The following is a 57,671-nucleotide window of genomic DNA, read 5'->3' on the forward strand; positions in this document are numbered from 1 at the left end:
TTTTTTGCCATAGAAAAATCCCCTCCCAGATAGACTGTTAAGAACATTTTATCATGTTCTCTTTTTACTCCGTCTACCTGTAGGGGATAATACCAAGTACTTACCTCTTTTTATTTTGGGAATGTAATTAGGCTTTCATCAAGATATAATAACTACTCTTTACATCATAAGAAACGTGTGCTATAATTAAATTTCAGTGTTGTTATTAGAAAACACTAAGAGGGTAATTTAAAAGATACATTTTTATTAATAAAATAATTTTCATCGTTTTTATGATGAAGTAGAAACAAGTTAAAACAACTAGAAAGAAATACGTTTTAATCACCAGGTATTTTCCTCGATTCATTTTGTTCTTCATTAACTTACTTCTATGTAGCCATTTATCTTTTGGATTTAATTTTCCCAATTGGAATTACGGACGGTTTAATTAATAAACATGTACTTATCAGCTTTCACCTGATTCTCACAGGCACGGTCTAGGAGCCGTATGGATGAGAGAGAGGCAGGGCTTTCATTGTTTTAGGTTATGGCACTAAAATTACTCTCATGCTTGATTCGACTTTATACTAAGCGAACAAGCTGGAAGAATCATGATTATGATTCTTGAATACAGTCCAGTCTTTATAAGCTCTGAGGTAGTCAAAGGCTGGATTGTGAATACTTGGATTTGGAATTGTAGGTATCCTAAGCTTTACTTAAATATTTTATGAAGAAATATGTTATAATGTATAATGAGATATTTAAAATTGGTTGTGATCTCCTGTTATTTCCACTCATTTATCTTGAGTGTATAGTAACTAATCTTAGATAAGTAAATGGGCTATACTCACATTTATTTAGATTAATCGCTAGCTATTCTTCTTTATCTTTATGGCACCGGCACAAAAAATCTGTGCTAAGTCAATTTAAATCTAAGGAGTGAGATACATGTATAGAAGAAATAATACGGAAGAAATCATTCCTGAAGAAACTAAGGTTTGGGAATGCACATCAGAAGATTGTAAAGGGTGGATTCGGGATAACTTTACGAGCAATGATGAGCATCTTTGCCCATTATGCGGTAGTAAAATGAAACAAGGTACAAGAATGCTACAAGCAATTAATAATCCGAGAAATTATTAATACCATTAAAAAAAGCTGAAGGGATTCTTCCCTTCAGCTTTTTTTTGCTACATAACCATAACTGAATATTGCAAATGTAAGAAGGATATTTTTAATGGATGTCCTTCTTCTTGAACCGCCCACCTCGAACCTCGGCAATATCACCGACGGCAAGGAAAGCAGAAGGATCGAAACTTTTTACGATATCTTTAAGTTTTGCTTCTTCAAGACGGTTTATTACGCAGAATATAACTTTTTTATCGTCCCCTGAATAGGCGCCTTCTCCAGCTAGATAAGTTACGCCTCGTCCTAAGCGATGCATGATTGCATCCCCTATATCCAAAAACTCATCGCTGATAATCCAAACAAATTTAGATTCATCCAAACCGGCTATAACGATATCCATCGTTTTATACGCTACAAAATAAGCCAGAATCGAATACATGGCACGATCCCAGGAAAAAACAAATCCTGCACTGCCAAGGATGAATAAATTGAAGAACATGACAATCTCACCAACAGAGAAAGGAAGTTTCTTACTAGCTAGAATGGCAAGGATTTCAGTTCCATCTAATGAACCACCATACCGAATTACCATTCCAACCCCAATTCCAAGTATCATGCCTCCAAAAGCTGAAGCAAGGAGAATATCCTGAGTGAAAGCTGGTACATGATGAAGCAATGTGGTAGTTAAAGAAAGGATTAATATTCCATATAGGGTAGATAAAGCGAAGGTTTTTCCGATTTGTTTATATCCAATAAAAAAGAAAGGAAGGTTTAAAACAAAAAGAAAGATACCAAGTTTCATGCCGGTGATATAAGATAACATAATGGAAATACCGGTAATGCCTCCATCGATAACGTTATTCGGAACAAGAAAAATCTCAAGGCCGACAGCCATTAATACGGCACCAATCGTTATGAGTAGACCTCTTTGTAAAACTTGCCTACGCGTCAGTTTTTTATGCTGCGTCTTCTTTTGTATAATTTCGGCTGTATTTGCGCTTGCTAGGTCCGACATTATCATGCCCCCACTCCTTTTTATATATATTCTCTATTTAATTATAAACGTATAAAAGGGATTAAAAAAAGAAATAAGCTCTCCGAACGTAGTTTGTTTTGCACGTACTCATGAATTGTAATCATTGTTCTCAGGAGGAGAACGATTGATAAACACTTTTTATTTTACTCGATACATAGGAAAAATATTTGTCATTCTATTATTTTTTTACATAGTTGTCGAAGATTTATTTATTGAATATACAGAAAATAACTTTAAATAACTCAGGAAGACAGGTATAAAGAAATAAAAGTCTTTAAGCAATTCGGAATTTACATTACAATATAGGATAATAGAACGATAGAGGTGAGAAGGTTAATGGAACAATCAATTGTATCATCCAATCCAATCCTATTTATAATTGCAGCACTCCTGACTTTCATGGCTTGCTATACCGCCTTGGATTTGCTGACAACATATATTTCGGCAGAAAAATATAAACGTCTTTTATATTTGGGAAGTACTTGCTCCATGGGAGTGACTATGTGGACGATGAATTTTGTATATGTTTTTACTTATGAAAGTGACAGGACTACGGCTTACAGCTTTTCCTTAATCATGCTTTCATTAATATTAGGAGCCATATTTGTAGGGATTGGCCTTTTGGCCATTGCCCATAACCCTTCCATGTTGCAAATGGTTTTCTGTAGCTTTATGTTTACGATGGCTCTTTTATCAAATTATTTAATTGGCCTGTATCCATTGAGTAAGTCCTTGGAACTTAATCCATGGTTGTTAGGTAGTACGCTAGTTATAATTTTTTTGTTGTTTGTAAGCGGATTTTCACTATTATTTTATAATGGAAAAGGGAGTCAACCCTTCTTAAAACCAGTCAGTACGATTATTATGAGCGGAGCAATTATTGGAGGACATTTTCTTTTTTTGAGAGGGCTTCCACTTACTCCAGAAATGGTGAATATGAAAGGACTCGCTCAATTAACACCCTTTATGCTTTATCTCGTATGCTTTGTTTCGCTTTTCATACTAGCGAATTTAATTGGCTCGAGCACAATTGTTGCAAGACGGTTGGTGAAGAGTGACAACCAAGTGAGTGATATCCGTTATGCTTTAGATCAATCCTCGATTGTGGCCATTACGGATGCAAAAGGCATCATAACCTATGTTAACGAAAAATTCATTGAAATATCCCAATATGAAGAGCATGAACTGATTGGAAGAAATCATTCAATCATTAACTCGGGTTATCATTCTAAAGAGTTTTTTTTCAATCTATGGAAAACGATCAGTAATGGACAGACATGGCATGGTGAGATATGTAATCGGGCAAAGAACGGGGAGCTCTATTGGGTGGATACCACGATTGTGCCCTTTATGAAGAAAGGAAAACCATATCAATATATATCCATACGATCTGATATTTCCAGTCGGAAAAAGGCTGAGAAGGATTTAAAGGTTTCTATTAAAGAATTGGGTGATATGTACTATGCCATTAATCAATCGTCTATCGTGGCCGTAACTGATGATAAAGGAATCATCGTCGAGGTTAATGAAAAATTCTCTGAAATTTCTGGGTACACGAGAAACGAGTTAATTGGACAAACGCATAAAATGGTGAATTCCGGATATCATTCAAGTGAGTTTTTCGAGAATATGTGGAAGACCATACATAAGGGCAAAGTATGGAAAGGGGAAATTAGAAACAGAGCGAAAGATGGTAGTTATTATTGGGTGGATACCACGATTGTCCCTTTTTATACAGTTGAAGGCAAACCCTATCAATTTCTCGCGATTCGCTATGATATCACAGAGCGAAAACAAACAGAAGAAATGCTTTATCGCCAGGATAAATTGGCAGCTGTCGGACAACTGGCTGCAGGAGTTGCCCATGAAGTAAGAAATCCTCTTACATCGATTAAAGGGTATACGGAATTCTTACAATTAGATGAAACGGATAGTGAGCGACAAGAATATTTGGATATCATTTTAGATGAAATCAACCGGGTAAATGAGATTATTGAAGAATTTTTGGATCTGGCAAAACCACAGTCCTTGAATCTGAAAACAAAGAATATCGTCCCGATTTTACAGAATGTTATCTCGCTAACTGAGTATGATGCGAAGAAGAAAAATATTATACTCTTCTTTACTAGTTTCCAAGAAGAAATCCATGTTCAGTGCGATGAAAATCGTTTGAAACAAGTTTTTCTGAATTTCATTAAGAATGGAATGGAAGCGATGCCGCAAGGAGGAGAAATGAGGGTCACTATGGAATTAAGGGAAAGGAAGGTTCATATTTCTATAACAGATACGGGAGTAGGAATCCCTCCCCATCAATTAAGAAAATTGGGTGAACCGTTTTTCACTACAAAAAAATCCGGGAATGGGCTGGGTCTTATGGTTAGCTTTAAAATCATTGAAAGTCATCAAGGACGAGTGTTTGTAGAAAGTGAAGTTGATAAAGGGACTGTATTTAACATTGTCCTCCCTCTGGAGTTGTTGCAAGAAAGAAAGAGACAAGAAAGGGAACTGGGACTAACTGTCTAGTGTTTGTAATAGTATTTAGATGACTTCATGGGGGATATTTTAGTGAATAAACTTGAAAAGGTTCATATAACACGATTAAAAGGGTTTTATCTTCTTTCTTTTTTTGCGGTAGGTAGCTTGACACCACTTTTAAGTGTCTATTTAGCTAATGAGGTCGGACTGAATGGATTTGAAATAGGGTTCATCATGTCTGTTGGACCACTGGTGATGATTTTTTTTCAACCTATATGGGGACTGATTTGTGACTGGACTGGAAAACCCACTAGGATACTGGCGTTGACTACCTTATTTGCTGGAATTTTTGGGTTAGGATATGTTTTATTTGAACCTTTTCTATTTTTAGTATGCATCTCAGTGGGACTGGCAGTTTTTCAAAGTGCCCTTATCCCTGTGTCTGATAGCATCACCTTGCAATATACGACGAGTATCAACGCGAATTATGGGAAAATCCGTTTATATGGTTCGCTTGGTTTTGGGGTTGCCGTTTTTGTGATGGGGAGGTTATCGGAAACTTTCATAGGCCCATCCGTTATTTTCTACGTATTTTTTATCAGCCTTCTTTTTGCTGCTTTTCTAGCTCTGCATTTACCCGAGGAGTCATCGCAAAAAAAAGCAAAGCTTTTCAGTGGAATAAAGGAACTTTTTATTATGAAACGTTTTGTCGTCTTTCTTGCCGTAACATTCCTGATTTTTGGTCCCAACCTGGCGAATAACGTCTATTATGGCCTATTCGTGGAGGCTAGGGGTGGAACCTATACAGGAATCGGCATTGCATTTCTGCTCGCGGTGCTGTCCGAAATTCCATTCTTACGTCTCGCAGGAAGTTGGATTCATAAATGGGGGTTGCTGCCAATCACGTTATTGGCAGGGGGTGCCTCGCTGGTCCGATGGGTTCTCTATTTTATGGAACCTGGTTTAGCCATTGTTTATATTTCATCTATCATGCAAGGTTTTTCACTTGGATTATTCATTCCAGCAGGTCTGCAATATATTAAAGAGGTTGTACCAGTTCATATCGTTACGGCAGTCACACTTTATTCTGCGATAGGGAACGGGTTCGGTAATTGGTTCAGTACATTTTTCGGCGGCATGATCATGGATACATCAGGTATTTACATGGTTTATCTCTTTTTTGGAAGTCTTTCGGTGCTTGGTATCATACTTACGGTATGGCTTATGATAATGGAGGGAAAGACGGGAGGTCAGCCCATATAGTAAAGAATTTATAATTTTTAAAGGACTTGCTCACATTTGTGAATAAGTCTTTTTTTGTTTGCTAATCCATTGAGTTTAATACGGTGCTAGTTGGTAGGTTATCTTGTTTTTACCGTGGAAGCCTACTGGAATCGGCTCATGGTTGTCATGCGTTTATGAAAAAAAGAACGGACAGTTTAGTTAACGGGGTCGACATCTTTTTATTATTGGAAATAATGTGTTTTAATGGAATTAAGTAAACCATCGGAAGGATGAATGTGATTGAGCCAAGTCAGGGTTATTGCAACAACTATTATAGCAGCGCTTATCGGACTGTTTTTTCTGTTTTGTGTAGGGTGGACACTTTACGATTACTATGGAGAAAAATCCTCTGAAGTGGAATTGAAAGAAGCGAATTCAAAATCAATAGAAAAAAATGTTCCAGATGATTTCACCTTAGTGGCCTTAGGAGATTCTCTGACTCGGGGAACTGGCGATGAGACAGGGAAAGGCTATGTGGGCCTTGTGGTCGAAGACTTGAAAAGTCGCTTTAATAACAAACCCCTTGTTCATAACCTTGGAGTAAAGGGGCAAGTATCCAAAGAATTGGCTGAACAGGTGAAACAATCGGAGATAGGTCGCCAAATACAGTCAGCGGATGTCATCATGATTACAATCGGCGGGAATGATCTTTTTCAGCAAGGTCAGACCTTATTTGATTATGATCTTGAGGTTACCAGTGAATTGCAAAAGGACTATTTGAAAAATTTGAATGAGACTTTAAAGGAAATCACTAAATTAAATGATTCAGCCACCATATTCATGGTCGGTTTGTACAACCCCTTCATCGAATTGGATGAAGACTTTGATACAAATAAAATTGTTCGGGATTGGAATAACGAAACAGCTGAGGTGATTGCGACCTATGAAAATGCCGTATTCGTACCGACTTTTGATTTATTTCAGTTATCAGTGAATGAGTATTTGTATTCGGATAGATTTCACCCCAATAAGGAAGGGTATCGTTTGATCGCGGATAGGATCTCTCCTTTAATTCAATGGGAAGGGGAAGCAAAATGAGGAATGTGACATTGAGCGTGAAGAATCTAAAAAAAACGATTGGCAAGCGGGAAATCATAAAGGGAATAGAGTTTGAGCTAAGAGAGGGGGAAGTATTCGGCTTTTTAGGTCCGAATGGGGCCGGGAAAACGACGACTATCAGAATGTTGGTTGGCCTAATTAAGCCAACATCAGGTTCCATTGAAATATGTGGGTACGATGTACGTAAAAACTTTACGGAAGCCATGAAGAATTTAGGCTGTATAGTAGAAAATCCAGAACTTTACCCATATTTAAGTGGTTGGGACAATCTGCTCCATTTTGCACGAATGCTACCGGGTGTTGATGAATCAAGAATGAATGAAGTCATTGAGTTAGTTGGTCTTAAGGCTCGGATTCATGAAAAGGTGAAGACATACTCGTTAGGTATGAGGCAGCGGCTTGGTATAGCACAAGCTATGCTAAACAGACCTAAAATATTGGTCCTGGATGAACCGACAAATGGACTTGATCCCGCAGGAATCCGTGAAATGCGCCAGTTCATTAGGAAACTTGCAGAAGAAGAAGGCATGAGTGTTTTGGTATCTTCCCATTTACTGGGGGAAATACAACTTCTTTGTGATCGAGTGGCCATTATTACAAAAGGTGAAATCATCCAAACTGATACGGTAGAACATTTATTAAAGACTCAGGAAAAGATGATTTGGCGTGTTGAGCCATTGCAAAAGGGAAGCGAAATCCTTAGTGCGTTTACGGATATAATGGTGGAATACGATTATATCGTCACAAAATTTGATGAACATAGGACTCCCGAATGGAATGCCGCCCTGAATGTTGCGGGTGTGAAGGTACTTGAAATGAATCGTAGACTTCCAGCCTTGGAGGAGTTATTTTTACAAATAACCGGAAGTGGGGGTGCTGGAATTGAGTAACCTGATTCAAAATGAAATGATGAAGTTATTGGCAAAGAAACGGCTGCTCATCATTGGAATTATCGTAGGTATACTAGTGTTGATGTTTACATACGCACAATATAAACAAGTGGAGGAGCAAAGAGAGAAGTTAGGTACTGATGATTGGCGTACTGCAGTTCAACAGCAAATCATCGATACTCAGAACAGATTGAGCTCAAGCAGGATGTTGGATGAATGGAGAGAGCAGCTTCAGGTCACCCTAAAACAGCAGCAATATTATCTAGACCACGACATTAACCCTTCAGAACCTGGGGCTGCAACTTTTACACGTATGTTTTTGGAGAATTCAATAGACCTATTCATTCCCCTTTTAATCATGATTGTAGCCAGTGACCTCGTATCCTCGGAGAGTAGTCAGGGAACGATTAAACTCTTGCTCACTAGGCCTGTGAAACGATGGCAAATACTTTTGAGTAAATATATTACTTTGTTATTGGCTGTTTCCTTGATAGTGGCGATGACCGCTTTTCTCGCTTATTTTCTATCAGGTCTTGTTTTTGGGTATCATGGCTGGAATGCTCCGACCATTACCGGTTTTGGCATAAATGGCGGAGGAGAAGTGGATATAAGCCAGGTAAGAATGGTCCAACAATGGAAATTCCTTTTGATGGATATGGGCCTAGTCTGGCTGGTGGCCGTAGTGGTAGGAACCCTTTCATTCATGTTGTCAGTACTAGTTAGAAGTACACCTGCAGGGATGGGTATCATGCTCGCCTCCCTAATATCAGGAGCCATTTTAAGCAACATGGTTTCTTCTTGGGAATCGGCTAAATATTTCTTTATGGTGAATTTAAAGTTGACCTCATATGTTAGTGGGACAGCACCTCCTATCGAGGGTATGACCTTATCATCATCTATGATTACCCTACTTGCTTGGTGGGCCATTGCCCTGCTTGTATCTTTTTCGGTATTTACACGGAAGGATGTTTTTTAATCGAGGAAGGCTTGTTGCATCAAGGCCGGTTTTTATTATTCAAAGGTGGGTATCCTTTTAAATGAAAGCAACGTTTAGTAAATCAATAAGTGGAGGGGCTTATGGATAATAATAATTTGAACAAAAAAATCATTCCAATGACATCAGTATCCAGTGGGAAAGGTCAGTTTGTGAATAAGGATTTATATTGCTTTCCTATTCAAATTGTGAATGTCGTGTTCATAGGATCACCAGATGAAAAGAAGTGGGTCCTGATTGATGCGGGTATGGCCGGTTCAGCAGATATGATCAAGAAAGAAGCTGAAGAGATTTATGGTGAGAAAATCATCCTCCAGAGGCCATTATCCTCACTCATGGACACTTCGACCATATTGGAGCACTAGTAGATTTATTGAAAGTGTGGAAGGTTCCGGTCTATGCACATATAAATGAAATGCCTTATTTAACCGGCAAAGAGAATTATCCAGAACCTGATCCCACGGTGGAAGGTGGTTTGGTCGCGAAGATATCTTGGATGTTTCCAAACGAGGGAATTGATTTGGCTGAGCAAGTTCAGCCCCTGCCAGATGACCATAGTGTTCCCGGACTTCCCGACTGGAAATGGATCCATACTCCTGGACACTCAGCTGGGCATGTTTCCCTTTTTAGAAAAGGCGATCGAAGCTTGATTGCGGGTGATGCTTTTGTTAACGTCAGACAAGATTCCCTTTATAAAGTCATCACTCAGGAAAAAGAATTGACTGGTCCTCCACGCTATTTGACAACTGATTGGGATGCAGCCAAACAATCGGTATTAACCCTAGCTGATTTAAAGCCGAGGCTTGCGATAACGGGTCATGGTTATCCGATTGAAGGAGAGGAACTTACGAAAGGTTTAGCAAACCTAGCAAGGAACTTTGATTCTATTGCAAGGCCAGATTACGGGGAATACGTAGAATAAATAAGAAACACTATTTTTCGAATAAATTAAGATCTCATTTAGATGGAGGAATTATATGACGAAAATAAGAGATATTATGACATCCGATGTGGATTTTTGTACGGCTGAAGATAATGTATACGAAGCAGCTTTAAAAATGAAGGATGGTAATGTCGGAGTTATTCCCGTTTTAGAAAACAATCGTTTAATTGGTGTTATTACAGATAGGGACATTGTTACCCGTTCTGTCGCAGAGAAAAAACCAAATTCAACAAAAATCACCGATATTATCTCCACAGACCTTGTTACGGGTTCGCCGGATATGTCAGTGGAAGAAGCAGAGGATTTGATGGCGAGTGAACAAGTAAGAAGACTGCCGATTGTAGAAAAGGAAAAATTGGTTGGTATTATCGCTTTGGGCGACCTTGCCGTTCACCATCAGACAATTTCCGAAGCGGGTATCGCTTTACATTCTATTTCTGAGAACCGAGATCAGATCCAACATTAAAAACAAAAGAACTCTGCTAGCGTTCCCGCTAGCAGAGTTCTTTTGTTTTTAAAGGTACTTATTAAACCATTCCTTGATTTCCACTATATGACGAAGACGCATTTTGGGTGACCCGCTTCGGGATACTTCATGGTTTTCATTTGGGAAGGAAACAAGCACCGCTTCTTTTTTTTGCCTTTTCAATGCTACAAAAAATTGTTCACTCTGTTCAATAGGACAACGATAGTCTTTTTCCCCGTGAAGTAATAGCAAAGGAGTTTGCACATTTGCTACATACTTTAATGGGGAGTGTTCCCATAATTTTTCTGGTGAGTTAATGACATCTCCTGAAATTTCCCATTCGGTGAAATAATATCCGATGTCACTGACTCCATAGAAACTTATCCAATTGCTAATGCAACGCTGGGTCACAGCCGCCTTGAAGCGGTTTGTATGACCGATAATCCAATTGGTCATGAACCCTCCATAGGAGCCACCCGTTACACCTAACTTTTCAGCGTCAATAAAGGAGTAGGAATCTAGAACATAGTCTACAGCAGCCATTAAGTCCTCATAATCCATTCCACCATAATCACCACGGTTGGCATTAGCGAACTCCTGTCCATATCCAACACTTCCGCGTGGATTGATGAACAATACAACATAGCCTTCATTCGTCAAAGTCTGAAATTCGTGAACATAGTTATTCGCATACATTGCATGAGGCCCACCATGAATCTCTAAAATGAGGGGATACTTTTTATTATCCACAAATTCACATGGCTTCATGATCCAGCCGTGGATGAGGGTATCATCTGTTGAACGGAAGGAAATGGGCTCGGCAATAGCTATAGTTTTATCCTGTAAGTATTCATCGTTTACAAAGCTGATCTGTTCTTTATCGCCAGTCATGAGGTTATAAACAAATAAATCACCGGGATGAACAGGTGTACTTATGGCTACGATGGCATGATGGCTATCCGGGTTGATTGTTAACCCATATACATGTTGAGGCTCGAGAAGGGAAGGGTACATGGCCCCTTCAATCGATCCATAATAAACACCGGTATTTCCATAATCACTTATTAAGAAGTAAAAGCCTTGGCTGTCATTCGTCCACAGAATGCCAGGATCCACTGCGCCCATTTGGAAATCACCGATGGCGGAGCTTCCTATTTCAACGTCCCAACCTTCCGTCAAACATTGTATGGTTTCATCCAAAACAGAGTACAACCAGATTTTTGAAGAGGTTGCACCGGCAAATTCTTTGTTGTGGCCAATGTAGGAAAGGAATTCACCATTAGGGGACCATTTTGGATCACGGTAATATCCAGAGCTGCCAGTTACTTTTCGGGAAATTTTCGTCTTGACATCCATAATGTAGATATCTGTGAATAGGTCCAAATCACTCTTCCCCGGTTCACCGCTAACATAAGCGATTTGAGAACCATCTGGAGACCAGGCATTTGGGTGACTGTCCGTCAGATTTTCCGTTAGTAATTTGAATTCACCATTTACTATATCCACCAAGACGAGTTGACTATAGTGATGATTGAAATATCCTCTGTCATCCCATTTGTATTTTATCTGATCATAACGCTGTACATCTTTGCATGAGGTTTCTTCTTCTCTTTCGGATAACAACGCCTTATTTTCAGGTACCATAGTGGATAGCAGCAGTTTTCTCGAACAAGGGGACCAGATGGGATTGGTTGCTCCATCGAGGAAATGCGTCAGCTGTCGGCACTCCCCACCGATTGAATGAATGATATGAACTTGTTTTTTTCCAGAACGGTCTGATAAGAAGCTAATGTACTTTCCGTCTGGTGACCAGCCTGGTGAGGTATCACGGTGATTCCCGAATGTCCATTGTTTCGTTTCAGCGGTGATCAGGCTATACATATATAAGTTGGAGATGTATTTTTCCGTTCGTTCATCGATGGTGGTTTGTACATAAATGACCATGCTGCCATCGGGTGAAAGTTTTGGATCGGTTACAGATTTCATCTGAAATAGGTCTTCTGCTGATATTCCTTTTTTGTGCATATTCTTCATCCTTTCATTTCTCGTCTCTATGTATTCGCTACAGGGAATTCCAAATCCTTTAGTAAATATTTTACACTTTGGAAACAAGTGCACAGCGAATATTCAGGCACGAGAATGAATAAGTGCCTAGGATGAAAAAATTCCGCTCTATGTATAGGCCGGAATAGAAGAAAAATCAGTCATTTCATTACTTTGGCATGTGTTTTGTATGTGGGCGGTGCGAAGGGATTTGAAAATCATGTTGCTCCATCATTTTGTAGTGTCGTTCAAAATGTGCGTACATTTTGTCTGCCTCTTCTTTAGAAAGTGCACCATATTCCACATATTTTTCAATTAACTCCTTTTTGTCTGCTAGTATCCTTTTTTGGATAGTGGCTAATTCTGTTTTTTGGGACTCTGTGAATTGTACGTTATCCTGCTTAACGGATTGTTGGTTTTCCTCAGCTGAAGCAGGAAGGATCGGCATGCAAAGTAATAGGGAAAAGATTGCAACCATTACACCTATTTTTTTCATTTAAAACACTCCTTTTAAATTTTTTTCACCATAAGGGTACCACCCATGAATATAATCTGGAAATTATCCTGATCAAGAACTTTACATGATTATCTTTTACATTATTAACAGATTTATGTATATTTTTGTTGGCGGAAGAGTAGGTTTGTTAGTGGAAGATTGGGGTATTTTATATGTAAGATTAAATTTGCACACGCTTACGGCAATGGCTTAGAAGGATATCTGTAAGTGTTTGCAATGAAGGAAGGAAGAGAGTACAATGCTTTGGACGATAATTGGTGCCATCATCTTATTATGGATTCTCGGTTTGGTATTTAAAATTGCGGCGGGTTTTATCCACATCCTGCTTATCATTGCAGTCATATTGATCCTGGTAAAAGTATTTCAAGGTATACGCCGAAGGTAGACGTCGAGCGTAGCGCTAAATAGTAATACACAGTTTATAAAAAAAGTATCGGTTTCCTTGAATGAGGGTACCGATACTTTTTTCTGTCCCCTAATCAGGAGGTAGCTCACCCATCAGGCGTTTATGAATCCAAATGGCAGCCTGAGTTCCGTCCCCCATTGAAATGGTTACTTGCTCGGAATGGGCGGCAAGATCTCCTCCAGCCCATACTCCCGGAATATTTGTTTCTTTCGTACGTGGGTTCACATGAATATGATTTGTCTCATTTACATCAACACCAAGTTGTTTGGCAAGTGCATTATTTATTTTGTTCCCTTTAAATGCTACAAAAGCTTTTTCTGCTTCTATCCTTTTCCCATTTACCAATTGGATAGCTTGAAGATTTTGAGATTCATCGACTTTAACTTCCTCTACTTCTTCTTCGAATACAGGTATTTGGTTTTCCTCTAGCTTTTTTCTGAACGTTTCATTGATCTTGGTTTTTGAATGGTTTACATAGATGATAGCTTTTGACCAATATAAAAGGGTGAGCGCCATGTTAGCCCCCGTATTCCCCCCGCCAATGACCACTGTTTGTTTATGCTTAATTTCATACCCATCACAGTCTGGACAAATATAAGTGGAGATACCAAGAGTAGGATAGAGATTCCTTATAGCTGGAATGTTATCGGTAACGCCTGTCCCAAGAAAAATCGTTTTCGCTTCATAATGGATATCATCATCTGTGCACATTATAAAAAGATCCTCTTTTTTCTCGAGTGAGGTCACGGTACCGTCGAAGAACTCGACTCCGAACTTTTCTGCATGCTGTCTCCCTAGGCTCCTTAACCGTTTTCCGCTCACTCCTTCAGGCCAACCTAGAATGTTTTGATAGTCTTTAGCTATCAATGAACGGCCTTTCTGAGCGTCTATCACCGCTATATTGTGATTGTATCTTCCGAGTTGGATGGCAGCCTGTAAACCGGCGATGCCTCCTCCAATAATGATGCAGTCCACTTTTTTCATAAATTCACCGCCTGCTTTTAGGAGTTACCCTTTATGAGAAAAATATACCACTGAACATATACGAATAAACAAAGGTAAGACATAAAAAAGAGAGAAACCTCTATATATGGTTCCTCTCTTTTATAGGATAGCCTATTGGTCCTCTATGGGTTTGATCCATTCTTGTGCCCAGTTTTGTATCTCGTGAATCACCGGTGCAAGCGCTTCGCCTTTTTCTGTTAAAGAATATTCAATCCTGACAGGTGTCTCTGGGTAAACATCTCTTTTTACAATGCCTTCAGATTCCAAGTCTTTTAACCGTTCAGAAAGAATTCGGCCACTGATTGGGAAGGCAGATTCAATATTGCAAAACCGTTGAGGTCCATTAAGTAATTGATTGACGATCAATCCTGTCCAACGTTTACTCAAGATTTGCATGCCTTTTTCAAATCGAGGACAAAGTGTCACATTATTCATCATATCACCCCGTTGGTATTCATTATAAAGCATTTACCTCGTATGTAACAACTTTACTGAATATTATTTAGTTACTGTATAGGTTGTTATATAAAAAAGTATAGCTACTTACATATAGTAAGATTGATGGGTCGTGTTGACCAGAAATTGTCACATCTTTTAAAGAAATACTATTTCTTTAAGGTATTCTTTTAGAGATAGAGATAAGATCTATGATACGTTATTAGTATCTCAGGTCAGTATAGATGGAAGGATTAGTGGGATAGATGAGTGAATTACTACATGAAGCCATCTCCTTCATCAAGATATATCATGATGAAATGGGTAAAACAGATGAAGAAGCGATGGATAGAATTAGTCAAATCAAAAAGGAAATCCAAGATACGGGTAGGTATGAACATACGCCGGAAGAATTGGAATATGGGGCTAAATTGGCCTGGCGAAATAGTAATCGTTGTATTGGTAGATTGTTTTGGGATTCATTGCGGGTGCTAGATAAAAGGGCTCTCCAAAGTGAGGATGATATTGTGTCTGCCTTGATTGAGCATATTGAATGGGCAACGAATGATGGAAATATCAGGCCAATCATCACCGTTTTTAAACAGCAGGACATAGAAAATAAGATAGAGATATGGAATCATCAGCTTATACGATATGCCGGATATGAGACGGAAACGGGCATAGTTGGGGATTCTAGTTCGATAGCTTTCACCAAACAGTGTCAGGCCTTGGGATGGGAGGGGAAGTATGGATCGTTTGATATCTTACCACTCGTGATTCAAGTAGGCGGAAAAGTTCCAAGAGTATATGAAATCCCGAAAGAAATCATTAAAGAAGTACCAATTGGCCATCCTGAGTTTTCCTGGTTCCAGGACTTGGGTCTTAAGTGGTATGCTGTGCCCATTATTTCCGGAATGAAACTGGAGATTGGCGGTATTTCGTACTCGGCGGCCCCATTTAATGGATGGTATATGGGGACTGAAGTTGGGGCTAGAAACCTTGCGGATGAGGATCGCTACAATATGCTTCCCAGCATCGGAGAGAGAATGGGATTGGACATTCGAAGAGATTCCACATTATGGAAGGATCGGGCACTGATTGAACTGAATGAAGCGGTTCTATATTCGTTTAAAAAAGCTGGTGTGAGTATGGTTGACCATCATACAGCCGCCAAGCAATTTAAGCTTTTCGAAGAAAGGGAGGCATCATGTAAACGGAATGTAACGGGGGACTGGACATGGCTAATTCCACCTGTCTCTCCAGCAACGACGCATGTTTTTCATAAATCGTATCAAAATGAAATCGTTAAGCCCAACTTCTTTTATAAAAAGGCCCCTTACGTTAAATGAATGTTTACATTTAATGGGTGAGGGTACATATATATTAATCCAACGTTAAGGAGGAAGGTAATGATGGCATTAGCAAAGAATGTAGTACTGCTCGGAGTCGGAGTTGCCGGAGTCTCGTTTTTATCTAAAACGAACCGAGGGAAAGCGAAAAATGTATGGTCCAGTGCAAAAACGAAGGCAATGAGTTTTTGGAATAAACGTCAATCGGTAGATCCCTTAATTGAAAAGGCAGGACATCCTGACCCATATGATCACGAAGACAATAAAATGGTGGATGAAGGCGCTATGTATAGCGTAAATTACTATAATACTGTGAAGCACACTTAAATGAAACACCATCGCTTGGGAAATATCCCAAGCGATTTTTTTATGAAATGATTTTTTTAGAAAGTTAACCAATTATAGCGCTTAAGAAACTAGTCAGCATTTTCATATGGTGTGAAAAGAGCTTGGGGAATTATTTATTGTGCTTTAGAAGATTTAGGATTAAGATAAAGGAATTGAAAGGATGTGATACGAGTGGGCATCAGTTCTTATGACGACCCTGAACCCAGTAAGCAAGAGGAAGCCGATATGATGCTAGACGTCGAGACTGTTATTCTCCATGAGTATCTACTCGAAGATGGTAAATTGAGCTTTCTCTAAGAAAGAGGAGGTCGTTTGAATGATTGAGATATACAAGACGAATGAAAGCCGCATGCTGAACGTAACCGATGAAATGACGAAAGGTTCATGGGTGAACATAGTGGCACCGACAGAAGATGAAATACAATATATTTGCTCCACTTTGCAAGTACCGATTAACTTCATGAAAGATCCATTAGATGATGAGGAACGGCCTCGTATAGAGAAAGAGGATGATCATTTACTGATTATCGTCGATTTCCCTTATTTGACAAAGGATGAAGCGGACTTGCCCATTTTTGAAACGATACCAATCGGCATGATTTTTACGAATGATTGTTTCATTACGGTATCTCTCAAAGATTCACCCATTTTAACCAATTTTAAAAATAATAAAATCAAAGGTTTTTACTCTAATAAGAAAACAAGATTTGCCCTGCAGATATTATTTGAAATCTCGTCCTATTATTTACGTTATCTTAAGCAAATCAACAAGGTGACTAATGAAGCCGAACGAGAACTGCATCAGTCCATGAAAAATAAAGAACTGTACACCTTCTTGGCATTGGAAAAAAGTCTGGTTTACTTCACGACATCCTTGAAGTCAAACAAGGTTGTTCTCGACAAAATCCTCCGTTTTAATTACTTGAAAATGTATGAAGAAGATAAAGAATTATTAGAGGATGTAATCATTGAAAATGGCCAGGCGATTGAAATGGCTGAAGTGTACCTATCAATTTTGAGCGGGATGATGGATGCATTCGCATCCATTATATCCAATAACGTCAATAATGCCATGAAGTTCCTAACATCGGTTACGATTATACTAACGCTCCCGACCATGGTGGCAAGTTTCTATGGAATGAATGTGAATCTACCATTTGAGCATAACCCATACGCTTTTATCTTCACTTTATTAATTGCTATCAGTCTGGCAGGCACAACAGCCTTTATATTTTGGAAAAAGAAATATTTTTAAAACAACCGGCTTTCTAGTGAAGCCGGTTTTGTTATGAAGAAAGAATTCATGAATTCGTGAAACAAGGGGAACTTTAAACATTAGAGAGGTGAACGCGATGACTGAATGGAATGAACAGGCAGCTCCCAATAATAATCTAAAGACTAGTGATATGAAACCGAAGCGAGCTGTGGGAGGAAAATCAAAGGCAGGGAAAAATGGTGATGAACCATTAAAAAATGAGCAAATACAAGAAGAAATCCTTAAACAAAATTTATGAAGAATGAGAGACCGATATTAGGTCTCTTCCTGTCTTTAAGGAAAATAAGGACCATACATAAATTGCCCAAGGAAAGGAAATCATTAAACGTAGAGGAGGTGTGTGAAGATGTCAAAAATCGGTGTTGAAGAATCATTAACGAATATCCAAGAAGCACTCCGCGATAAAGGTTTTGATGTAGTTGAAATCAAGCAAGAAGCAGATGCGAAGAACTTGGATTGTTGTGTTGTAACAGGTTTGGAAACGAACGTAATGGGAATCAGCGATACTTCCATCAAAGCTTCCATTATAGATGCAGACGGTTTAACGGCTGATGAAGTATGCCGTCAGGTAGAAAACAAAATGAACTCCATCCAATAAGTAAAGAGTGCCTATCCTTGAATCGTGGTTAGGCACTCTTTTTACATTAACGTGGAGCGATGGAAATGTCCGGTTCTACCTCTACTTCCACGTTGCCTTTGATGGCACGCGATATCATACAAGAGGCCTCCGATTTATCCACAAGTTTTCGGGCTTTTTCCAAGTCCTTATCCGTAGCTTCATCAGTTAAAACAAGAGATGGTCGATGAATGATTTTCTTGTATGTGAATACCCCATTCGTAACATCCACAAAGGCTTCGGATTCCATCGTCAAACTGGCCTTTTCAATATGGCTTCGTTCAAGTATGGCCGCAAGCGTAATAATATAGCAAGTAGATGCTGCACCGAGCAGCATTTCATCTGGGTTGGTCCCAATCCCCGGTCCATCCATTTCCGGAGGCACACTAATTTCCGTTTGTAAATTACCTGCCTGTATCGTACCAGTGCCATTTCTTCCACCAGGCCAATTCGCGCGTAAATGAAAATGATGTAATGTCATAAGTCTCCCCCCTACATTTCTTTAGTTTAAACCTTATTGGGGGATTTTGCTCGTGTAGAGTATGCACCGTCCATAAGCTGTTGAAAATGATAATTCCAAACAGGCTGGGGCATGAGACTATTTTAAGCACAATATCGTATAGGCTTTTCTATAATAATATAGATTGTAAAAGAAATGATTTTATAATGAAGGGGCTGGGGAGTTGACTACATTGGATCTATTCGACTTGACGAATAAAACGGCTATTGTAACAGGAGGCGGGAGAGGTCTCGGAAAACAAATAGCGTTGGCACTGGCTATGGCGGGTGCAAATATTGTAATTGCTTCACGGAAACTTTCTGTATGTGAAGAAACTTGTAAATACTTACATTCAATGGGTACGAAGGCGTTGGCCATTGAATGTGATATTACGAACAAAAGCGATATTGATTCAGTTGTAAAAGAAACAATGGATCATTTCGGTAGCATTGACATTCTTGTCAATAATAGCGGGACCTCATGGTCGGGTCCGTTAGAAGATATTCCCGAGGATAAATGGGAAAAGGTAATGAACGTTAATGTTACAGGTACATTCTTGTTTTCACAGGCCGTAGCAAAAATCATGATGGCACAAAAATCCGGGAAAATTATTAATATCGCATCGGTATCAGGGCTTGGAGGCACTCACCCTGAGTTGATGGTGACCATTCCTTATAACACTAGCAAGGGAGCTATCATTACATTGACAAAAGATCTTGGTGTCAAATTAGCTAGACATGGTATCCAGGTGAATGCGATAGCACCAGGCTTTTTTCCAACTAAGATTACAAAGAAAATCCTTGAAGAATCCGATTATGACATTCTTGGAAAAACTCCGGCACATCGATTTGGTAATGGTGAGGATTTAAAAGGAGCGGCAATACTTTTAGCGTCGAAGGCTTCAGACTATATAGTGGGGCATGTTCTGATCGTTGATGGAGGCATCGCCGCTACAATCTAAACAAAGAAGAGGGGAAACATTAATGCCAAAAAAAACAGATTTTTATAAAGGGTTAAAACTCTTGGGCACTCAAAAAGAACAAGAGTTAAATGATAAAATTCGTGAGTTCATTAATAATAGGAGTTTTATTGAATCCATCAGCAACAATTCACAGCAACAGGTTCCGCGTATAAATAAGTTTCAGGAAGCTTCGGAGAGAATGTCCATCATCATGAATTACCCAACCAAACAGGATGTTGCTAATGTAGCCAAATTAGTCATTCAACTTGAGGAAAAAGTAGACAAGGTTGAAGAGCTACTTTTACATCTCACTGAAGGGGAAAAACGATCCAGTAGAAGAAGTTCACGAAATAAAAAAAGGGAAAGTACAGGGCAGGGACGTGATAAAAAGAAGATCAGTGACTTTCTTTTTGATTCCTTATTATCCAACGCCAAGGTACAAGTAAAAGGTTTATGAACATGAAGGAAATGAATAAATCAGGTCGTAAAACTATGGCGACGCCTAAATGGAAACACTTTTTGGATATTCCAAATCAGCCGATGCCGGAAATGGGCACTACACCGAGGGTACGGGTTTGGAACAAGAACAAATCAACATTATGGTATTATCCGCCGATCAAAAAAAAATATAAAGTACCAGTATTTCTCATCTATTCATTGATTAATACACCTGTAATTCTTGATCTAGGACCAGGAAATAGTTTGATAGAAGCTTTTGTTAACGAAGGCTTCGAAGTGTATTTGATTGATTTTGGTAGTCCAGGCTATGAAGACGGAGATACGACGATAGATGATTATATTATAAAATATATCCGGAGTGGGGTACGGCGTGCACTTCTTCACTCAGGTGCATCGGAAATTTCCATAATGGGCTTTTGCTTGGGTGGGACGATAGCTACGATGTATGCTGCTATTGCAAATGAGCCAATTAGAAACCTGATTCTTTCGGTGACACCCATCGATTTTAGTGATTCGCAAGTATTCGATCAATGGCAGGCATCGATGAGGGATGGAAGTGCCAATTTTGATGAAGTGCTTGACATCATGAAAGTCATACCGGCCAGTGGGGTGAAAAATGGCATTCGATTAATCACTTCACCTATTTACTTTTCTCCATATTTATCTTTGCTAAATCAAGCGGATAATGAACAATATGTTCAAAACTGGCGTAGGTTCAACGCTTGGACGAATGGTCATGTCCCTTTATCTGGTGCAGTTGCAAAACAACTAACAGATGACCTTATTATCAATAACCGTCTGGTTAAGGGACACTTGAAAGTGAAGGGTGAAAAAGCAAAAATCACCAATATTGATGCAAACGTTCTAGTGGTTGCAAGTGAAAACGACCGTTTAGTACCACAGGAAATGATTTCCCCCATAATGAAGCTTCTAAAAAGTAAGGACAAAACCTACAAACTCCTTCAAAGTGGACATGCTTCCAACAACTATGCCGGTAAGCTACCCCAGTATCTTAAAGAGTGGCTTCCTGCGCGATCTTCACCCATCAAGAAAGTAAAATAGTACGGAGAAGGGGGCTATATACCATGATAAAGGAAAATAATGAATATAAAGTTATGTCAGTGTTAGGATATTTAGGATTTGCATCGGTCATATTCTCAAGGTTTTTTGCAGGGGAACTTTAATTTAGAACAAATGAGGCTGGCTCACTCATGAACCAGCCTTTCTTTATGGAAAATATTTCACTCGCTCATCAAGCGGAACGATTTCTTTATCCCCTGGCTCAGCAGTTGGTTTTCCGAATGGCATCTGCGCAATTAGTTTCCACTTCCTCGGCAAATCCCATGTTTTTGTAACTTCCTCATCAATTAATGGATTGTAATGCTGGAGGCTGGCTCCAAATCCTTCACCCTCCAAGGCGGTCCAAACCACAAATTGTAACATGCCTGAGGATTGATTGGACCATATAGGGAATTTATCCGCATATGATTTAAATTGTTCCTGAAGATGTTCCACTATTGATTGATCTTCATAAAATAGTACAGTTCCATATCCATTTTTAAAGGAAAGCATTTTGTCTTCTGTTTGTTTAAAGTCTTTTTCATCAACGATTTTGCGGAGGGTTTCTTTGGTGATATCCCAAAACTGATCGTGGCTTTCACCTGTTAGAACGACTACTCTTGCACTTTGAGAATTGAACGCTGTTGGGGAATATTGAACAGCATGATCGATCACTTCCTTAATTCTGCTATTTGGGACAACCGCTTCTTTGCTGATTCCATAATAGGACCGTCTATCTTCAATTGCCTGCCAAAAATCTTTCTTCATGCTACTAACCTCCATTAAATCTACTACATAATTATGGTGCCTCGTAATGGTAGGAATATGTTAAGAAATTAATGGATTCAGGCCAATGGGTGTTTACTTTTGGCATTGGTGAGGGTAGGTAAGTGGGGTATAAGCGGCGAGTAAAATCCGTCTTATTCTGCAATTGCAGGCTGACTTTTTGTTTTTCTTCTATATAATAGAATTATAGATAGCTTTCACTCGATCCTCATAGAGACCGCACGGTGTTTCAACGAATTCTACAGGTTCGGCGTAGTTTTCATGGTCGTAGGGATTCATTAAGCCTAGGGGTGTTTACAATTGAGACACGGAATCGCTCGCCTAGGCATTTTGTTAGTTTGCGGTGCAACTTTTCTATGGTCCGAGTACATAGGAGATGTTCTTTCGCGAAGAAGAGATCACGAATCATATAAATAAGTATTTCTGAGTAAGAGTATGAAAATATAAGAGGAATTCAGTCAGGCTTTGGCAATGAGGTGGTCCATTCACACTCTTTGTGGAAGTGATCATGGCTATTCTTTGATCTGAGCACTAATGATAATTGAGAGGGGATAAAAAATGATTTCAATAAATCCTGAAAGCTTAAGTGAGCGGGAAAATTATAAATTTCTGACGGGGAGTTTAATTCCAAGACCCATTGCTCTTATTACGACACAATCAGAAACTGGCATAATAAATGCAGCACCTTTTAGTTTTTTCAATATAGTCAGTTCCAATCCTCCTATGCTTTCTGTTTCTGTTCAAAGAAAAAAAGGAGTCCAAAAGGATACCGCCCGAAATGCGATTAAAAGTGGGGAATTCATCGTTCATATCACAGATGAGGACATTGTTGAAGATGTTAACCAAACGGCGGCAGAGCTCCGACCTGAAGAGAGTGAATTAACTCTCACTAAATTTACCACTGTTGCTAGTGATAAAGTGGCAGTGCCTGGCTTGAAAGAAGCAAAAGTGCGTTTTGAATGTAAATTGGAACGAGCTATTCCTTTAGCGGGTTCAGTGGACGATCCAGGCTGTGATTTATTAATAGGTAGAGTAGTCTGCTATCATATCGACCAAGGCATCTATCATGAAGGAAGAATCGACCAGAATGGCCTTAAGCCGGTAGCTCGTTTGGCTGGACAAACTTATACGAAACTTGGGGAATTATTTGAACTACAACGTCCTTGATTCCCCCTCGACCCTTAATTTGACAAATGGCGATATCTATCAATAGATATCGTCTTTTTTCATAGAGAAGATTTCTTATGAATTAGGTAACCATTTCAGGTGGCATGGCTCATTTTTCAAGTACATTCTGGATTTAAAGTGGTTCTAATAATGTATGGAAGGCATAGGGTTTGATGATGTAGTAAAATATGTAAGGGGGACCCCCAGTGACAGAAGGATTACATAGTATTGACTTATCCGTACCTATTGAGAAAGTTTGGGCATTTGTCAGTGATATTGAACAATGGGCACCGCTAGTGCCAGGCTATATCAAGCACGAACTATTAAATGAACGCACCCTTATTTGGGAGTTTAAGAGTGATCTCGGTTTAATGAAAAAGAAAATCAAGTTGGCAGTTGAGATAATGGAATGGCAAGTACCAAATAAGATCACGTTCAATCTTCAGGGAATAAACGAGAAGTTTGATGGATATGGTTACTTTTTGGCTGAAAGTGTAGAAATGAAGCGAACAAAGATGACTGGGTGCTTAGATATTACAGCAAAAGGAGCAAAGGCCCCTATTATCAACGCATTAATGAAATCCCATGTCCCACAAATGACGGTTGAATTTGCTGAAACCATTGCTCAAAGGCTTCATTTGCAAAAAAGGTGATTTGGTACATTGGCTAAAACATCTCTCATGGGGTATAAGATGTAAAATACGTTTAAACTCTGGGAAAAGGGATGAACATAGTAATAAGCACGTGGTAAGATAAAGGATGTAAAGTGAAATAGGAGGTAAACCTCACATGGAATATGAAAAGCAAATGAAGAACCGTGTTAAACGGATAGAGGGTCAACTACGGGGTATCTTGAAAATGATGGAAGATAATAAGGATTGTAGGGAGGTAATCACCCAATTGTCTGCTACAAGATCTGCCATAGATCGGACGATAGGTGTAATTGTAAGCTCCAATCTTGTAGAGTGTGTACGTGAAGCAAACGAGTCTGGAGACAAGAACCCTGATGATCTTGTTAAAGAAGCAGTTAATTTGTTGGTGAAAAGTCGCTGATGATTAAAGATTCTTCTTACTTTTACATGGTAGAGGCAAATCATAATATGGGTAGAGGATTACGTAGGTATCATCAATTTTCATTAATGGATTGGATCCAGCACCGCTTATATAGGGAAGCTGGATTTTTTATTTGAAATCTCGATTTTTTATTTGAAATCTCGGGAAATGCAACTACATCTTGGCCAGTTAGAGCACGATATCGCTTTGTTATAAAAGGATTTGCGTGTTATTCTTAAAGGGATAAAAATTATGTGAGGGAATTGCCATGGAAATAACGCAAATTACATCCGTATTATTCGGTCTCATTCTTATTTTAAATATATTATTTGCCACGGTCGTAATATTTTTTGAAAGAAAAGAAGCAAGCAACACATGGGCCTGGCTGTTAGTCTTGTATTTCCTTCCCGTTGTTGGTTTTATTTTATATCTCCTTTTCGGGACGAGTTTGAGACACGCCCACTTGTTTCAGTGGGAGGACAAAAAGAAGATCGGGATTGAGGAAATCCTAAAAAAACAAATGATTGACCTTAGCACAGACGATTTTCCATATCGTAATAATTCATCGAGCCATTATCGTGATTTGATCTATATGCACCTTCGATATAATGATGCCGTATTAACGGAAGATAATCAGGTTGATATTTTTACGGACGGAAGAGAAAAGTTCGAACAACTTTTTAAGGATATTGAAGCGGCTGAAAATCATATACATATTCAATATTACATTATCCAAAGAGATGTTCTGGGCAAGCGGTTCATCGAGGCTTTGACCAGAAAAGCCAATGAAGGAGTGAAGGTCCGCTTATTATATGATGAATTGGGATCGAGGAAATTGACAAAAGGCTTTTTTAAGGAGTTTAGACAAGCAGGTGGGCGAGTGGAAGCGTTCTTTCCATCTAAGTTGAAATTCATAAATTTACGCTTGAATTTTCGAAATCATCGTAAACTCGTCATTATTGATGGGGAAGTCGGTTATGTTGGCGGCTTTAATGTAGGAGATGAATATTTAGGGTTGAATCCCAAATTTGGATATTGGCGTGATACACACCTTCGAATCAAGGGCCCTGCAGTTAAAGCCATCCAAACCCGTTTCATTCTGGATTGGAATCAAGCATCGAAGCATCATGACATAACCTATCAACCGCATTATTTTCCGACCCCTGTTTATCAAGGTACTACCGATTTGCAAATTGTAACCAGCGGACCCGATTCGGAATGGGAACAAATAAAGAATGGCTATATTAAATTAATTTCTTCAGCGAGACATTCAATTCTTATTCAAACTCCTTACTTCATTCCGGACGCAAGCTTATTGGATGCGCTCCGAATTGCAAGTTTATCGGGTATTGACGTAAATATCATGATTCCCAATAAACCTGACCATCTTTTCGTATATTGGGCAACCCTCTATAATGTTGGAGAGTTATTAAAGGCAGGGGCTAAAGTATATATCTATGATAAGGGCTTTATCCATGCAAAAATGATTGTCGTGGATGAAGAAGTTTCTTCGGTCGGGACGGCAAACATCGATGTCCGAAGTTTTAAACTGAATTTTGAAGTGAATGCTTTCATTTATGACGAAGGAATTGCCGAAAAATTGACGAAGATTTTTTATAGGGATATAGAGGTTTCCAAACCGTTAACCATAGAAGAATTTGAAAAACGTTCTAAGTGGATTCGATTTAAGGAGTCCATCGCGAGACTGGTATCACCGATTTTATAATGTGGTGTATCGGATAAAATACATTTAGAAAAGGCGGGATATTGCGGTGAAAACTTTTATAATCACAGGGGCCTCAAGAGGTCTAGGAGCAGCTCTAGCAGAGCAGTGCTTGAGCGACGGGAATCATTGTATCTTAATTTCTCGTACCCCTCATCCTGAAATGGCTGAAAAAGCAGTTATGGCCGGAGCGAAGCTTAGTTTCATCTATATGGATCTATTCGACGGTTCACAACTTGCGCCATTAATCGATAAGATTTTTACAGAATTGGATGAAGATAGTGATGTTTATTTTATCAATAACGCAGGTGTTATTGATCCAATCAAGACAGTTGGGAATTTAGCACAAGAAAATATAGAACTCAGCCTACGTGTGAACTTCATGGCACCTGTTGTGTTGGCGGATGCATTCATCAAACGTACAAAGGAATGGAAACAAAAAAAGGTGATGGTCAATATTTCATCAGGAGCAGCCAAGAATCCTTATCATGGCTGGGCAGCCTATTGCAGTACAAAAGCGGGTCTTGAAATGTTCACCCGTGTAGCTGGACTAGAACAGGAGAAAGAAACTTATCCGACGACGCTCATATCTTTTTCACCAGGGGTGATGGATACAGGAATGCAAGAAACCATCCGTTCTGCTGATGAAAAGGACTTTTCAGACAGAACTAAATTTCATGACTATAAGGAAAAGGGGCTGTTGAGGAGCCCAGAATTCGTGGCAGAAAAACTGTTGCAATTGTTAGAGGTCAATAAGTTGGAAAATGGGAAGTTTTACGAACTCAATCAATTACTTTGATCTTTATGAATAGGTAGCAAATAAGCTCTAGGTAATAGGGGACCTCCATATAGAAGGTCCCTTTTGCCTTCCTTAGAACCTGATTATCCATGGAATTGTTGAAAAATCAAAGCCTCTCCTCTATGTGTGATACTAAGCTCCTATTTACATAACAGCGTTCTAATGGGTACAAGCTACATCCCTGCTATCCCCATGTTAAAACTAATTAGATGAAATTACACATTTAGGCCATATCAATAGAATACATTAATGATAAAGGTCAAAATGAAAAGTGTAATGACACTAGTATAACTTTACATTTACTTTTGTGAGGAGTGGAGGGTGAGATGACAATCCAGGTCGTCAAAAGAGGAGATACCTTAGAGGCCATAGCTAAAAAGTACAAGGTTGATTCTGCAAGGATAGTGGAAGTGAATGGTCTGGAAACGACAGCACTGGTTCCTGGTTTAGCCCTATATATCCCCGAGACAGGAGTTAGAAACCGTACATATCTAATCAAACAGAATGACACGCTTTCAGGGATTGCAAAGAGATATATGACGAGCGTATCAGCCATTAAAAAAGCTAATCCGGGTCTATCAGCCATACTTAAGATAGGGGAAAGAATACTCGTTCCTTCCCCCTATAAGAAAAGATTGATTACGATGGGCTTTTCTTTTCCAGTTTCAAGCGGTACAGTGTTTGAAATGCTTGAGGAGAACGGGGATAAGCTAACCTATCTGGCTATTGTAGCCTATTCATTTACGCAGGCAGGCTTTGCCTATATAGAAGGTGACGATTTACCCCTTATAGAGAAATGTGAACAAAACGGAGTGACACCTTTATTGATGATTCGGAATTTTCAAAACGGAAATTTTGATGCGGACTTGGCGGGTGATGTCCTCACCAGTTCCATTTATCGTAGAAATCTCATCACAAGTATGATGAATTTCGTGAAGGAAAAAGGGTATGGCGGAGTGAGTATGGACCTGGAATTCGTCCCTCCAGGTAAACGGGAGGAATATGTGACTTTTTTACAAGAGCTAAAAGCGGAATTGAACGGACTGATTTTACAAGTTAATGTACATGCGAAAACGGAAGATAATCCAGAAAATCGAATTGTTGGCGGACATGATTATAAGGGCATTGGAAAGGTTGCCGATTTAGTCGCCGTAATGACCATCGATTATGGTTACCCGACCGGCCCCCCAGAACCAATTTCCCCTATTTGGTGGATGACTGAGGTCATCCAGTATGCTATATCTACGATGCCTGCGAATAAATTACAGGTAGCCATTCCTATGTATGGATATGGTTGGCTCGTCCCTAGCAATGAGACGAGCGCGATGTCAGCACAAAATGCCCAAAACTTAGCAATCGCAACAAATTCAGAAATTCGCTTTGATAGGAAAGCCGCCTCTCCTACTTACTCATATACACAAGAAAAATCAGAACATATCGTTTGGTTTGAAGATATTCGCTCAATAACTGCAAAATATCAAGTGATTGATGCATATGAACTGGCTGGTACCACCTATTGGCATATTGGTTTGCGTTTTCCACAGAATTGGGCATATATACAGGAGAATATTTTGATAATAAAATAGTTATACAGTTTTTTTCGATACGAATAGGGAAATGATGAGAGACAGAAATAATTTATGTAATACCACTCAAAGCATACAGAGTAATGACAGAAGTTTTTAGTAAATCATGCCCATTCATTTGCAACTTGCCATTCCTTTGCTAATATATAAGCATACAGAAAAAATAGGAGTGTTGACTGTGGCTGAAACTCCAGCAGAAACTAAGGAACTGGTTCACTATATTGAACCAAAAGGAGACTATATCTCTTTTTCAGATGAAGAGGATTATATTGCAAAAGGGGTAGAGTGGAAACTGTTCACTGCTCGATCAGTAAAAAAAGAATTACTATATAAAAGTGGAAGCTTTCAAACAAAAGTAAAGTTGGCCGGTTATGAACAATATGGAAATGGTCTGGATACTATTGTTGTCGAATTTGATAATGGCAGGCTTAGCTGTATTCATCCCGCTTATTTAAAGGAAATGCAAAGTTCGAATTTTGGGAAAGAATTATTGAGCGGTCCTGCTGCTCCAGGGTCTTTGACTGAAGTTGTGCAGGATGCGAAAGGTAAGGGAATAGAGGACCCTGGAAAGAGCAGCACTGAAGCGCCGAAAGCTACACCAAAAAAGGAAAAGTCAAAGAGTAAAAAGGAACCTGCTAAACCGAAATTGGACTTACCTGCTGAAAAAGTTCATTTTACGGCAACAGTCAAAGAGTTTACAGCTAAAATGAATCATTTTACGGGTGAAGAGGATGAAGTCATCTTATTAGAAAACGTAAAAGTTACCTCGGATCCAGAACTTCTCATTGGGGATGCATGGTGTGGTTATAGCAAAACTTTAAAAAAAGCTGAACTAGTAGAAGGCGACGCTCTAGAATTTGACGGAAAAGTCGTAGAGAAGAAATACAATAAGGAAATTCGTTATAAAGTGAACAACCCATCCAAACTGGTTAAAAGCACGGAAGCTTGATTCTATAATCATATTTTTAAAAAAGTGGTAATAGGCCCTTGGTCTACTACCATTTTTTGTGTTATAAAAGATTTGAAATACGGCGTCGGATGGCCCTTTGTAAGTACAATCCCGTTTTGCTTTTATTATGATTCCTTTAAATGGCTTTGGAGATAATACAACTTATGAAATCATAAAAAGTGAAGAGGGTATGCCTGATATGAAAAAATTAATGTTATTGCTTAAGCAGGGAAATAAATCAGCTTTTATTGCAGCCTGTGTTAATAGTATCATCGCCATTTTAAAGGGAATTGCCTATTTTATGACCGGAAATGTTGCGATGTTCGCCGAAACACTCCATTCTTTGGGGGATGCTGCCAATCAGTTTTTCGTTTTCATTGGTTCTGCCTTAAGTAAAAAGGCACCGACAGAGCGCTTCCCGGAAGGCTTTGGCCGTTTGGTGAACCTGGTGCTTTTAGGAGCTGTATTGATTGTTGGGATCATGTCTTATGAAACGATAAAGGAAGGCTTCCATCATATTTTGCATCCTACTGAATCAACTGGGATTGTCATTAACTTAACCGTATTATTCGCAGCGGTTGTCCTTGAATCCTATGTCCTGTTTAAAGCAATGAAAGAAGTGGTTAAAGAAGTGAATATCGAAGCAAAGGGGGCTGCTGCGGTTATAGTTAAAAGCTTTTCGGGTTTAAGGCGTGCAAAACCAGCCACAAAACTGGTGTTTATGGAAGATATGGTAGCGACAGGTGGTGGTCTACTCGCAATCATAGCGATTTTACTGGCGAATTTCACTCCTTTTAGGCAAGCGGAAGGGATAGCTTCTGTATTCATTGGACTCGGAATGTTTTACGTAGTGGGTCGGGTATTCCTTGAAAATGCAGCAGGTGCACTAGGTGAAGCTGACGTTGATATGCGCCTGAAAATCGGAACGATGGTCATGAAAGATCCAGAAGTTCGTGATATTCAGAAACTTGCCGTTATTAAAGAAGGGGAAAACTTTCATGTGGAACTTGAGGTTGAGCTGGATGCGCATATAACGATTGCTGAAGCGGATATGATAAAGGACAGATTGATTGCAGAAATCTTCAAAGAAAGAGGAGTCACGGATGTCATTATAGAGTTCGATGAAAATGACGGTGTTGCAAATTGGCAGGAAAAGATTCATTCCAAAGTGAAGGAAGAGAAAAAGAAGAGATGAGCAAATTTTTGAGTAAGTAAGAAGAGATCTTTTACCTATACAATCAGATTTCTTCCTTGGAACAGCAAGATACAGTATGCTATAGGTATCTACATAGAAAAGAGAAAGGGTGTTTATTCATGGATAACATAGACATACGATTAGTTGCACTCGATATGGATGGGACGCTTTTAAATGAAAAAGGGGAGATTTCAGAAGAAAATCGACGTACGATTAAAGAAGCAGAACAGCGGGGAGTTCATGTAATTTTAAGTACGGGAAGATCCTTTGCTACATGTAATGACTTTGCGAAGTCCATGGAACTTCAATCATACTTAATAACGGTCAATGGCAGTGAAATATACAATAATGATGGTGAATTGGTGGAAAGGCATATTGTCGATAGCGAATATGTACAATGGATGTGGGAATTAAGCCAAAAGCATGGAACCCATTTCTGGGCAACCAGCTGTGATCGTGTCTACCGGGCTGAGATGCCCGAAAAAATTAATGAATCACAATGGCTTAAATTTGGATTCGATACCAAGGACGATGCCATCCGTCAACTGATTATGGAAGAGCTTAGGACAAAAGAGAATCTTGAAATCAGTAATTCCAGCCCAACGAATATTGAAGTGAATGCTCATGGCGTAAATAAGGCAAAGGCAATTGAACGTGTTTGTTCAATGCTCGATCTTACTATGGACCAAGTCATGGCAGTAGGGGATAGTCTAAATGACCTTGCCATGATTCGAGAAGCAAAAATAGGAGTAGCTATGGGGAATGCCCAACAAATCGTTAAGGAAGAATCCGATTGGGTGACCTCGACCAATCAGGAAGATGGAGTGGCAAAAGCGATACGTAAATGGGTACTTTCTTAATAATGAAAACGATGCTGTATGTGGAATCGCCTTCCATATGCAGTTTTTTTCTACACGTTAAAATGGACAATTATTTCTTGAAAATTTTGTATTTTAGAAGTATGATACTCTTGTGGTGTAATATTTTGGTAATATATTAACATTGGGAGGTTATATTGATGAGCAAATCTATTCCTGAGCACTGGTGGAGTCAACTTTCTTTACCGGTCATCTCTGCACCCATGTTTTTAATTTCTGGTCCGGATTTAGTAAAAGAGTGTTGTTTGAATGGGGTAATAGGCTCGTTTCCAGCTCCGAATGCAAGGCCTATCGAAGTCTTGGACCAATGGATGGGTGATATTAATGATACACTCATTTCGGCAAGGGACAAGGATCCAAACAGCAAAATCGCGCCGTGGGCGATGAACATGATAGTCCATAAATCCTATAGTCGCCTAGAGGAAGAGTTGGAATTGGTCAAAAAGCATCAGCCTCCCATTATCATAACTTCACTCGGATCGCCAAGACATGTTGTGGATGTTGTACATAGCTATGGAGGCCTGGTTTTTTCTGATGTCAGCAGTGTGGATTTTGCAAAAAAAGCCGCTGAATCCGGCGTGGATGGTTTAATCCTTGTAGCATCAGGTGCAGGAGGACATGCAGGTGAAATAAATAGCTTTGCTTTTGTGGACAGTGTCAGGACATTCTGGGATGGAATCATTCTACTCGCCGGATCAATTAGTACGGGTCATAGTATATTGGCCGCCCAGGCTGCAGGAGCTGACTTGGCTTACATGGGCACCCGTTTTATCGTGGCAAAAGAGAGCATGGCGAATGACCAATACCGTCAAATGCTTGTAGAGTCTAATCAAGATGATATTATTTTGACTGATGCATTTTCAGGTGTTAACTGCAATATGCTTAAACCAAGTATTAGAAAAGAAGGATTGGATCCAGAGCAATTAGCCAAAAAAGAAAAAGTCGATTTTGATAGCATGTCAAAATCATCGGAATCTAAAGCATGGCGTGATATCTGGTCTGCAGGTCATGGTGTCGGCGCCATAAAGCAGATTGATACAACAGCTGGTATTATCAAGCAACTCGAAAATGAGTATCGTGATTCCCTTGGAAGATTAACCGAACAGGCCGGAAAAATAAAAGGAATCATATCTAGATGAATTGAAAGCGCTTTAGCTGATTTGTGAAAGTTGTAGAGGGTCCATACTGGGCCCTCTATTTTAATTGGACATGATCCTATTGCATGAATTTGGTAGTGATTTGGAATGGATATTTCCGAGCATTATATACAATTCTGATGATAGCTGAATAACGCAAAGCCCAAAATCCTATCCATGACCACATTCAGGAAAATCGTTATCATTTTGAATTCTAACGATTAAAAGGTTGAAAAATAACATAAGAAATGGTATATTACTCGCAGATAATGACCGAATGAATGAATTGGTCAGTACTTCTTGGAGGAGGATTTGAAAATCATGTTTAAATCGTTAAAGGGTGAATTTTTGGCGATTATAAAGAATCCTATAATACTAATCTCAATCATAGGGATCATCAGTATTCCCCTTCTTTATAGCGGAACGTTTTTGTGGGCATTTTGGGATCCATACGGAAAGGTTGACCAACTGCCGGTCGCCATTGTCAATAATGACGTTGGGGCTGAATTTAATGAAGAGGAACTCACCATTGGAAAAGATTTAGTGGGAGAGTTGAAGGAAAAGAAAGACTTTGATTGGCATTTTGTTAGTCAAAAAGAAGCGGATCAAGGACTGAAAAATCTGGACTATTATATGAAAATAGAAATTCCAGAGGATTTCTCTAAGAATGCAACCACTTTGCAAGATGATGAACCGGAAAAATTGGATTTGATTTACACATCTAATGAAGGCTATAACTACATTTCCACTAAGATTGGTGATGCCGCATCCGAAAAAATCAAGGCAGAGGTTTCTTCAGCAGTTACGAAAACTTATGCGGAGTCGATGTTCGATAGTTTGCAAGATGTTGCCAGCGGCCTTAAAGATGCTAGCGATGGAGCAGGTGAGCTGAAGGATGGTACGGATAGTGTGAAAGACGGAACAAAAGAACTAGGTACCGGAATTAACTCTGCCAAAGAAGGCGCAGAGAAAGTGGATGAAGGAATTAGTTCTGTTCAGTCAGGATCGGTTGAAATCCAAAATAACCTTGAAAAGTTGGCCGAAAAATCGGTGACCTTCTCGAATGGTGTCGGTTCAGCAGCGAGTGGCTCAAAAGAGCTAAACCAAGGATTACAGCAATTCAGTTCTGGTTTCGGGCAAATGAAAGCAGGACAAACGGAACTTTTAGAGGGAGCAAAGAAATCTGAAGCAGGAACGGGTACGTTAGCAACAGGTTTGCAACAATCCTTGGAAGCTTTCAATCAGATTGAAGGAAAACTTCCAACTCTGTCTGAAGGAGCTAATGGTGTAGCGGCGGGTGCAAGTCAACTTTCATCTTCATTGAACGATTGGAGTGCTGCTGCCAGTGAAGCAAAAACAGGTGCGGCTCAAGTTTCTGCGGGGCTCGATGAAGTTATTTCCGGATTGAAACAACAATCTCAGGCTTCGGAAGACCCAGCTGAAAAAGCGCGTTTGGAAGGTCTTATTACATCATTGACTAAAATTAATGAGGGAAGCAAGGGAGTTTCCGAGGGAGTAGGTAAACTTTCAGCTAGTGCTTCTGAAATTTCCAAAGGCAGTACAAGTCTTAGCGATGGTGCCAGTCAAGTTGGAAAAGGAACGGACGCTCTTAGTGATGGTTTCAGCCAATTGTCCGAAGCACAAGGAAAACTGGCTAGTGGAGCAAGTGAACTAGAAAGTGGACAGGGACAATTGGTAGCCGGTTTAACGACATTCGGTGAAAGCATAGATACGGCTCAGAATGGACTTGGTCAATTAACGGAAGGCAGCAATAATTTGGTCACGGGACTTGACCAATTAGAAGATGGTTCCAAGCAATTATCTAGTGGAACTTCCCAACTTTCAGAAGGATCGAAAAGTCTGGTTGCTGGAACAGATAAATTGAAAGACGGATCATCGAGCCTGACCAATGGAATGGGAGAATTGGCCAATGGAGCCATTAAGCTTGAAGATGGCGTTGCCAAACTCTCGGATGGATCAAAAGAATTACATGATGAATTGAAAGATGGAGCGGAGGATGCAAGTGACATCAAAGCGGATGATGATGTCTATGATATGTTTGCAAGTCCGGTTAAAGTCGATAAAATGCCAATAAATAATGTACCGAATTATGGTACAAGTTTTGCACCATATTTGGTTTCATTGAGCTTGTTTATTGGAGCAATCGTATTGACGATTATTTTCCCGTTGAGGGATCCAGCCGTCATTCCTAAAAATGGGTTCGGTTGGTTTATCAGTAAATATAGTGTCATGGCTCTAGTCGGGCTAGGTCAAGCCATTTTGGTGGATACGATATTGATATTAGGCTTAGAAATTGAAGTTACAAGCATCCCGCTATTCTTCATGATTAGCATTATGGCCAGCTTCACTTTTATGGCGATCATCCAGTTCCTAGGTGCAGCTTTCGATAACCCGGGGCGTTTTATAGCCTTGCTTATTTTGATTCTTCAGCTGACTAGTAGCGGGGGGACTTTCCCGAATGAATTGGTGCCTAATTTCTTGCAACACTTTACACCATTCTTACCGATGACTTATTCGATTAATGCTTTTAGAGCGGTTATCTCCACAGGCGATTATGGTTTCATGTGGCATAATCTTGGCACTTTGGCGATTTTCTTGGTAGTGGCTTTGATTCTATCTATCGTTTACTACAGCTTAAGATTCAAAAAGCAAAAAAATGCATTAGCTAAAGAAGAAGAGTTAGCGGTATAAGGGAAGGCGGACTCAATCTGAGTCCGCTATTTTTTTGAATGGGTGTAGGTGATAACAACGACAATATGGTGAGCCAGTCTCATTCGTTATATCGTTTTAAAGAGTGTTGGCTTTTTTTGCAGAACAATACACGTGGAAAAGCAGGAAAATTCACTGGGGATTTTCCTGCTTTTTTTATACATGAGATTTTTGAGAAGAAGGCGAATATTTTCTCATTGGTTTTTTAGCGATAACATCCTTTAAATAAGGAAGGCCTAATGGATTTGATTTTTGCAACAATTGCATTAAGTATGAAATGTCATCCATGGCTCGATGTGTTTGAAAGTTAGTGATGTCATGGGCTTGAAGCAGGGTTAATAGTTTACTATTTAGGAAACCATATTGTTTCCAAGGGACATTTCGCATTGTACAAAACCACTTATGATCATTGATTTCCGGATACATCTGGTAGAGAAAACTGCGGTCAAAGGAGGCGTTATGGGCGAAAATGGAATCGGCACGGTTTATATATGATTTGATTTTTTCATCATGAAAACTTTTCCCCTCTACAGAACTATAGGATATTCCATGAACTCTGTATGCTTGACCGTAATTCCGTTTTGCTTGATATGAGAGTGGTTCTCTTAAAAATGAATCTTGTTCAATTAGACTTAAAATATTTCCAGTCTCGCTGTTATAGGTGAAAAGGATTAAAGCGAGTTCGATAATTTCATCCGATCCCGGTCGCAATCCTGTCGTCTCAACATCCAGAACTAAACCTACTCTATTAGACAATTACTTTTCCTCCAATGTATACTACTATCTGAAATTTTTTATTTAGCGAACGGAGTATAATATCAGCCGTTAAAGACTAGTATAATATAAAAGTTTAAAAAAAGATGCAAACAATGAAAGGAGCCATCTATACATTCAGGGGGATTTTTATTAAAGCCAAAGGGTAAAGAAAAAAATGCAGCGAATAAGCTGCATTTTTTCTTATTTTCCGATGAATTGCTGCGTCCAATAACGGCTGTAGGTTCCGCCTTGAACATATCCAACTCCAATATGCGTATAATTCCCATTCAAAATGTTGGCTTTATGTCCGGGACTATTCATCCATGATTTCATCACTGCAGATGCACTTGTTTGGCCAGCTGCAATATTTTCCCCTGCATATGTATAACCAATACCAAAGGACTTCATCATGTCGAAAGGGGAACCATAGGTAGGACTTGTATGGCTGAAGTAATGATTGTCACGCATATCCCCTGATTTTGTTTTTGCAACATTTGAGAGCTCTTGATCCAATTCCAAGTCTTTCAGTCCAGCTTTTGAACGTTCAGAATTTACTAGGTCAAGAACTTGTTGTGCAACTGAAGAGTTACTTTCGTGGGTTGTTTCATTTTTGGTGGTGGGTATGGAGATAGCCTGGCCAATTTTAATTTGATTAGGATCATCTAAAATAGGATTCGCCATAAGCAAATCGGAAAGGCTGATACTATGTTCAGTAGCAATCTTCGTTAAAGTATCTCCATTATTCACTGTATAGGAATTGGACCCTAAAGCCACAGTTGGGAAAAGTAGCGATAAAGTTAGTACAGACGGTAAAATTATTATCTTCATTGAACTTCCTCCTTTTACAAAATTCAGTAATGAAAATCTAGTATGCTATAAAATTAGGATAACGTAAACTGGTTAATTTTTGAAAAGGGGAAAACCAGGATGAAAGAATTAGCTCTATCTAAAAAGAAAGTAGGTACATACTATCTTGATTTGGATGGCGTAATGGTATAGCTAGTCCATTGTCTCCGTATGATATCCATCAATATTTGTTCGGAAAGAATTATTTTTTTGTTTGCATTTTACCATGATAAGGGTAAAGAAGGATTAGTTTATAAGACTCTATTGTATAGATATAGAACTAAAACAAGTACAAATCGTACATTAATAGGAAGGTGAAGGTAAGGATGGATTTGAAATCCGGAAAGTTATATTGGAATGAGACTTACCATGAAGAAATGAAATATCCAATATTGGAAGAAGACATTATGTGTGACGTTTGCATAGTGGGATCTGGTTCGTCCGGAGCACATTGTGCTTATTTTTTCGCTGAGACGGGACTTAATGTGGTTCTTGTAGATAAGAGGGACTTAAGTACAGGCAGTACGGTGGCTAACACGGGTCTTTTACAATATTCAAATGATAAATCCTTAACTTCTCTGATTCATAGTTTTGGAGAAGAAGCTGGTACTCGACATGTCCAGCTCTGCTTGGAAGCCATACGTACGCTTGAAAAAAAGGTTGTCCCAAGCTTAGCTGATGACTCAGACTTTAAGATTAGAAAGAGTTTGTATTATGCTTCTAATCCAGAGGATGTTTCTATGTTGAAAGAAGAGTATCAGAACCTTCAAAACCGCAACTTTCCAGTAGAATATTATTCGGAAAACGAAATAGGAAAACATTTTTCCTTTTTTAAAGCAGGGGCGCTTGTCACAGGGAATGACGCCGAAATAAATCCCTATAAGCATGCTCATTTATTACTGAAAAAGGCTTATCAACAAGGTGTGCGTATATTTTCCAATACGAAAATCAATGGAAAAATCTTAAAAGATGATCATACGGAGTTAATCACCGATACAGGTCATTCTATCCGTGCACATCATGTTATTTTTGCCACAGGCTATGAAGCCCAAGAAGAAGTGAATGATCCGAATGCTATGATTCTCAGTTCCTATGCCATTGCAACGAATCAGATTGCGAATCTTGCCAAATGGGATGAAGGAATGATGATTTGGGAAACGGCAAGGCCTTATTTATATGCAAGGAAAACGGTTGATAACCGGATTATCATAGGTGGATTAGACGAAAGAACAACCTATTCCGAGAAGAGAGATTCAAAAATCATACATAAGCGGGATGAATTGTTGAGTCAACTTGTCTGTTTATTCCCAGAATTGGAGGGCGTGGTCCAAGCAGATTATTATTGGGGTGCTTTCTTTGGTGAGTCACATGATGGTTTACCAACCATTGGGATCTATCCGAATTACCCTAACTGCTATTTCTTAATGGGGTATGGTGGAAATGGTACAGTTTATAGTGTCATTCTCTCACAAATCATTAGAGATTTGATAACAAAGAATTGCCATCCCGATTCAAACCTATACTTAAAGGAAAGGTCTCTTATGAAAGGAACTATCGGTTAAACAGGAAACACGCCCTAGAGTATAGAATAATAGAGGAAAGGATGATTACTGGGGGTAAAAGGAATGAAGTTTCCTGAATTAGAGACGGATAGGCTGTATTTGATAGAAATAGGTAAGCAGCATGCAGAAAGTCTGTTTGATATCCTTTCAAGGGAAGAGGTAACCCGGTATGGGGGCATTGAAACATTGCTTCGCTTAGAAGAGTCACAGAGGATTATTCATTCTTTTAGAAGCTCATACATTAATGAAAGAGGAATCCAATGGGGAATGGTCTTAAAAGATACAGGAAGGTTTATTGGGACGGTAGGTTTAAATCATTTGAATAAGTCTAATAAAAGGGCAGAAATAGGTTACGAAGTTCACCCTGATTATCGGCGAAAGTACTATACGTGGGAAGCGGTCAGAGAAGTATTGAGATTCTCTTTTCATGAACTTGAGTTGCATCGCATTGCCGCGATGGCTTTTCCGCATAACATGCCTTCGACTAACTTATTGAAAAAAGTTGGATTTCAGGAAGAAGGAACGCTTAGAAATTATCTATATTTTAATAAAGAATCTCAAGATGTCCGGATCTTTTCGTTATTGAATAGTGAATATAGTGCATTGAATTCTGGCTCATTGTCCCCCGCTTTCTATAGGGACTGAAACAGAGAGTTTTGTTTAGTGCATCAGAGAAAATGCCCAATCATGGGCTTTTTTTGTGCCTGATATGTACATTTATAGATGAACGTCCAAAGTTCCATCCATTCATCGTTTTGTTAGAATCATAAACCATCCAGCCATTTGAAACCAGATTATCCGGGAACTTAGTCCACTTTTAAAGCCGTATATATTTAAAAATGTAGTATAAGGGGTACAAAATAGATTATTTAATTTTGTAATATTTTGAAGGGTTTAGCAAATTATGGTCGAATATAATAATATTATCCTTTTGCGAGGTTTGAAAGGAAGGTGGTTTTAAGCTATTAAACTGCTGTTTTTTGGGTTTTCCGAGGAAAAGGGCAAAACGAGTGTAATCGGTTTGCTGACTAAGTGTAATGATGAACGCTAAACTTCTAACTAATCCTCGCAGAAAATTTCCGGAATGAAATAAGCCGGCAGTTGATAGAGTAGAAATGGGAGGGGCCTGAGCTTGGGTGACTCCACAATTAAATCGTACAGAGGGGGAAAACATTTGAAAAAGTCTAAATTTTCAGTACTATCATTGTTTTTAGCCATGATACTGGTACTGGCCGCGTGTAATGGAGGATCGAAGGAAACTTCGAAAGAAAAAGAGGAAGGCACTAATAAATCCACTGAACCAAAGGTGTTAAATCTGAATAACTCATCCGAACCTGGATCACTACACCCTGCTAAAGCACAAGGAACTCATGATTCTTGGATTCTAAATCATACCTTCGAGGGGTTGACTAAGAAGACCGAGGAAGGCGAAATCGTTCCAGCGGTTGCAGAATCATGGGAGACTAGTGAAGATGGTAAAACTTTGACATTTAAATTAAAAGATGGTTTAAAGTGGTCGAATGGAGATCCCATTACCGCCAATGACTTTGAATATGCATGGAAATATGCTTTGAATCCTGACACTGCGGCTGACTATGCTTACCAACTTTATTATCTTAAAGGGGGAGAAGCGTACAACGCGAAAAAAGGCAAGGAAGAGGATGTTGGTGTAAAGGCTACGGATGATCTTACATTAGAAGTTACATTAGAAGAGCCTACTCCATATTTCTTGGACTTAACATCATTCTATGCATTTTTCCCAATCAATAAAAAAGTCCAAGAAGAAAATCCTGAATGGGCTCAAGAGGGAGAGACGCATGTTTCGAACGGACCATTCAAATTAACAGAATGGAAACATAAAGAGAGCATTAAAATCGAGAAGAACGAAAATTATTATGATAAAGATCAAGTTAAATTGGATGCTGTAAATTTCGCTCTAATTGAAGACGAAAATACAGCATGGCAAATGTATGAGAATGGTGAACTTGACCTGGCATATCCATTACCAGTGGACAAACAAGGCCAGCTGGTTAACTCTGGAGATAAAGAATTCCAAAATGGTCCAGAACTTGCCGTTTACTATTACAACTTAAATACTAAAGTGAAACCATTCAATAATATTAAAGTCAGAAAAGCTTTATCCATGGCCATTGACCGTAAAATGATCACGGATAATGTTACTCAAGGTGGCCAACAGCCAGCCTATGGTATCGTTCCTCCTGGTATTCCTGATGCCACTGGTGATTTCCAGGAAAATACAGGCAACCTTTTTGAAGAAAATGTAGATGAAGCTAAAAAATTATTAAAAGAGGGCCTTGCAGAAGAGGGTATGAAAAAAATGCCTGATTTCTCCATTTTATTTAACACATTAGATGCCCATAAGAAAATTGCCGAAGCTGTTCAAGAAATGTGGCGTAAAAATTTAGGTGTTGAAGTCAAATTGGAAAATGCTGAATTCCAGGTTAAATTAGACCGTGAAAAAGCGGGAGATTTCCAAATTTCACGTGCTGGCTGGGTTGGTGATTATGTCGATCCAATGACATTCATGCTTTGGGAGACTGATGGCGCTTATAATGATGCAGATTGGTCTAACAAGGAATACGACAAGTATCTTAAGGAATCAAAAACTGCATTGAAACCGGAAGATCGCATGCCTATTCTACACAAGGCTGAAAAAGTATTAATTGATGAAATGCCGATTATCCCGATTTACTTCTATACCAAACCATACATGGTTAAATCGAATGTTACAGGAATTTATGCACCAATCAACGAATATCCGAACTTTATTTACGCAGACAAAAAATAAAGGCACGATAGTGATGGGAGGTATGTCCTTATTCGGACATACCCCATTTTTCAGTTGAAAATTTCATGAATTCATTTCTGCTTTAAACTTCTATGAAAACGAGAATTGAGGTGATTACCATGTTGAGATATACGATGAATCGATTAAAATGGGCAATTATAACTTTATGGGCGGTCATTACAATCACTTTTATCATTATGCATTCCATACCAGGAAATCCTTTTGCTAAAGAAGGGACAATGCCTCCTGCAGTATATGAAAATCTACAAGCCCATTATGGATTGGACAAACCACTATTAGCCCAATATGGAAATTATTTATTGGAAGTGCTTCGGTTTGATTTTGGTCCTTCCTTAAAATCTTCATCCATTTCCGTGAATGACTATATTGTGAACGGGTTCCCAGTATCTTTACATTTAGGTGCGCAAGCGTTGGCCATTGCCGTTTTCTTTGGTCTGATTCTAGGTGTAGTGGCTTCCTTATATCGAAATAAAATACCTGATTATCTATCAATGATCATTGCGATTGTTGGTATATCAGTGCCGAACTTTATCTTAGCTACAGTGCTGATTAATTATCTCGCTATAGAATTCAAAGTGTTTCCAGTTGCTACATGGGCGACTTGGAAACATACGATTTTACCTTCTATCGCCCTGTCCATGATGCCACTGGCCTTTATTGCAAGGTTAATGCGGACGAGCATGCTGGAAGTCATGGGTCAGGACTACATATTGACCGCTAAGGCCAAAGGCTTGAAAAGAAGTAGCATTATTATCAAACATGCGATTCGAAATGCCATCTTACCTGTCATTACGATTCTTGGCATTCTGACGGCCAACATTGTAACGGGAAGTTTCATTATTGAGCGCATTTTTGGAATTCCGGGGATGGGAGAGATGTTTGTAAAAGGAATCTTCAATCGGGATTACCCGGTTATTCTTGGTTCCACAATAGTGTATAGTGCAGTGCTTGTCATATTGATTTTCATAGTGGATGTAGCCTATACGTTGATTGACCCGAGAATTAAAGTGACGGGGGAGAGTAAATAATGGCAGAAAAAGTGCATTTAACCGAAGAAATGTTCTCGCCCGCAGAAGATAATTTTAAGGAAGCGGAAAAAATATCAAGGCCAACCATATCATTTTGGTCTGATGTATGGCGAAGGTTTAAGCAAAATAAGCTGGCCATGGCAGGTTTTGTTCTTATTGTCCTATTAGTGTTTATGGCTATTTTCGGGCCCTACATGAATGGATATTCATATTACGAACAAGATTTTGCAAAAAAGAATCTTAGACCAAATGCTGAACATTGGTTCGGTACGGATACAGCCGGAAGAGATCTATTTACGAGAGCCTGGTATGGGGCGAGGATATCCTTATTTATAGGATTGATGGCTGCTCTTATCGATTTTATAATCGGTGTCATTTATGGTGGGATTTCAGCTATACGTGGTGGGCGCACGGATAATTTAATGATGCGGTTTGCCGAAGTCATCTATGCCATTCCATATTTACTGATGGTCATTTTAATGATGGTAGTTTTAGATCCTGGTATATTACCAATTATCATCGCAATGACGATCACAGGCTGGATCCCAATGGCTCGATTGGTCCGGGGCCAGGTATTACAGCTAAAGGAAAATGAATATGTCCATGCAGCCACTATCTCTGGTGCCAATACGAATTGGACATTAAGGAAACATATGATTCCCAATACAATGGGACCTATTTTAGTGAATTTAACATTGACCGTTCCTACTGCAATTTTTGCCGAGGCGACGTTGAGCTTTTTAGGTCTAGGTGTGCCAGCTCCTCAAGCTAGTTGGGGTACCCTTACAAGTGATGCTTTGGGAAGTATTTTAGTCGGTAATTTCTATCAGCTTTTAATACCAGCCATCCTTATTTCGGTGACGATGTTTGCCTTCAATGTAGTGGGTGATGGGCTTCAGGATGCACTGGATCCAAAGCTTAGAAAATAATAAAGTCCTAATCATAAAGATATTGAAACTAGAATAGGAGGGACGTTAATGGGGAAATTGTTAGAGGTCAATGATCTGCACATCACCTTCCATACGTATGCGGGTAAAGTGCAGGCTGTCCGAGGTGTGGACTTCCAGGTGGAAAAAGGGGAAGCCATTGGGATTGTAGGAGAGTCTGGGTGCGGAAAAAGCGTAACGGCAAAGTCCATAATGAAATTGTTGGAAACACCACCGGCACAGTATGAAAAAGGATCGATACTATTTAATGGAAAAGATCTCGTTAAAGCCAATGAAAAGGAAATGCAGAAAATTCGAGGCAATGACATCAGTATGATATTTCAAGATCCGATGACTTCGCTTAACCCGACAACCAAGATAGGCACTCAAATCATGGAGTCTATTTTAAAACATAAAGAAATCTCTCGTAAAGATGCGTATGAAAGGGCCTTAGATACTTTAAAGTTGGTGGGCATCCCACAACCGGAAAAAAGGATGCAACAATATCCGCATGAGTTTTCGGGGGGGATGCGTCAGCGGGCAATGATCGCGATAGCCCTGGCCTGTGATCCACAATTATTAATTGCTGACGAGCCAACAACTGCATTGGATGTAACGATTCAAGCACAAATCTTAGAACTTATGAAAGATATTCAGCGAAGGATGGATACTTCTATTATCCTTATAACACATGATTTAGGTGTTGTTGCAGAAACCTGCGACCGAGTAATAGTAATGTATGCGGGCACGGTTGTGGAGACTGGAACGGTAGAAGCGATATTTGCAAATCCACAGCATCCCTATACAAAGGGTCTTCTCAAAACCGTGCCAAGGCTAGATATGGAAAAAACGGATCCTTTGATTCCAATCATTGGGTCTCCTCCCGATTTATTAGATCCACCAAAGGGCTGCCCCTTTTATCCAAGATGTGAATATGCAATGAAAGTATGCAAAGACCATAACCCGGAACTTGAAGAGGTGGAAGTGGGACAGACGGCAGCATGCTGGCTTCATCATCCGATGGCAAAAGCAACAAGGGATCAATCTACGACTACGGTATAAAGGAGGAGAGTCATGGTTTCACTGAAAAATGAGTCATTAAAAGAAAAAGATCTCAGCAAAAGGTCTACTCTTGTTGAAATAAAAAATTTAAAGAAGTATTTTCCTATCGGTTCCGATTCGTTGAAAGCTGTTGATGGACTGGACCTTACGATATTTGAGGGGGAGACTGTTGGTCTTGTTGGGGAGAGCGGCTGTGGTAAATCCACGGCAGGACGTACAATCACACGACTATATGAGCCGACAGATGGAGAAGTCCTTTTTCAAGGGAAAAATATTTTTGATTATAAACAGGGGGAAATGTCGAAAGTCCGTCGAGAAATCCAAATGATTTTCCAAGATCCGTATGCATCGCTAAACCCTCGTATGAAAGTAGAGGAACTAATAGGAGAACCTCTTGCCATTCATGGGATTTTAAAAGGTAAAGAAAAAAAGAAGAGAGTAGAAGACTTGCTAAAGCTGGTTGGACTAAATCCTGAACATATCAGTCGGTTCCCACATGAATTCAGTGGCGGACAACGTCAGCGAATCGGGATTGCAAGGGCGTTAGCGCTAAATCCAAAATTCATTGTGTGTGATGAACCCATATCAGCTCTTGATGTATCCATCCAAGCCCAAGTAGTAAATTTACTCAAAGAATTGCAGAAGGAGATGGGGTTGACCTATTTATTCATCGCACACGATTTATCAATGGTAAAGTATATCTCAGACCGTATTTTAGTTATGTACTTAGGTAGGATGATGGAACTTTCGGATAGTGATTCTCTTACTAAGGATCCGCTACATCCTTATACACAAGCATTACTATCTGCTGTACCCATTCCAGATCCTACAGTTAAAAGGGAACGGATTGTTTTGAAAGGTGATGTACCTAGTCCAATCAATCCGCCGAGCGGGTGTGTATTCCGTACACGTTGCCCAAAAGCCATGGAAGTGTGTTCCAGTGCCATACCAGAATGGAAAGAACAAAAGCCAGGGCACTTCGTTGCTTGCCATTTATACTGGTGAATCAAATAGTAAGACCGGTTGGCTTTTCTGCAACTGGTCTTTTTTACATCCAAGGGAGGAATCTCAACTAAATAAACAGAAAAGATTAAGGACTCTTATACTTAATTCTATCATTTTGGAAATCAAACATATAAAATGTAATTATATGTAAAAATATTATTCGGTGTCTTTATGCTCTGTGAGATAAGGAGGAATAAAAATGTATTCTACAATAAAAGCTGAAATTGTTGATCATGTTATGATAATTACACTCAATCGCCCTGAAAGAATGAATGCTTTTAATGAAAAAATGTGTCAAGAGCTGATTCAAGTCTTTGATAAAGCGGATGAAAATGATGAAGTACGGGCGATTATAATGACCGGTGCCGGAAAAGGGTATTGTTCTGGTATGGATTTGGAAAAAGGCGTAGAAACATTTATGGACCATACTCCTTTAGTGGAATATCGAGATGCTGGTGGGGTCTTGTCATTACGAATATTTGATATGAAAAAACCAATTATTGCTGCAATCAATGGTTCTGCTATCGGGATTGGAATCACTATGACTTTACCAATGGATATCCGGCTTGCTTCATCTGATGCGGAAATGAGCTTTGATTTTGCAAAGCGGGGAATTACGATGGAGGCGTGCAGTGGATGGTTCCTGCCAAGACTCGTGGGCATGGGTAAGGCAACTGAATGGGTGTTTACCGGTAGAATGATTTCCGCACGAGAAGCGTATGAAGCAAGATTAGTAAACGAAGTTGTCGAGCCTGATCAGTTGATGGCTACAGCCATGAAAATTGCCAATGAGATAGCGGTAAATACCTCTTCTATTTCTGTTACATTATCTAGGCAGCTAATGTGGACGATGCTGGGGGCCAATCATCCCCATGAATCACATAAAATTGAATCTAAGATGCTCCATTGGACTGGGAAACAAGCGGATGCACAAGAAGGGATTGGAGCTTATCTGGAAAATCGGAAAGCAAAATTTACGATGAAGAGCAGTACGGATATGCCACCGTTCTATCCATGGGGTGTCGAATGAATAGGAGCAATTTCGATAATATAATGAAGTAAACAGGCTTGTTATTGTACTTTTCGGAATAATTAGGGTTTCCGTTCTTAGTGTGTTATACTTTGGTTACCATTTACTAAACTTGTTTCGTGTACCCCGTCAATTTGATGGGGTTTTTTTGACTTCTATAAAAAACAACAACAAAAATGGACTCTACGAGTAGAGTCCATTATATATGATGGATATTATTATGCTTTTTGAACGTTAGTAGCTTGGGGTCCACGTTGACCTTGCTCAACTTCAAAAGTAACTGATTGACCTTCGTCTAATGATTTGAAGCCTTCGCTTTGAATAGCTGAGAAATGTACGAATACATCGTCTCCGTTTTCGCGTTCGATGAAGCCGAATCCTTTTTCTGCGTTAAACCATTTTACTTTACCTTGTTCCATTTTTGTTGCCTCCTAGTGTGAATCCACACATTGTGTTACTACCCTTGCTCAATTTTCAGAAGGAAAGTGTTTCACTTATCAATCTTCAAGAACAAAAATAATTCTTTTTAAGAATAACAGATACTGTCGGATTTTGCAATGGATATAGTATTGATCCTTTTATTTACATGGTAAATCCCGTCAATAACCTTTTTTATAATTTAATAAATTGATTTCAGGGCTTTCACCAGAAAGGTAGTTCTTTAAATTCGGTATAAAGATTTCTTCAATTAGACGTTGATCGTAAAATTCAGTATTTCCTGAAGTGTGTGGAGTCATGATGACATTATCCATCTCCCATAATCGGCTAGTTTCTGGAAGTGGTTCAGTTTCAAATACATCAAGCCCCGCACCGGCAATCTGATGAGCGTCAAGGGCTTGTATCAATTCGGTTTCAATTACGATTGGACCACGACCAACATTAATGAAGAAAGCAGAGGACTTCATCGAGTTGAACTCATCTGTGCCGAACATATTCCTTGTTTTAGAGGTTAGAGGTAAAGTGACGATTACGTAATCACATTTAGGAAGAACATCTTGTAATTGGTCCTGTTTGAACATTTCATCCACGAATTCTTCTGGCCTACCTGACTGGCGAACTCCGATGACCGTCATCCCGAAGGCTTTGGCAATCTTCGCCGTTTCTTTACCAATTTTCCCAACCCCTATGATTCCGATAGTCTTATTGTGAATTTCCTGTTTCATATGAGCGTGATGCCAGTTTTTTTTCTGTTGTTGTTTAACATACGTATCAATTTTTCTAGTGAAAGCAAGGAGTAAGCCGAAAATAGTTTCAGAAATAGGGTAGGCATGAACTCCATTTGCTGTCGTAATCTGAACATGATCTTTTTCAAGGATATCCAGTGGCAAAGCATTTACTCCTGCACTCCATGTTTGTACCCATTTTAAATTTTTTCCTTCCCCTTGTATAATGGGTTGCTTCATTTCTGCTTTCCAACCTGCAATTATTTCAGCTTCATGAATATGATTCTTCCATATCGCTGGATTTCTCCCTATTATAATATTCCACTCCGGAATCAACTCTTTAATTTGATTCAACAACTGTTCATTCAAGTCCTGGCTTATAATGATTTTCCGCTTATTCATTTAAATCCCCCCATCTAATTCACTTTTCTGAATTATACGTAAACTTCTTTGGGAATACAATGATAGTGCCTTTTATAGGCTATTTATATGTGAGGGAAATTTGAAGAGGAGATAAAAACTTTGATATTCACCATGATGGTTTATCACAGCGAACAAAATGTTTAAATATTCAATCGTTTACTATACAAAACGTCTAATGTAAAAAATCCGTTTAAAAAATATAATGAAAACAAGAAATATCTTTCGGATGGAATCAGAGGTCAAGAATGAAAAAGTGGGATCCAGCAACCGTAAAGAAAAAAGCGATTTATGGCTAAATACTCATACGAAATAGGGGTCGAAACATATCAGGTTCGACCTTTCTTTATAGAATAGAAAGGGGTGCAGAGGATTATGCAAGTTAAAAAAGAATTGAAGGATTTACAACAAATGGACGAAAAGTATATTTGGCATAATATGAAAGGTGCTGGACCAAATCCAGGAACGATGGTAGTTGAAAAAGGTAAAGGAGCTTGGATTACTGATATTGATGGAAATCGTTATCTGGATGGAATGTCTGGTTTATGGTGTGTCAATGTAGGATATGGAAGGGAAGAACTTGCTGAAGCAGCTTATGAACAGTTAAAGGAACTTCCCTATTCTCCTTTAACGAATAGTCATATTCCAGCTATTAAACTGGCAGAAAAATTGAATGATTGGCTCGGCGGTGATTATGTAATTTTCTTTTCCAACAGTGGTTCAGAAGCGAATGAAGCAGCATTTAAGATTGCAAGGCAGTATCATCAGCAAAAAGGGGAACATGGCCGTTATAAATTCATTTCTCGTTACAGGTCCTATCATGGGAATACAATGGGGGCGTTGGCAGCAACAGGTCAGGCACAGAGAAAATATAAATACGAACCGCTTGCTCCAGGTTTTCTTCATGTGGCGCCTCCTGATTCATATCGAAATCCAGAGGACGAAAGTGGAGAGAAAAGTGCCTCTGAAATTGAACGTGCCATCACATGGGAATTGAGTGAAACTGTTGCTGCAGTTATTATGGAACCAATTATTACAGGTGGAGGTATTCTTATGCCTCCAGAGGGGTATATGAAGAAGGTTAAAGATATTTGCGATAAAAATGGCGTTTTGCTGATTTCAGATGAGGTGATTTGTGGTTTTGGTCGTACGGGTAAGAAGTTCGGTTTTATGAATTATGATGTACAGCCGGATATCATTACAATGGCAAAAGGGATTACAAGTGCCTATCTTCCTTTATCCGCAACGGCTGTCAAACGGGAAATATATGAGGCATATGTAGGTACAGAAGATTATGACCGTTTTCGGCATGTAAATACATTCGGTGGTAACCCTGCTTCTTGCGCACTCGCCTTAAAAAATATGGAAATCTATGAAAAAGAAAATTTGATTGAACGCTCGAAAGAACTAGGCCTTCGCCTTTTGCAGGATTTAGATGAAATGAAATCCCACCCTAATGTTGGTGACGTACGTGGTAAAGGCTTGTTAGTCGGAATTGAACTTGTAGAAGATAAGCAAACGAAAAAACCGATTGAATTATCCAAAATTAATAAAATTATTGCTTCTTGCAAGGAAAATGGATTGATCATCGGAAAAAATGGCGATACGGTAGCAGGTTTTAATAATGTATTGACACTAGCACCCCCGTTAAGTATCACCGAAGAGGATTATTCTTTCATCGTAACAACCTTAAAGCGAACTTTAGCTGAGTTTTAAAGATAGAAACGGAAATGTATTAAGGCGGAACAGAAGATATCTCATTCTGTTCTTTCTTTTTGTTTATTAGCCATTGGAAATGATATACTATAAAAAATATTTTGTTTAAGGGTGCTTAGCGTTAAGTTAGCTCTCTTGTAAAGTAAAGAGATACAGGCCATTTTTCTTTATTAAATTGATAGTTTGATAGCTCTTCATTTGAATGGAAGGGGCTATCAACTTTTTTGGTTTAAAAAAATGGTCTTTTTGGTACATAATAAAAGTATGTAGACAAGAACTAGAAAAATGATTAACTCTCAGAAGAGGTGTGGTTCATGAACAATGAAGAAATAACGAAAAAATTAACTTTACATACGCCTGTTATTTTAGGCAGTGGGGACTTTGCAAAATATGCAGTTTTAGTACCGCTTATCGAAAAGGAGGATGGCATACACGTCCTGTTTGAAGAGCGCTCACATCAATTGAGAAGGCAACCGGGGGATATTTGTTTTCCTGGTGGAAGAATTGATCATCTTGATATGGATGAGCAGACGGCTGCCCTTCGTGAAACGTACGAAGAACTAGGTGTGGCAAAAGAGGATATATATAATGTATTTCCAATCGATTATCTTGTATCCCCTTTTGGGATGATTGTGTACCCATATGTGGGATTTATCCGAGGTGATCAACCATTGGCACCCAACCCATCTGAAGTCGAAACGGTCTTTACTGTTCCACTTTCGTTTTTCATGGAAAAGCCCCCAGAGATATATCATGTGAATTTTAAAGTCGAGCCATTAGAAAACTTTCCACACGATTTAGTTGTTGGTGGAGAGAATTATAAATGGCAACCAAGACAGACGAAAGAATATTTCTACCAATATGAAGGCCGTGTCATTTGGGGAATGACGGCAACCATACTTACCCACTTTATTAAAATTCTACGTTAGACCCTTCTAAAGCACCTTTTCTTTGTCAGTAAATCCAAATAAACTATATATATATGGTAAAAAACGGTTTTTGATGAAGAGGGGGATGAGGGATGAGATACACGATGAGACGATTGGAAATTGAACGAGAACAATCTATAGCAGAGCTTAAAAAATATAAAGTGAGCCATGAGTACTATGATGAAATAAAAGATTTGAAAAGTCGGGAAATTTATTATCTTGGCGGTCCCTGGACTAGGGAACACTTAAACTCCTTGTTAAGAAGTTCTCATGTAAACCAGCCGAGTTACTCACCCCATCGTTTTTTATATCCATGGGTTGATCTTCAGGAAGATGGAAAGCTGAAAAGCTTGTATTCCGGTAAAGGTATGGATCCTGTCGAAGTCATAGAAGCAGATATTCGAGTTCTTGAACTGTTAACGAAAGGAAGTCAATCCTTTGAGGTTAATAGTATGTCTCTTAATTGTGAACATGTCGTTCCTCAATCATGGTTTAGTAAAAAAGAACCAATGAGGGGGGACTTACATCATTTATTTGCCTGTGAGCCAACTTGTAATAGTAGCCGCGGGAATTCCCCTTATCATGACTTTGTGGACTATTCCCCAGAACCTCAAGTACGAGGGATAAAAGCCGGATGTGGCAAAGCTGAAAAAGGAAAATTTGAGCCTGAATATGGAAAAGGAATCGTAGCGAGGGCCACTTTGTATTTTTTACTGCGATATGAAGGGATTATTGATCAAGAGAATATCGATATCAATCTATTATTGGACTGGCATCATCGTTTTCCGGTTAACTTATATGAAAAACATCGTAATCAGGCCATATTCGAAGTACAAGGGAATCGCAACCCATTTATCGATTTCCCCGAAATGGCAGGTGAGTGGACTTAAAAAGACGTTTGTTTTGCGAACTAAAATATGTATGGACATGAGGTTAGGGTCTCTCTTGAATGTTATATTGAAAGAAGCCTACAGGATAATGAACTCAAAAAGGATTGAGCAGCTTCCACTGCTTCAATCCTTTTATTTTTTATATGGTATGAAAAGGGTTTAAAGAAACTTCACGCAAACTGGGAATGGCACTTGGATATCTTTTTGAAGTAACGTTAATTTACCATTTATATCATTTCGAGAAAACAACGTCAAGGTCCCTGATTCCTCATTAGAGGCAACAAGGAACTTCCCACTAGGATCAAGGGCGAAGTCACGTGGCCAGTGTCCTTCTGTTGAAACTAATTCAACCAAGGTTAGTTTTCCGGTTTTTTTATCGGTTTGGAAGACAGCGATGCTATCATGCCCACGATTTGCTGCATAAACGAACTCCCCATCCGCAGATATGTGGATCGCACTTCCTTGATTGTTTTCACGGAAATTTTCTGGGACTGTCCGGATGGTTTGCAATTCTGAAAAACTTCCATTTTGGGAATCGTACGCCAATACAATGACTTCAGGTGCAAGTTCTGTCATAACATAAGCGATTTTTCCATTAGGGTGGAAGGTTAGGTGTCTTGGCCCGCTTCCAGGGGTGACTGCCAAACTATTAACTTTTTCCAATACTCCATTATGTATTCCATATGTGTTTATTTGATCGATTCCAAGATCAACTACGGCAATGTATTTTTCATCAGGTGAAAAGCCTGCATAATGTGCATGTGCCTTTTCCTGACGCTCTTTGTTAGGTCCCATTCCGGTATGGCGTATCGTGGATGATACTGAAGCAGGTGTTGCGTCGGGGTTAAGTTTGTAAGCTTCGATAATCCCATCTCCGTAATTGGCTGTGACCAAAACATTTTTTTTGCTATCGATACTAATGTGGCAATAGGATCCATTAGGAGTTAGCTCCTTACCTAAGTAAGTAAGATCACCTGATCCTTCATCAATAGAGTATGCAGCAACACCTCCGCTGCCGGCCTCTTTTAAGATGGCGTACAAATGTTGTTTGTCTTCACTAATCGTTACATAAGTAGGATCCTTTAATTCAGCAGCAAGGACGGGCGTTGTAATCTTCCCTTCGTTACTATCAAGTGTGAAACGATAAATGCCTTTACTGTCTCCTTTCGTATAAGTACCGATGTATCCGGTAAAGGTTTGTTTCGGATTTTCCATATTGATTCCCTCCTAGAAAGATAATGAGTTTATTTTAACATACGATGAACTCATATATCTTTCCCCGAATTTAATGGAGTTGAATCTTAATTAACAATAAAATTTTGCTGAAACAGAAAAAGGTACTCGTTTACTGAAGATTTTATATGGTTTCGATTTTTTTAGATGTACTGGCTTGGTTTGATATATGTTGAAATGATGAAACTAAAAATAAGCCTTGTGTTGTTAATTTAATTTCAGGTATAACGGGAAGCGCTAAAAAAGCAAGCGTCAGGAATGGATTAAAGTGTCTGTTGGCACCAATCTTCAATAACGCGTGATTCATTTCCTTTAAGTTGTGTAAAACTTCCGCATACGTCCCTGTACTCATTAGTCCAGCAATCGGAAGAGGTAGGGAGGCAAGAGTTTTACCATCTTGGATAATGACTAATCCTCCCTGCATTTTTTTTATTTCCTCAGCAGCTACCAGCATATCCTGGTCATTCGTACCAGCGATAATTAAGTTGTGCGAGTCATGAGAAACCGTTGTGGCGATTGCACCTGATTGTAGGCCAAGACCCTTGACGATTCCAAGGCCGATTTTTTTTGTCTTTTGATGCCGTTCTATAACAGCAAGCTTTACGTGATCCATGGAGGGGGAAAATTGAAATAGGCCATTTTGATTGAGAGCGACCGGTTCGATTATATGTTTAGTAACTAGACTGTTCGGTATGATTTCAATAAGGTTGGCAAGGGCATTGTGTAACGTTATATGAAAATCTATATCTGACAAATCTTGAAGGTGTACCGTCTGTGTTAATTCTTCCTCCAACTTGTTTTTCGGGGCTTCAGGGAAGTTCACTAACTGGCCATCTTTAGAAACTAGTTTGCCATCTTTAAAAACGGATTGAATTTGGATGGATTGGAGATCTTCGAATAATAGAAAGTCGGCTTTATATCCAGGTGCAATGGCACCATGTTCTCTTAACCCGAAGCATTCGGCGGCATTTATTGTTGCCATCTGAATCGCGGTCAGAGCGGGGATTTCTTCTTCTATGGCAATTCTGACATTGTGGTCAATGCTACCTTCAGTTACAAGATCATCTAGGTGGCGATCATCGGTGACGAATAAACAACGGCGGGAATTTTGTTCAGTAACGGCAGGGAGCAGATTTCGTAAGTCTTTTGCTACAGTTCCCTCCCGAATCATAAGATACATTCCTTTCCGTAGTCGGTCTCTTGCTTCCTTTGCGGTGGTGCATTCGTGATCGGTTTGGATACCGGCAGCCATATATACATTGAGTTGCTGTTCAGTAAGTCCGGCAGCGTGACCATCAATCTTTTTTTCATTCTTGTATGCATCGATGATTTTTTGAATCATATCTTCATCTGCATTGGATACGGCTGGGAAGTTCATCACTTCAGCTAAACCAAGCACCCGCGGATTTTTGTAAAAAGAATATAAGTCTTCACTTTTTAAAACAGCGCCCGCATCCTCGAAGTCAGTTGCCGGAACACAAGATGGCATCATAAAGTAAAAGTCGAAAGGGAGGTGATCCGATTGTTCAATCATATATTGTATCCCTTTCCTTCCTGATACATTGGCGATCTCGTGTGGGTCCGCCACGACGCAAGTTACTCCATGTAAAAGTAGAACTTTGGCCAGTTCAGAAGGCCGTACCATGGATGATTCAATATGAACATGTCCGTCGATAAATGTAGGTGATACGTATTTACCTGCGGCATTTATTTCAGAGATTCCCTCGTAATTCCCAATACCTGCAATATAACCATCTACTATAGCAACGTCGCCAGTATAAATTTCCCCATTGAATACATCAATGATTTTCCCATTTTTAATGACGTAATCAGCAGGTATTCTACCTGCTGCAACGTCCATTCTCTTTTTCATTAAGTGTGATTTCAAAGAGACCTCCTCCTCATCTGGACTTAGGCTTATTGTCAGTATTCCACTTTAACTGCTTGAGATTCCCATGTGCGGAATGGTAAATCATGGTCGGTGAAATCTATACGATGCATGGCGATGGAGCGGTTTTCCATTGGGATCGCAAGCTCTTGATAAATAAAATCGTCATCAAACCCGATTTGAGCTGCATCTTGTTTTGTACAAGAATAATAGATTGCTTTAGGTCGTGCCCAATAAAGAGCACCAATACACATCGGGCAGGGCTCACAACTAGTATAGATTTCACAATCTGTAAGCTGAAAGCTGTTCAGGTTTTTACAAGCATCGCGAATAGCTTGGATTTCAGCATGTGCAGTGGGGTCAAGCGCCGTAGTGACATTATTACAGCCTCTTCCTATAATGACCCCATCTTTTACGATCACGGCTCCGAAAGGACCACCGTTTTGTTTCTTCACATTTTCAGTAGCCAGTTGCACTGCCATTTCCATGAATTTTATATTCATCTAAAACACCCCTCCGACTTATATTTAAAAGCTGTGTTATATTACATAACATGAAATTTATATATAATATAACATATTTAGGAAATCGTTGAACGCATTTTTGAAAATAATTTTTTAAATCATTCATTCTTGAGAAATTTATTATGGAAGAAATAATAAGGGAGGTAAAAAGGATTTTGTATTGCGAGTCATCTCGGTAAAATCGTGAATTCATCAACTTCTCCATTTTAGTTTTTTTAAAAGTTGTCCATCCCCGTTTACATTTATACTTTTTTGAAACTTAATGAAAATTTGTTCGTAGAATAAATGTAAGTAAATTTAAGGAAGAGGTGTTTTTATATGGAAAAAAGGTTGGGAGATTTAAATCAGGAGCAGATAAAGGGTCCTTCTTTGTTTGGAATGATTACAAGTCCTGTGGAACAATTCGAAAGAATCAAAAGCAAGCCAAAGATTTGGGTTCCAATGCTATTGATCACTTTACTTTTTTTAATTGGTACATATTTTTTAAGTCTATCATTAGACATCAATGAATTAATTGGGGAAGAAGTTCCTTCAGGGCAAGTTGAAATTGTTAAGATGGTTACTTTGGTTACCATGGTTATTACCGGTGTTCTTTCACCAGTGGTATCGGTTCTAATTTCCAGTGCTGTTTTGCTAGCAGTGGCTAAAATCGCAAATTCAGAAGTGAGTTTTAAACAAATATTTTCAATGAAGACGTTTATTTATTTAATCACAGCTATAGGACTTTTTTTAAACGGACTTATACGTTTGCTGATTGGTGGAAATCCTGAAGTGTATGTTACGAGTTTGGCAGGTTTACTGAACTCGGATTCTAAGATTTTGGGAGTCTTTGAGGTCTTTACCATCTGGGCCACTGTTTTGATGGCCATTGGTCTAAATAAAGTGGCGAACCTCTCTAAGGGAGTAGCTGTGACGATAGCTATTATTTTTTTCCTATTTCAAATAGGTATGGCGTTCATCGGTAGTTTATTCTCGGGAATTAGTGGCATGTAATGAAAAAGAAATGGATCATTATAGGAGTCAGTCTACTTATTGTAATAATGGTCACTGTTAGCGTTTACCGGCAGGTTTTGGCTAAAGGACCATCGGTCTCGGTGATAGTTCCCAAAATGGAGGATATTTCTTCCACCATCATGATTCCAGGTAGTGTAGCGATGGAAAATCAACAGACGGTTTATTTCTCCACAGAAAAGGGAGAACTTAAAAAGGTTGAAGTCAAAGAAGGTCAGAAAGTGAAAAAAGGTGATCTTCTGCTGACTTATGAAAATCCTCAGTTAGAATCTGAATTAGAACAAAACAACCTATCAAAAGAATCTGCTTATTTGAAAATCAATCAGTTAAAAAGGCAGAAGGAACAACTTGAAGAAAAGGAAAAACAACTAAGTAAACAAGTTGGGGATGATAGAGCAGAAGAACAATTAAATCCAGAATTCGATCAAATTGATACGGATACAAAATTAGCAGATATTGAGTTGAAACAGGTGCTTTTGAAGGAAAAACAGTTGAATGAACAGATACAGGATCTGAAAGTGGAGAGTAAGGTGGATGGTGTCGTGCTCACCGTAAGTAAACAGGGAGAGTCCTTAGCTGTAACAGGTACGGCTGAACCTCTTATCCAAATCGGCAATCTTGGTAACTTGCTAGTTTCAGGAGTTCTTTCTGAATACGACACATTGAAAATAAAGAAAGGGCAAAGTGTGAGTTTTAGTTCTGATGCCGTTGAGGATGAGAAGTGGAAAGGGGAAATTGTGAATATACATTCCCTTCCTCAGAAAACAGATCTCAGTCAAGGGAATTCCCAGGCTGTCCAATATCCAGTAACGGCTAAACTAATAAGTGAAACGGATGTTTTAAAGCCTGGTTTTCAGCTTTTTATGGAAATTGAAACAGATAAAAAGAAGGCACTTGTGCTTCCAATGGATGCGATTATCGATGAGGGTGAACGGATGTTCGTCTATATGGTGGACGGGAAATCCGTAAAAAAGAAAGAAATAAAGCCTGGTATCATTTCCAGTGAAAAAATCGAAGTAATCAAAGGCATAAACAAAAACGACCGAGTTGTTATCGATCCTTCAGACAAGATTGAAGAAGGAATGGAAGTGACGGTTGAATGATCGAGTTAAAAGGAATAACAAAAACGTATCAATTAGGTAAAGAGGATGTACATGTGTTGAAAAACGTGAATGTCTCCATTGAAAATGGAGAGTTCGTTGCGATTATGGGACCTTCAGGCTCGGGAAAGTCCACATTGATGAATATAATCGGATGTTTAGATCAAGCAACAACTGGAGAGTATTGGCTTTCGGGCCAAAATATCTCTGGTTATTCAGAAGACGAATTGGCTAGGGTTCGAAATACATCCATAGGATTCGTTTTTCAACAATTTCAATTATTACCAAGACTAGTAGCTTGGAAAAATGTTGAGTTACCGATGATTTATGCCGGCGTTTCAAAAAAAGAACGTCAATTCCGTTCAGAAGAAGCATTAAAGAAGGTGGGACTTGAAGACCGAATGAGTCATCTACCGAATGCTCTTTCTGGAGGGCAAAAACAGCGTGTTGCTATTGCACGCTCTATTGTCACACAACCCCAATTAATTTTAGCGGATGAACCAACTGGTGCACTAGATTCAAT

At 39.2% G+C, this 57,671-nt stretch carries 56 protein-coding genes and 1 pseudogene (1 of these 57 running past the window's edge); 43 read left to right on the forward strand and 14 right to left on the reverse strand.

Features of this window, described 5'->3' with window-relative positions; translation table 11 throughout:
• The first annotated feature begins 927 nt into the window (after positions 1 to 927).
• A complete protein-coding gene (locus ACQKL0_RS08825; RefSeq protein WP_402868744.1) occupies positions 928 to 1,122 on the forward strand; it encodes a cold-shock protein in 195 nt (64 codons plus the stop codon).
• Between the two features lie 91 nt (positions 1,123 to 1,213).
• On the opposite strand, the gene ACQKL0_RS08830 is transcribed toward ACQKL0_RS08825, so the two are convergent.
• The gene (locus tag ACQKL0_RS08830) at positions 1,214 to 2,122 is read right to left on the reverse strand and encodes a YitT family protein (RefSeq protein WP_402868742.1); all 909 of its coding nucleotides are present in this window, start codon (positions 2,120 to 2,122) and stop codon (positions 1,214 to 1,216) included.
• 357 nt (positions 2,123 to 2,479) lie between these two features.
• Between ACQKL0_RS08830 and ACQKL0_RS08835 the strand changes: the two genes are divergently transcribed.
• From ACQKL0_RS08835 to ACQKL0_RS08865, 7 genes and pseudogenes are all read left to right on the forward strand, one after another.
• A complete protein-coding gene (locus ACQKL0_RS08835; protein WP_427687038.1) occupies positions 2,480 to 4,666 on the forward strand; it encodes a PAS domain S-box protein in 2,187 nt (728 codons plus the stop codon).
• Positions 4,667 to 4,708: 42 nt separating this feature from the next.
• Entirely contained in the window at positions 4,709 to 5,881 is a 1,173-nt protein-coding gene (locus ACQKL0_RS08840) for an MFS transporter (protein ID WP_427687040.1), read from the forward strand.
• Between the two features lie 261 nt (positions 5,882 to 6,142).
• On the forward strand, positions 6,143 to 6,940 hold the full coding sequence (locus ACQKL0_RS08845; RefSeq protein ID WP_427687042.1) for an SGNH/GDSL hydrolase family protein: 798 nt from the start codon (positions 6,143 to 6,145) through the stop codon (positions 6,938 to 6,940).
• Positions 6,937 to 7,851: an ABC transporter ATP-binding protein gene (locus tag ACQKL0_RS08850; RefSeq protein ID WP_427591216.1), complete on the forward strand. Its 915-nt coding sequence runs from the start codon at positions 6,937 to 6,939 to the stop codon at positions 7,849 to 7,851. Before ACQKL0_RS08845 ends, ACQKL0_RS08850 begins: the two co-directional genes overlap by 4 nt.
• A complete protein-coding gene (locus ACQKL0_RS08855) occupies positions 7,844 to 8,827 on the forward strand; it encodes an ABC transporter permease (RefSeq protein WP_427687044.1) in 984 nt (327 codons plus the stop codon). The genes ACQKL0_RS08850 and ACQKL0_RS08855 overlap by 8 nt, the downstream gene beginning before the upstream one ends.
• Positions 8,828 to 8,928: 101 nt before the next feature.
• Positions 8,929 to 9,767: pseudogene (locus ACQKL0_RS08860) on the forward strand (MBL fold metallo-hydrolase).
• A gap of 55 nt (positions 9,768 to 9,822) precedes the next feature.
• On the forward strand, positions 9,823 to 10,254 hold the full coding sequence (locus ACQKL0_RS08865; protein ID WP_402988437.1) for a CBS domain-containing protein: 432 nt from the start codon (positions 9,823 to 9,825) through the stop codon (positions 10,252 to 10,254).
• 48 nt (positions 10,255 to 10,302) lie between these two features.
• On the opposite strand, the gene ACQKL0_RS08870 is transcribed toward ACQKL0_RS08865, so the two are convergent.
• Positions 10,303 to 12,279, reverse strand: a complete 1,977-nt coding sequence (locus ACQKL0_RS08870; RefSeq protein ID WP_427687046.1) for a S9 family peptidase — start codon at positions 12,277 to 12,279, stop codon at positions 10,303 to 10,305.
• A 187-nt stretch (positions 12,280 to 12,466) separates the two neighbouring features.
• On the reverse strand, positions 12,467 to 12,793 hold the full coding sequence (locus tag ACQKL0_RS08875; RefSeq protein ID WP_402958705.1) for a DUF2680 domain-containing protein: 327 nt from the start codon (positions 12,791 to 12,793) through the stop codon (positions 12,467 to 12,469).
• A 259-nt stretch (positions 12,794 to 13,052) separates the two neighbouring features.
• Here ACQKL0_RS08875 and ACQKL0_RS08880 point away from each other — a divergent pair, with 259 nt between their 5' ends.
• Entirely contained in the window at positions 13,053 to 13,199 is a 147-nt protein-coding gene (locus ACQKL0_RS08880) for a lmo0937 family membrane protein (RefSeq protein WP_402868724.1), read from the forward strand.
• 90 nt (positions 13,200 to 13,289) lie between these two features.
• Here the strand turns inward: ACQKL0_RS08880 and ACQKL0_RS08885 are convergent, their stop codons facing one another.
• Positions 13,290 to 14,204 (reverse strand): NAD(P)/FAD-dependent oxidoreductase, encoded by a 915-nt coding sequence (locus ACQKL0_RS08885; RefSeq protein WP_403122732.1) that lies wholly within the window; start codon positions 14,202 to 14,204, stop codon positions 13,290 to 13,292.
• Between the two features lie 132 nt (positions 14,205 to 14,336).
• On the reverse strand, positions 14,337 to 14,660 hold the full coding sequence (locus ACQKL0_RS08890) for a winged helix-turn-helix transcriptional regulator (protein WP_402868720.1): 324 nt from the start codon (positions 14,658 to 14,660) through the stop codon (positions 14,337 to 14,339).
• Positions 14,661 to 14,926: 266 nt separating this feature from the next.
• Here ACQKL0_RS08890 and ACQKL0_RS08895 point away from each other — a divergent pair, with 266 nt between their 5' ends.
• From ACQKL0_RS08895 to ACQKL0_RS08920, 6 genes are all read left to right on the forward strand, one after another.
• Positions 14,927 to 16,009, forward strand: coding sequence for a nitric oxide synthase oxygenase (locus ACQKL0_RS08895; RefSeq protein ID WP_402958711.1), 1,083 nt, complete (start codon positions 14,927 to 14,929; stop codon positions 16,007 to 16,009).
• Between the two features lie 60 nt (positions 16,010 to 16,069).
• Positions 16,070 to 16,336: a hypothetical protein gene (locus ACQKL0_RS08900; protein ID WP_402988456.1), complete on the forward strand. Its 267-nt coding sequence runs from the start codon at positions 16,070 to 16,072 to the stop codon at positions 16,334 to 16,336.
• A gap of 192 nt (positions 16,337 to 16,528) precedes the next feature.
• On the forward strand, positions 16,529 to 16,654 hold the full coding sequence (locus ACQKL0_RS08905; RefSeq protein WP_402868715.1) for a hypothetical protein: 126 nt from the start codon (positions 16,529 to 16,531) through the stop codon (positions 16,652 to 16,654).
• Positions 16,655 to 16,673: 19 nt separating this feature from the next.
• Positions 16,674 to 17,612, forward strand: coding sequence for a magnesium transporter CorA family protein (locus tag ACQKL0_RS08910; RefSeq protein ID WP_427687048.1), 939 nt, complete (start codon positions 16,674 to 16,676; stop codon positions 17,610 to 17,612).
• 97 nt (positions 17,613 to 17,709) lie between these two features.
• Positions 17,710 to 17,871 (forward strand): hypothetical protein, encoded by a 162-nt coding sequence (locus tag ACQKL0_RS08915; protein WP_407408608.1) that lies wholly within the window; start codon positions 17,710 to 17,712, stop codon positions 17,869 to 17,871.
• 108 nt (positions 17,872 to 17,979) lie between these two features.
• A complete protein-coding gene (locus tag ACQKL0_RS08920; RefSeq protein WP_402868709.1) occupies positions 17,980 to 18,231 on the forward strand; it encodes a YkuS family protein in 252 nt (83 codons plus the stop codon).
• Between the two features lie 46 nt (positions 18,232 to 18,277).
• Here the strand turns inward: ACQKL0_RS08920 and ACQKL0_RS08925 are convergent, their stop codons facing one another.
• On the reverse strand, positions 18,278 to 18,730 hold the full coding sequence (locus ACQKL0_RS08925; protein ID WP_427687050.1) for an OsmC family protein: 453 nt from the start codon (positions 18,728 to 18,730) through the stop codon (positions 18,278 to 18,280).
• Positions 18,731 to 18,932: 202 nt separating this feature from the next.
• Here ACQKL0_RS08925 and ACQKL0_RS08930 point away from each other — a divergent pair, with 202 nt between their 5' ends.
• Genes ACQKL0_RS08930 through ACQKL0_RS08940 form a run of 3 tightly spaced genes read left to right on the forward strand, consistent with a single transcriptional unit; the run spans position 18,933 to position 21,230 of the window.
• Positions 18,933 to 19,709: an SDR family oxidoreductase gene (locus tag ACQKL0_RS08930; protein WP_407408609.1), complete on the forward strand. Its 777-nt coding sequence runs from the start codon at positions 18,933 to 18,935 to the stop codon at positions 19,707 to 19,709.
• A 22-nt stretch (positions 19,710 to 19,731) separates the two neighbouring features.
• On the forward strand, positions 19,732 to 20,166 hold the full coding sequence (locus tag ACQKL0_RS08935; RefSeq protein ID WP_427687052.1) for a hypothetical protein: 435 nt from the start codon (positions 19,732 to 19,734) through the stop codon (positions 20,164 to 20,166).
• A gap of 2 nt (positions 20,167 to 20,168) precedes the next feature.
• On the forward strand, positions 20,169 to 21,230 hold the full coding sequence (locus ACQKL0_RS08940) for an alpha/beta fold hydrolase (RefSeq protein ID WP_427687054.1): 1,062 nt from the start codon (positions 20,169 to 20,171) through the stop codon (positions 21,228 to 21,230).
• Between the two features lie 165 nt (positions 21,231 to 21,395).
• Here ACQKL0_RS08940 and ACQKL0_RS08945 read toward each other — a convergent pair whose 3' ends face one another.
• Positions 21,396 to 21,995, reverse strand: coding sequence for a nitroreductase family protein (locus tag ACQKL0_RS08945; RefSeq protein ID WP_427687056.1), 600 nt, complete (start codon positions 21,993 to 21,995; stop codon positions 21,396 to 21,398).
• Positions 21,996 to 22,571: 576 nt separating this feature from the next.
• Between ACQKL0_RS08945 and ACQKL0_RS08950 the strand changes: the two genes are divergently transcribed.
• The 11 genes from ACQKL0_RS08950 to ACQKL0_RS09000 all read left to right on the forward strand — a co-directional run bounded on the left by ACQKL0_RS08950 (position 22,572) and on the right by ACQKL0_RS09000 (position 35,211).
• Positions 22,572 to 23,180 carry a flavin reductase family protein gene (locus tag ACQKL0_RS08950; RefSeq protein WP_427687058.1) on the forward strand — a complete coding sequence of 203 codons (609 nt, stop codon included), beginning with the start codon at positions 22,572 to 22,574 and terminating at the stop codon, positions 23,178 to 23,180.
• 206 nt (positions 23,181 to 23,386) lie between these two features.
• A complete protein-coding gene (locus ACQKL0_RS08955; RefSeq protein ID WP_427687060.1) occupies positions 23,387 to 23,833 on the forward strand; it encodes a CoxG family protein in 447 nt (148 codons plus the stop codon).
• A 136-nt stretch (positions 23,834 to 23,969) separates the two neighbouring features.
• The gene (locus tag ACQKL0_RS08960) at positions 23,970 to 24,233 is read left to right on the forward strand and encodes a metal-sensitive transcriptional regulator (protein ID WP_402868692.1); all 264 of its coding nucleotides are present in this window, start codon (positions 23,970 to 23,972) and stop codon (positions 24,231 to 24,233) included.
• A 268-nt stretch (positions 24,234 to 24,501) separates the two neighbouring features.
• Positions 24,502 to 25,959, forward strand: a complete 1,458-nt coding sequence (gene cls / locus ACQKL0_RS08965; RefSeq protein WP_402868691.1) for a cardiolipin synthase — start codon at positions 24,502 to 24,504, stop codon at positions 25,957 to 25,959.
• A 46-nt stretch (positions 25,960 to 26,005) separates the two neighbouring features.
• Positions 26,006 to 26,755, forward strand: a complete 750-nt coding sequence (locus tag ACQKL0_RS08970) for a (S)-benzoin forming benzil reductase (RefSeq protein WP_402958719.1) — start codon at positions 26,006 to 26,008, stop codon at positions 26,753 to 26,755.
• 326 nt (positions 26,756 to 27,081) lie between these two features.
• Positions 27,082 to 28,341 carry a glycosyl hydrolase family 18 protein gene (locus tag ACQKL0_RS08975; protein ID WP_427687062.1) on the forward strand — a complete coding sequence of 420 codons (1,260 nt, stop codon included), beginning with the start codon at positions 27,082 to 27,084 and terminating at the stop codon, positions 28,339 to 28,341.
• A 178-nt stretch (positions 28,342 to 28,519) separates the two neighbouring features.
• Complete coding sequence (locus tag ACQKL0_RS08980) at positions 28,520 to 29,290, forward strand: hypothetical protein (protein WP_427687064.1); 771 nt, start codon at positions 28,520 to 28,522, stop codon at positions 29,288 to 29,290.
• Positions 29,291 to 29,489: 199 nt separating this feature from the next.
• Complete coding sequence (locus ACQKL0_RS08985; RefSeq protein ID WP_402868684.1) at positions 29,490 to 30,485, forward strand: cation diffusion facilitator family transporter; 996 nt, start codon at positions 29,490 to 29,492, stop codon at positions 30,483 to 30,485.
• A 119-nt stretch (positions 30,486 to 30,604) separates the two neighbouring features.
• Positions 30,605 to 31,345, forward strand: coding sequence for a Cof-type HAD-IIB family hydrolase (locus ACQKL0_RS08990; protein WP_402868682.1), 741 nt, complete (start codon positions 30,605 to 30,607; stop codon positions 31,343 to 31,345).
• 158 nt (positions 31,346 to 31,503) lie between these two features.
• Positions 31,504 to 32,502: an NAD(P)H-dependent flavin oxidoreductase gene (locus ACQKL0_RS08995; RefSeq protein WP_402868680.1), complete on the forward strand. Its 999-nt coding sequence runs from the start codon at positions 31,504 to 31,506 to the stop codon at positions 32,500 to 32,502.
• Between the two features lie 318 nt (positions 32,503 to 32,820).
• Entirely contained in the window at positions 32,821 to 35,211 is a 2,391-nt protein-coding gene (locus ACQKL0_RS09000; RefSeq protein WP_427687067.1) for a YhgE/Pip family protein, read from the forward strand.
• 174 nt (positions 35,212 to 35,385) lie between these two features.
• On the opposite strand, the gene ACQKL0_RS09005 is transcribed toward ACQKL0_RS09000, so the two are convergent.
• Together ACQKL0_RS09005 and ACQKL0_RS09010 are read right to left on the reverse strand one after the other, a co-directional pair.
• Positions 35,386 to 35,985, reverse strand: a complete 600-nt coding sequence (locus tag ACQKL0_RS09005; RefSeq protein ID WP_402868676.1) for an exonuclease domain-containing protein — start codon at positions 35,983 to 35,985, stop codon at positions 35,386 to 35,388.
• Between the two features lie 201 nt (positions 35,986 to 36,186).
• Entirely contained in the window at positions 36,187 to 36,813 is a 627-nt protein-coding gene (locus tag ACQKL0_RS09010) for a CAP domain-containing protein (protein WP_427687069.1), read from the reverse strand.
• Positions 36,814 to 37,157: 344 nt separating this feature from the next.
• Here ACQKL0_RS09010 and ACQKL0_RS09015 point away from each other — a divergent pair, with 344 nt between their 5' ends.
• From ACQKL0_RS09015 to ACQKL0_RS09050, 8 genes are all read left to right on the forward strand, one after another.
• Positions 37,158 to 38,393: an NAD(P)/FAD-dependent oxidoreductase gene (locus ACQKL0_RS09015; RefSeq protein WP_402988493.1), complete on the forward strand. Its 1,236-nt coding sequence runs from the start codon at positions 37,158 to 37,160 to the stop codon at positions 38,391 to 38,393.
• 63 nt (positions 38,394 to 38,456) lie between these two features.
• Positions 38,457 to 39,038: a GNAT family N-acetyltransferase gene (locus ACQKL0_RS09020; RefSeq protein ID WP_427687071.1), complete on the forward strand. Its 582-nt coding sequence runs from the start codon at positions 38,457 to 38,459 to the stop codon at positions 39,036 to 39,038.
• Positions 39,039 to 39,567: 529 nt separating this feature from the next.
• On the forward strand, positions 39,568 to 41,202 hold the full coding sequence (locus ACQKL0_RS09025; RefSeq protein WP_407406763.1) for a peptide ABC transporter substrate-binding protein: 1,635 nt from the start codon (positions 39,568 to 39,570) through the stop codon (positions 41,200 to 41,202).
• Between the two features lie 119 nt (positions 41,203 to 41,321).
• Complete coding sequence (locus ACQKL0_RS09030) at positions 41,322 to 42,251, forward strand: ABC transporter permease (RefSeq protein WP_402869855.1); 930 nt, start codon at positions 41,322 to 41,324, stop codon at positions 42,249 to 42,251.
• Entirely contained in the window at positions 42,251 to 43,180 is a 930-nt protein-coding gene (locus ACQKL0_RS09035) for an ABC transporter permease (protein ID WP_402868667.1), read from the forward strand. Before ACQKL0_RS09030 ends, ACQKL0_RS09035 begins: the two co-directional genes overlap by 1 nt.
• Positions 43,181 to 43,228: 48 nt before the next feature.
• On the forward strand, positions 43,229 to 44,239 hold the full coding sequence (locus ACQKL0_RS09040; RefSeq protein WP_402868665.1) for an ABC transporter ATP-binding protein: 1,011 nt from the start codon (positions 43,229 to 43,231) through the stop codon (positions 44,237 to 44,239).
• 12 nt (positions 44,240 to 44,251) lie between these two features.
• On the forward strand, positions 44,252 to 45,244 hold the full coding sequence (locus tag ACQKL0_RS09045) for an ABC transporter ATP-binding protein (protein WP_407406765.1): 993 nt from the start codon (positions 44,252 to 44,254) through the stop codon (positions 45,242 to 45,244).
• Positions 45,245 to 45,443: 199 nt separating this feature from the next.
• Entirely contained in the window at positions 45,444 to 46,274 is an 831-nt protein-coding gene (locus ACQKL0_RS09050) for an enoyl-CoA hydratase-related protein (protein WP_402868662.1), read from the forward strand.
• A gap of 218 nt (positions 46,275 to 46,492) precedes the next feature.
• On the opposite strand, the gene ACQKL0_RS09055 is transcribed toward ACQKL0_RS09050, so the two are convergent.
• Together ACQKL0_RS09055 and ACQKL0_RS09060 are read right to left on the reverse strand one after the other, a co-directional pair.
• Positions 46,493 to 46,693: a cold-shock protein gene (locus ACQKL0_RS09055; protein WP_071349777.1), complete on the reverse strand. Its 201-nt coding sequence runs from the start codon at positions 46,691 to 46,693 to the stop codon at positions 46,493 to 46,495.
• Positions 46,694 to 46,873: 180 nt separating this feature from the next.
• On the reverse strand, positions 46,874 to 47,839 hold the full coding sequence (locus ACQKL0_RS09060; RefSeq protein WP_402868659.1) for a D-2-hydroxyacid dehydrogenase: 966 nt from the start codon (positions 47,837 to 47,839) through the stop codon (positions 46,874 to 46,876).
• Between the two features lie 393 nt (positions 47,840 to 48,232).
• Between ACQKL0_RS09060 and ACQKL0_RS09065 the strand changes: the two genes are divergently transcribed.
• From ACQKL0_RS09065 to ACQKL0_RS09075, 3 genes are all read left to right on the forward strand, one after another.
• Complete coding sequence (locus ACQKL0_RS09065; protein ID WP_407406770.1) at positions 48,233 to 49,573, forward strand: aspartate aminotransferase family protein; 1,341 nt, start codon at positions 48,233 to 48,235, stop codon at positions 49,571 to 49,573.
• A 314-nt stretch (positions 49,574 to 49,887) separates the two neighbouring features.
• Complete coding sequence (locus ACQKL0_RS09070; RefSeq protein ID WP_402868655.1) at positions 49,888 to 50,502, forward strand: NUDIX hydrolase; 615 nt, start codon at positions 49,888 to 49,890, stop codon at positions 50,500 to 50,502.
• 92 nt (positions 50,503 to 50,594) lie between these two features.
• On the forward strand, positions 50,595 to 51,392 hold the full coding sequence (locus ACQKL0_RS09075) for an endonuclease I family protein (protein WP_402958741.1): 798 nt from the start codon (positions 50,595 to 50,597) through the stop codon (positions 51,390 to 51,392).
• Positions 51,393 to 51,551: 159 nt separating this feature from the next.
• Here the strand turns inward: ACQKL0_RS09075 and ACQKL0_RS09080 are convergent, their stop codons facing one another.
• The 3 genes from ACQKL0_RS09080 to ACQKL0_RS09090 form a co-directional block, all read right to left on the reverse strand.
• Positions 51,552 to 52,613 carry a lactonase family protein gene (locus ACQKL0_RS09080; RefSeq protein WP_402869853.1) on the reverse strand — a complete coding sequence of 354 codons (1,062 nt, stop codon included), beginning with the start codon at positions 52,611 to 52,613 and terminating at the stop codon, positions 51,552 to 51,554.
• A gap of 136 nt (positions 52,614 to 52,749) precedes the next feature.
• Complete coding sequence (gene ade, locus ACQKL0_RS09085; protein WP_427687075.1) at positions 52,750 to 54,513, reverse strand: adenine deaminase; 1,764 nt, start codon at positions 54,511 to 54,513, stop codon at positions 52,750 to 52,752.
• A 35-nt stretch (positions 54,514 to 54,548) separates the two neighbouring features.
• Positions 54,549 to 55,016, reverse strand: coding sequence for a nucleoside deaminase (locus tag ACQKL0_RS09090; protein WP_402958745.1), 468 nt, complete (start codon positions 55,014 to 55,016; stop codon positions 54,549 to 54,551).
• Positions 55,017 to 55,355: 339 nt separating this feature from the next.
• Here ACQKL0_RS09090 and ACQKL0_RS09095 point away from each other — a divergent pair, with 339 nt between their 5' ends.
• The 3 genes in view from ACQKL0_RS09095 to ACQKL0_RS09105 are tightly spaced (each overlapping or abutting the next) and all read left to right on the forward strand, a layout consistent with a single transcriptional unit that may run on beyond the window.
• On the forward strand, positions 55,356 to 56,030 hold the full coding sequence (locus ACQKL0_RS09095; RefSeq protein WP_402988510.1) for a Yip1 family protein: 675 nt from the start codon (positions 55,356 to 55,358) through the stop codon (positions 56,028 to 56,030).
• Positions 56,030 to 57,151 (forward strand): efflux RND transporter periplasmic adaptor subunit, encoded by a 1,122-nt coding sequence (locus ACQKL0_RS09100; RefSeq protein WP_427687077.1) that lies wholly within the window; start codon positions 56,030 to 56,032, stop codon positions 57,149 to 57,151. The genes ACQKL0_RS09095 and ACQKL0_RS09100 overlap by 1 nt, the downstream gene beginning before the upstream one ends.
• Positions 57,148 to 57,671 carry the 5' portion of an ABC transporter ATP-binding protein gene (locus ACQKL0_RS09105; RefSeq protein WP_427687079.1) on the forward strand. 166 nt of this gene lie beyond the right edge of the window, so 524 of the gene's 690 nt are visible here — the first part of the coding sequence; the start codon lies at positions 57,148 to 57,150; its stop codon lies beyond the right edge, outside the window. The genes ACQKL0_RS09100 and ACQKL0_RS09105 overlap by 4 nt, the downstream gene beginning before the upstream one ends.

The sequence above is a fragment of the Peribacillus sp. NPDC097264 genome (assembly GCF_050277925.1).
Classification (GTDB): Bacteria; Bacillota; Bacilli; order Bacillales; family DSM-1321; genus Peribacillus.

What these genes read in the sequence shown, in the direction of transcription:
- ACQKL0_RS08825 (WP_402868744.1), top strand. Translation starts at nt 928, where the DNA reads ATGTATAGAAGAAATAATACGGAAGAAATCATTCCTGAAGAAACTAAG.
- ACQKL0_RS08830 (WP_402868742.1), bottom strand. Translation starts at nt 2,122, where the DNA reads ATGTCGGACCTAGCAAGCGCAAATACAGCCGAAATTATACAAAAGAAG.
- ACQKL0_RS08835 (WP_427687038.1), top strand. Translation starts at nt 2,480, where the DNA reads ATGGAACAATCAATTGTATCATCCAATCCAATCCTATTTATAATTGCA.
- ACQKL0_RS08850 (WP_427591216.1), top strand. Translation starts at nt 6,937, where the DNA reads ATGAGGAATGTGACATTGAGCGTGAAGAATCTAAAAAAAACGATTGGC.
- ACQKL0_RS08865 (WP_402988437.1), top strand. Translation starts at nt 9,823, where the DNA reads ATGACGAAAATAAGAGATATTATGACATCCGATGTGGATTTTTGTACG.
- ACQKL0_RS08870 (WP_427687046.1), bottom strand. Translation starts at nt 12,279, where the DNA reads ATGCACAAAAAAGGAATATCAGCAGAAGACCTATTTCAGATGAAATCT.
- ACQKL0_RS08875 (WP_402958705.1), bottom strand. Translation starts at nt 12,793, where the DNA reads ATGAAAAAAATAGGTGTAATGGTTGCAATCTTTTCCCTATTACTTTGC.
- ACQKL0_RS08880 (WP_402868724.1), top strand. Translation starts at nt 13,053, where the DNA reads ATGCTTTGGACGATAATTGGTGCCATCATCTTATTATGGATTCTCGGT.
- ACQKL0_RS08885 (WP_403122732.1), bottom strand. Translation starts at nt 14,204, where the DNA reads ATGAAAAAAGTGGACTGCATCATTATTGGAGGAGGCATCGCCGGTTTA.
- ACQKL0_RS08890 (WP_402868720.1), bottom strand. Translation starts at nt 14,660, where the DNA reads ATGAATAATGTGACACTTTGTCCTCGATTTGAAAAAGGCATGCAAATC.
- ACQKL0_RS08895 (WP_402958711.1), top strand. Translation starts at nt 14,927, where the DNA reads ATGAGTGAATTACTACATGAAGCCATCTCCTTCATCAAGATATATCAT.
- ACQKL0_RS08900 (WP_402988456.1), top strand. Translation starts at nt 16,070, where the DNA reads ATGATGGCATTAGCAAAGAATGTAGTACTGCTCGGAGTCGGAGTTGCC.
- ACQKL0_RS08910 (WP_427687048.1), top strand. Translation starts at nt 16,674, where the DNA reads ATGATTGAGATATACAAGACGAATGAAAGCCGCATGCTGAACGTAACC.
- ACQKL0_RS08915 (WP_407408608.1), top strand. Translation starts at nt 17,710, where the DNA reads ATGACTGAATGGAATGAACAGGCAGCTCCCAATAATAATCTAAAGACT.
- ACQKL0_RS08920 (WP_402868709.1), top strand. Translation starts at nt 17,980, where the DNA reads ATGTCAAAAATCGGTGTTGAAGAATCATTAACGAATATCCAAGAAGCA.
- ACQKL0_RS08925 (WP_427687050.1), bottom strand. Translation starts at nt 18,730, where the DNA reads ATGACATTACATCATTTTCATTTACGCGCGAATTGGCCTGGTGGAAGA.
- ACQKL0_RS08935 (WP_427687052.1), top strand. Translation starts at nt 19,732, where the DNA reads ATGCCAAAAAAAACAGATTTTTATAAAGGGTTAAAACTCTTGGGCACT.
- ACQKL0_RS08940 (WP_427687054.1), top strand. Translation starts at nt 20,169, where the DNA reads ATGAAGGAAATGAATAAATCAGGTCGTAAAACTATGGCGACGCCTAAA.
- ACQKL0_RS08945 (WP_427687056.1), bottom strand. Translation starts at nt 21,995, where the DNA reads ATGAAGAAAGATTTTTGGCAGGCAATTGAAGATAGACGGTCCTATTAT.
- ACQKL0_RS08950 (WP_427687058.1), top strand. Translation starts at nt 22,572, where the DNA reads ATGATTTCAATAAATCCTGAAAGCTTAAGTGAGCGGGAAAATTATAAA.
- ACQKL0_RS08960 (WP_402868692.1), top strand. Translation starts at nt 23,970, where the DNA reads ATGGAATATGAAAAGCAAATGAAGAACCGTGTTAAACGGATAGAGGGT.
- cls (WP_402868691.1), top strand. Translation starts at nt 24,502, where the DNA reads ATGGAAATAACGCAAATTACATCCGTATTATTCGGTCTCATTCTTATT.
- ACQKL0_RS08975 (WP_427687062.1), top strand. Translation starts at nt 27,082, where the DNA reads ATGACAATCCAGGTCGTCAAAAGAGGAGATACCTTAGAGGCCATAGCT.
- ACQKL0_RS08985 (WP_402868684.1), top strand. Translation starts at nt 29,490, where the DNA reads ATGAAAAAATTAATGTTATTGCTTAAGCAGGGAAATAAATCAGCTTTT.
- ACQKL0_RS08990 (WP_402868682.1), top strand. Translation starts at nt 30,605, where the DNA reads ATGGATAACATAGACATACGATTAGTTGCACTCGATATGGATGGGACG.
- ACQKL0_RS08995 (WP_402868680.1), top strand. Translation starts at nt 31,504, where the DNA reads ATGAGCAAATCTATTCCTGAGCACTGGTGGAGTCAACTTTCTTTACCG.
- ACQKL0_RS09000 (WP_427687067.1), top strand. Translation starts at nt 32,821, where the DNA reads ATGTTTAAATCGTTAAAGGGTGAATTTTTGGCGATTATAAAGAATCCT.
- ACQKL0_RS09010 (WP_427687069.1), bottom strand. Translation starts at nt 36,813, where the DNA reads ATGAAGATAATAATTTTACCGTCTGTACTAACTTTATCGCTACTTTTC.
- ACQKL0_RS09015 (WP_402988493.1), top strand. Translation starts at nt 37,158, where the DNA reads ATGGATTTGAAATCCGGAAAGTTATATTGGAATGAGACTTACCATGAA.
- ACQKL0_RS09020 (WP_427687071.1), top strand. Translation starts at nt 38,457, where the DNA reads ATGAAGTTTCCTGAATTAGAGACGGATAGGCTGTATTTGATAGAAATA.
- ACQKL0_RS09030 (WP_402869855.1), top strand. Translation starts at nt 41,322, where the DNA reads ATGTTGAGATATACGATGAATCGATTAAAATGGGCAATTATAACTTTA.
- ACQKL0_RS09035 (WP_402868667.1), top strand. Translation starts at nt 42,251, where the DNA reads ATGGCAGAAAAAGTGCATTTAACCGAAGAAATGTTCTCGCCCGCAGAA.
- ACQKL0_RS09040 (WP_402868665.1), top strand. Translation starts at nt 43,229, where the DNA reads ATGGGGAAATTGTTAGAGGTCAATGATCTGCACATCACCTTCCATACG.
- ACQKL0_RS09045 (WP_407406765.1), top strand. Translation starts at nt 44,252, where the DNA reads ATGGTTTCACTGAAAAATGAGTCATTAAAAGAAAAAGATCTCAGCAAA.
- ACQKL0_RS09050 (WP_402868662.1), top strand. Translation starts at nt 45,444, where the DNA reads ATGTATTCTACAATAAAAGCTGAAATTGTTGATCATGTTATGATAATT.
- ACQKL0_RS09055 (WP_071349777.1), bottom strand. Translation starts at nt 46,693, where the DNA reads ATGGAACAAGGTAAAGTAAAATGGTTTAACGCAGAAAAAGGATTCGGC.
- ACQKL0_RS09060 (WP_402868659.1), bottom strand. Translation starts at nt 47,839, where the DNA reads ATGAATAAGCGGAAAATCATTATAAGCCAGGACTTGAATGAACAGTTG.
- ACQKL0_RS09065 (WP_407406770.1), top strand. Translation starts at nt 48,233, where the DNA reads ATGCAAGTTAAAAAAGAATTGAAGGATTTACAACAAATGGACGAAAAG.
- ACQKL0_RS09070 (WP_402868655.1), top strand. Translation starts at nt 49,888, where the DNA reads ATGAACAATGAAGAAATAACGAAAAAATTAACTTTACATACGCCTGTT.
- ACQKL0_RS09075 (WP_402958741.1), top strand. Translation starts at nt 50,595, where the DNA reads ATGAGATACACGATGAGACGATTGGAAATTGAACGAGAACAATCTATA.
- ACQKL0_RS09090 (WP_402958745.1), bottom strand. Translation starts at nt 55,016, where the DNA reads ATGAATATAAAATTCATGGAAATGGCAGTGCAACTGGCTACTGAAAAT.
- ACQKL0_RS09095 (WP_402988510.1), top strand. Translation starts at nt 55,356, where the DNA reads ATGGAAAAAAGGTTGGGAGATTTAAATCAGGAGCAGATAAAGGGTCCT.
- ACQKL0_RS09100 (WP_427687077.1), top strand. Translation starts at nt 56,030, where the DNA reads ATGAAAAAGAAATGGATCATTATAGGAGTCAGTCTACTTATTGTAATA.